Below are 53,776 nucleotides of genomic sequence, written 5' to 3'. Positions count from 1 at the left end.
CCGGCAGCGCGGGGCGCCCACGTTCTACCGCGCGCGTAGCGTCGCGGGCCCCCCCCGCCCCCCGCCCCCCCGGCCGGCGCCCCCCCCCCGCCCCGCCCCCCCCCCCGCGCCCGGGGGGGGGCCGCCGGCCGCGCCCCCCCACGGTTCGGGACCGCGGCCGGCGACCGGGCCGGTGCGCGGACGGGAGTCGGGGGAGGGCGAGCCGGTCAGGGGGCGATCGGGAGCTGCCGCTTGTGCTCGGTGGCCCGGTAGCGGTTGACGATGATGTCGAGCGCTGCCGGGTCGACCGGCTTGCCCTCCAGGACATCGTCGATGTCGTCGTAGGTGACGCCGAGCGCCTCCTCGTCGGCCAGACCCGGCTTCAGCGTCTCCAGGTCCGCGGTCGGGGTCTTCCAGATCAGCGCGGCCGGCGCGCCCAGTGCCTCCGCCGTGGCCCGGACCCGGCGCTTGGTCAGGCCCGTCAGCGGGACCACGTCGGCCGCACCGTCGCCGAACTTCGTGAAGAAGCCGGACACGGCCTCGGCGGCGTGGTCCGTGCCCACCACGAGACCCGCGTGCGCGCCCGCCACCGCGTACTGGGCGATCATCCGCTGGCGGGCCTTGACGTTGCCGTGCACGAAGTCCTGGTGGTGCGCGTCACGGAAGACCGTGCCGCCGGCCACCACCGCCTCCAGCGCGGCGTCGCTCGATGCCTTCACATCGACGGTGAGCACCTGGTCGGGCCGGATGAACTCCAGGGCCAGCTGCGCGTCCGACTCGTCCGCCTGGACGCCGTACGGCAGTCGCATCGCGAAGAACGTCGCCTCCTTCCCGGCGGCACGCACCCGCTCGACCGCGAGCTGGCACAGCCGGCCCGCGGTGGTGGAGTCCACACCGCCGCTGATGCCGAGGACCAGCGAGCGCAGGCCGGTGGAGAGCAGCCGTTCGGCGAGGAAGGCCACCCGGCGCTCGATCTCCTGCGCGGCGTCGAAGGACGCGCTCACCTGGAGGTCCCGGGCGATCTCCTGCTGCAGCGATATGGACGCCTGGTCGGTCACGATTGCTCCTCGGTCGGGCCCGCGGACAGGTCGGCTCGCGTCGCGGGGCGGGCCGCGGGCGCGAAGAGGGGGCCGGAAGCACTCTAGAGGAAAGGCCGCGAAGCCCTGGTCAGGGCCCGTGCCGACCGCGCTCGCGGGTGCCGGGGGACGGCGGCCCGCCGGACGCCGTCATCCCGCCGCGAGCAGACCGGGCAGATCCCGCATGTCGTGGAACACACGTGTCCCCGGACCTTCGAGCTGCTCGGGCGGGGTCATCCCGCCGGCGAAACCGAACGCCCGCATCCCGGCGGCACGGGCCGCCTCCACACCCGGACGGCTGTCCTCGACCACCGCGCAGGCCGCCGGATCGACGCCCATGCGCTGCGCCGCGTACAGGAACACGTCCGGGGCCGGCTTGCCGCGGGCGACCTCGGTGGCGCTGTGGATGCGGCCCGCGAAGCGGTCGTAGAGCCCGGTGCGGCCCAGGGTGTGGCGCATCTTCTCGTGCGAGCCGCTGGAGGCGACGCAGGTGGGGAGGGTGATCGCGTCGAGCGCCTCGGGCAGTCCCGCCACGGCGGTCAGGCCGGCGTCCACCGCCTCGCGGAGGAGCTGCTCGAAGCGCTCCGCCCAGACGTCGGCCGTCGCCCCGCCCAGCCGGGCGGCGATCAGCTCGCGCACGGAGGCGTCCGACCGCCCGACGAAAAGGTCGATCACGTCGCCCTCGGTCAGCGGCCACCCCAGCTCCGCCCCCAGGGCGACCTGCACGCGCGTCGCGATGCGTTCGGTGTCGACGAGCACGCCGTCGCAGTCGAATATGACGAGTTCAATCGGCTTGATCATCCCCGCAGCATAGGGTCCGGTCAGGACGGGCCGCGCCGGAGCCCGCGGACCGGGACATTCCGCCCGTGCATGAGGCGCCGGAGGCGGGGCAGGCGGAGTCCACGGGGAGAACGGAACACCCCGCCCACGACGATGCACCACGGATACCCCGTGGACGCGGCTCCACCGCGCGGGGCCGACGGGGACGGCGCCGGCTACCGTCCCGTGGGCCTGCCGGACATCAGACGGGTGATCTCGATCTCGGCCCAGACGGACTTCCCGTCCGCGTGGACGTCCGTGCCCCAGCGGTCGGAGAGGCGCTCCACTATGTGCAGGCCGTGCCCGCCCGGAACGCCGCGCCGCGGTGCCGGATCGCGGCGCGGGAGCGCGGTCGTGCCGTCGTACACCTCGATGCGCAACACCTCCCCGGCCGTGAGCACGAGCTCGTGACAGCCGTCCGCGTGCAGTGACGCGTTGGTCAGCAGCTCGGACACGAGGAGCAGAGTGTCCTCGGTGGTCTCCGTGGCGTCCCAGCCCCAGTCCCGCAGGGCCTGGCGCGTGAAGTCGCGGCCCTTGGCCACGGAGCCGCGGACGCCCGCCAGGGCGAGCCGGCGACGCTGCCCCGCGGCGGGAAGGCCGACACTCACAGGATCACCCGCTTCCGTTCCGACGGTCTCCACTGAGCTCTCTCACCCCCGCGTTGGCACCGGTCTCTGTCACAGGCGTATGCCCGGCGCGGGCACGATCGATGTACTGGACCGCCCACGCACCGCCGAGGGTCCGTGGCCGCCCTGGCAAGCGCGTGACAGTCTAGGCGACGGCCGCTCTCAGCGCGTGGCCACATGCAGCCGCAGCGTGAGGCCGTGCTCCGTGGCGCGGACCTCCACCAGGTCGCAGAGCTGGTGGATCATCCACAGCCCGCGGCCGCCGTGGGCGGACGTGAGGGAGGGGCGGCGCCGCCCCGCCAGCGGGTCGGCGAGGAGCCCGCCGTCGTGGATCTCGGCGACGACTCCCGCCCCCGCCCCCGCCGCGGTCCACAGGCGCAGCGTGCCCTTCCCGCCACCGTGGGCGAGGGAATTGGCCGCGGCCTCGCTGACCGCCATGATCAGGTCGCCCCGCCCCGCCGGGCCGGGGACAGGGCGGTGCTGCGGGCCCATTCCCCGGCGTACTCGCGCACCTCCGCCAGCCCTCCGTGGGAGTAGGGGAGTCGGGCCACCGGACCGGCGGGCTCGGGCAGCGGGCGGTCCAGGTCCGCCGAGAGGGCCGAGGCGTCGGCGTAAGCCGGGCTCGGCAGGGCCCGTCCCCGTTCGATGGAGGTGGGGTGGGTGCGCCGGGCGTCGCTCACCACGTCGGGCGCGAGGCCCGCCACGTCGTACGGGCACAGGACCGTGGCGGGCCGGCCGGTGAAGGCGGTGTTCACGAGGGCCTCGTGGCGGGTGGCCTCCAGCGCCTCGGCCGGGGAGCGGCCCGGCCAGATCGGCTCCCCGACGATCCGGGCCGCCCGGCCCACGTGCCGGTCGGCGAACTCCTGGAGGGCGGCCAGCACCCGGCCGGGATTGCGCCCCAGCTCCGTCATGTCCGTCCAGGTGATCCCGGCTCCACCGCCGGTGCCGAGGCTCTCGCGCAGGGCGTCCAGTCGCGGTCCCGGTACGGCGACGAGCACCGGCTCGCCGGCCGCGAGGGCGGCGCGCACGAAGCCGCCCACCCCCGACAGGTACTCGGCGAGGTCCCGGTAGAAGAGGGCAGGGTGGACGAAGGCTCCGGGCCCGGCGGGCGCAGGAACGGTGATCATGCTGCGACCTCCAGCGCGGCGCACTCGTCCGGGAACATCTCCACCACCTTGCGGAGCGAGTACGGCGCGTCGTGGAGCAGCAGGCGCCGCCCCTGCCCGCCGAGGTCCGCCGACGCCTGCACGAGGGCGGCGACCGCGGTCGGGTCGAGGAAGACGACGGCGGACAGGTCGAGGTGCACGACGGGGCCGGGTATCCCGGCCACGACGCCGAGGGCGGTGGACAGGGCCTGCCGGGTGTCGAGGTCGCAGCTGCCGCTCAGGCAGGCGCCGGCGCGGCCCGGCAGCGGCATGACGGTCAGCGGCGCCGGCGCGCCCGTACTCGGCGTCATGGTGCGCTGCCTACACCGTCAGCATGCCGGTGCGCAGCCGTGCCAGGGTCCGGGACAGCAGGCGGGACACCTGCATCTGGGAGATGCCCAGCTCGGCCCCGATCTCGGCCTGCGTCCGGTCCTCGCCGAAGCGCATCCGAAGGATGCGCCGGTCGCGTTCGTCGAGCTGCTCCAGCAGGGGCGCAAGGGCGTGGAAGTCCTCGAAGAGTTCCATGGCGGGGTCCACGTCACCCAGGCGTTCCGCCAGCGGCCGGGAGGTCCGGTGCGAGGTGGACGGCGCGTCGTCGTCGGTGCTCGCCGCGTCGAGGGAGCCGCTGGTGTAGCCGTTCGCGGCCACCAGCCCGTCGATGACCTCGTCCTCGCCCAGTTCCAGGTGCCGGGCGACCTCCTTGACCGTCGGCGCCCGGCCGAGGACGTCGGTCAGCGCCTCCTGCGCCTTGGCGAGTTCCGTACGGAGCTCCTGCAGCCGGCGGGGGACGTGCACGGCCCAGGTGGTGTCCCGGAAGTACCGCTTGATCTCGCCGATGATGTAGGGCAGGGCGAGCGTGGAGAACTCGACCTCGCGGTGGAGGTCGTAGCGGTCGATGGCCTTGATGAGGCCGATGGTCCCCACCTGGATGATGTCGTCCATGTCGAGGCCGCCGCCGAGCACGCGGGCCCGGAAGCGCCGTGCGGCGAACTGCACGAGGGAGAGGTTCATCTCGATCAGGGTGTTGCGCGTGTACTGGTACTCGCGCGTGCCCTCCTCCAGGGCCCGCAGCCGCCGGAAGAAGTGCCGGGACAGCTCCCGCGCGTCGCCGGGTGCCATCTCACGGGCGTTCTCCACCCGTGAGAGGTCCTCGTCCCGCGCCGGTACTCCCGCATCCTCCCGGTCACGGACCGGGACCTGCGCGTCGGTGGTACGAACGGGGCCTACAACGGTGGCCGAGCGAGACATGGTTGGCCGCTCCCTCCCGATTGACTGCGGCTGCCGACGCGCTTCTGCCCCGACTCTCCGATTCCACACACCCGCCGGTCTCGCCGCCCGCGGTACGCATCCGTCTTCCGCGACTCGTTCCGCGTGGGGGTGCCCGGCCGATCCGGCGGCGCACCACCACCGCGGTGAGCAGGCATACTCCCTTGACGAGGACGAACAGACGGCGATCCGTGGAGGCGGACATGGGCGGATTCGGGGACGCGTACCAGCCGGGTGTGGTGGGGGAGGGCTACCCGGCGGGCGACGGCTGGGTGGTGCCGGCGCACGGGGAGTTGGACCAGGACACGCTCAACCCGCTGGAGGCGGCTCTCACCGCGGCCGCCGGCCGGCACGCGCTGGTGGTTCTGGACGCCGGCTCCATCACCTTCGGGGACTCCTCGTTCCTGAACCTGCTGCTGCGGCTGCACCACCTCACGGGGCTGCGCATCGCTGCTCCGGGCGAGCAGTTGCGCCGGCTCTTCGCCGTCACCGGCGCCGACACCGTTCTCTCCCTGCATGCGAGCGTCGAGGACGCCCTCGCGGCGTGAACCGGCGCGCGAGCGGCGTGAACCGGCGCGCGCGGGGACGGCGTTCCCCGCCTGTGAACGGCTCAGCCGCGCCACGGGTCGCCTCCGTGCGGGTCGGCTTCGTGCGGTTGCGCACCCTGCGGGTCGGCCTTGCGCGGTTGCGCACCGTGCGGGTCCGGTCCGCCCGCGGGCCGGAAGCAGGCGGTGATCACCTTGCCGCCGTGGCAGGCGTGGACGTCCAGGGAGTCGGCCGGCGCGGTGACGATGCCCAGCCCGCGGCCGGAGGTGGCGCTCGCGTCGGCGGCTGGACCGCCTCCTCGCCGGAAGCCGGTGGGATACGGATGACGACACCTGCGTGATCGGCATCCAGGTGGGCGGAATGCCATTGCCCGAGGGGTTGACCACCAGGTCGTACCTGCCGGTAACTTGAGTGCGGTTCTGGAGCGCCGACGGAAGGAACGGGCACGTGCCGCACCACTCCCCGACCGGCTTCACCGAGGGTTCGTTCACCCATGACGGCGCGACGCGTCGTGTGCTGCGGACGGGCGCCGGCCCCGCCGTGATCGTCATGGCGGAGATCCCGGGCATCACTCCCAAGGTCCTGGAGTTCGCCGAACGGGTCGCCGCGGCCGGCTGCACCGCCGTGCTCCCGGTGCTCTTCGGCGAGCCCGGCCGCGACCCGGACCCCCGCGCCGTCGGCTGGGCGAGCAGCGGCCGCTACATGGCGTCGACCATGTGGCGGGTCTGCGTCAGCCGGGAGTTCACGCTGCTGGCCACGGGCCGCAGTTCCCGCGTCGTGGGGTGGCTGCGGGCCCTGGCCGCCGCCGAGCACGAGCGGTGCGGCGGTCCCGGCGTGGGCGCCGTCGGCATGTGCCTGACCGGCGGGTTCGCGCTGGCCATGGCAACGGACGAGCGCCTGGTCGCACCGGTCCTCTCCCAACCCTCGCTGCCGCTGGCCTGCACGCCCGGTCGCGCCGCCACCATCGACATCAGCCCGGAGGACCTCGCGGTGGTCCGCGGGCGCTGCGAGCGCGAGGGTCTCCAGGTCCTCGGGTTGCGCTTCCGGGGCGACCGGCTGGTCCCCGCCGACCGCTTCGCGCACCTGCGGCGCGAACTCGGCGAGGCCTTCGTCGCCGTCGAACTCGACGACGGCGACGCGAACCCCGACAGCGCCCTGCCGCCGCATTCGGTCCTGACGGAGCACCTGATCGACGAACCGGGCCGGCCCACCCGCGAGGCGCTGGACGCGGTCCTCGACCTCTTCCGCACCCGCCTCCTGCTGGAGGAGCGCCCCGCCGCGGCGAACTGACGCCACCAGCACCCACCGGCGCGCCGAGGCGTACGGGCGTCGCCGCGTGGGCGGCGGCCCCCCGCCGTCACGAGCCCCGGGCGGCGCCCGGTCGGCGTTCCCGGGTCGTGGGGCGCGTTGCGCGGGGCAGGGGGCGATGAAATGGCAATCTGGGGCAGATCACCACAAAGTAGCGATCCCCCCTATGTCCCGCGCCCCCGTTATCCGTACCCGCCCGCATCCGGCTCGCACGTCGTGCGCCCGGAGCGCGGTTTCCTCCGTTCACCACGCTCCGGTGGTTTGTATATGTCGGTGATCTACGTATGGTGGGTGCTGAAGATCCTTCCGGACGGCGGCGGATCCCGCCCGCCGCGCCGGGATTTCGCCTCGCGACCGAGACGGAGTGCTCATGGCCACCAGGAAGAACCTCACCGCCAACCGGGAATCCCTCGTCCACAAGGTCCGCCACGCGGCCAGCCGCCCGAACCGCATCGCCCCGTACCTCAAGCGCGCCGCGCGCGACCGGTGGCTGGCGTTCAAGCACCCCGACCACGTGAGCTACTACCGGGCGGTGATGGCCTCGGACGCGCGCCGCAACCCCGAGGCGGCCGTCGGCAGCCAGACCCACGAACGCTGGCTCGCCCTCGGGAAGATGCAGTTCGACTACCTGCTGGGCCACGGACTGCGTCCCGGGGCCCGCATGCTGGACATCGGCTGCGGCAACCTGCGCGCCGGCTGGCGCTTCATCGACTACCTCGACGCGGGTCACTACTACGGCATCGACATCTCGCCCGACATCCTCATCGCCGCGAAGCAGACGCTCACCGAGCGCGGACTCCAGGCCAAGGTCCCGCACCTGACCATCACGAGGAACCTGACGCTGGACTTCCTGCCGGACGCGTACTTCGACGTGGTCCACGCCCACAGCGTGTTCTCGCACTCGCCGATCGAGGTGATCGACGAATGCTTCGCCCATGTGGGTCGCGTGCTGGCCCCCGGCGGTCACTTCGACTTCACCTTCGACCGCACCACCGGCACCGAACACCAGGTCCTGCGCGAGGACTTCTACTACCGGACGCAGACCCTCCTCGACCTCGCCGCCCGGCACGGACTGGCCGCGCGTTTCATGGAGGACTGGGAGGAACTCGGCCACGGCCAGTCCAAGATCCGCGTCAGCGCCGTAGGCGCCGACGCCTGAGGGCGGCCCGGGTGGCCCGGGTGGCCCGGGGGGTCCGGGTGGCCCGGGGGGTCCGGGCGGCCCCGGTGGTCGGCGCGCAGGCGCAGCCGCGGGGCGTGCGCCAGGATGTCGCAGCCCTCCCACGGCCGGGTGAGCCGCCCGGCCCCTCGGTCGCCTCCCGGTGGGCCTCGGCGATCTCGTCGCCGAAGGCCCGGCGGAACTCCGCCGGTTACGGGCGCGGCAGCCCGGCGTTCACGCCGTGGCCGTCCCACCGGTGACGCCCAGCCGGCGGGAGGCCTCGCGGGCGGTCGCGGCCATCCGCGCCGCCTCGGTGGCCAGGCTCTCCCGGCCCGCGGCGGTGAGGCTGTAGGTGCGCCGCAGCCGGCTGTCGACGATCTGCTCCTCGTGCACCTCGATCAGCCCCTGCCCCAGCAGCCGCTCCAGTGCCCCGTACAGGGTGCCCGTGCGCATCCTGACGCGCCCGCCCGAGATCAGCTCCACCTCCCGGGCGATCGCGTACCCGTGGCGCGGCTCGTCCGCGAGCGCGGTCAGGAGGAGAAGGGTCGGTTCCTGCATCGCGCGGTCACTCATGCCCGCATGGTAAGTCACCCACCGGCATATGTCGCTCGGGTGAAGGTGCCGGTGGGGTACCTGCTCGGCGGATCCGGGTGGGGCAACCTGTCAGGAAATGGCGTACCACTGGCTGGCCCAGCCGGTGTTGATGGTGGCCTGCGACTGCTCGCCGAGGTTCACGGTGGCGGGCAGCGAGGACTGGCCGGTCAGGATGCTGCTGTACCGCAGGTTCGGCGGCGTCAGCCCGGCATTGACGGAGATGCCGGCGCCCGTGGCCTTCAGGGTGAGGGCGTTGGTGGCCCAGTTCCCGTTGAGCAGCAGGGCGATGAAGTACGTGCCGGGGGCGGCGGTGAAGGGCTTGGCGAGCGGCAGCGGCTTGGCGATGGCGTCGGTCATCAGCTGGGGCGAGATGTCGGCGGTGGACCCGACCAGCGTGCCCTTGGCGTCGTACACGCCGAGGTAGCAGTTGGCCAGTTGGGCGTTCGGGTCCAGCCCGGCCAGCCCCAGCCAGATGTTCGACCAGGTGATCTGCTCGCGCAGGACGATCCGCACCAGCGTGATCCGGCCGCCGACCCCCGCCGAGGACTGCGCGGTGACGTGGCCCGCGTCATTGGGGTCGCCGGTCCACGCCAGCAGGTTCTGGTCCTGCGGGCGCGGGCCCTCGAACCCGGAGCCGCCGCCCTGCGGGGCGGCCGGGGCGGACGCCGTGGGCCCCGCCGTCGCGGGCCGGTTCTGGTCCGGGGCGGTGCTGCAGCCCGACAGGGCGAACACCGCCGCGAGGGCGGTGACGAGGCCGGTCGTGGCGGTGGCGGTGGTGCGGGTGCGGGTGCGCATGGTCCCCCCATGAGTTGCTGGCTGTGCAGACGGACATGATCACACGGCCACCGGCCCGCCCCTCGGCGCCCGCCCCGAACATGCGACGCGCCCCCAGGCCAGCGCTCAGTTCACCGAGGGCTCCGTCCTCGCGCTCTACACCGACGGGCTCGTCGAGCGCCGTCGCGAGGACATCGACACCGGGCTCGGCCGGCTCGCCGACGCCCTCGCCCGGCACCGCGCCGCCGATCCCTCCGTACTCGCCGACGCCCTCCTGGCCGAGCTCGTACCGTCCGTCGGCGTCACCGACGACACGGTCCTGGTCGTGCTGCGCCTGGAAGGAAAGGCCGACACGCCCACCGGATTGCATGAACATGCGTGAGGCTGCATACTCTTCCTATGTCTAAGGTCCTCACCTCCCTTCCCGCCGGCGAGCGCGTCGGCATCGCCTTCTCCGGCGGCCTCGACACCTCCGTCGCGGTCGCGTGGATGCGCGACAAGGGCGCCGTCCCGTGCACCTACACCGCCGACATCGGTCAGTACGACGAGCCCGACATCGCGTCGGTGCCCGCCCGTGCCTCGGCGTACGGCGCCGAGATCGCCCGTCTGGTCGACTGCCGCGCCGCGCTGGTGGAGGAGGGGCTGGCCGCGCTCACCTGCGGTGCCTTCCACATCCGCTCCGGCGGCCGTGCGTACTTCAACACGACGCCGCTCGGCCGCGCGGTCACCGGCACCCTGCTGGTCCGGGCGATGCTCGAGGACGACGTGCAGATCTGGGGCGACGGCTCGACCTTCAAGGGCAACGACATCGAGCGGTTCTACCGCTACGGCCTGCTGGCCAACCCGCACCTGCGGATCTACAAGCCCTGGCTCGACGCGGACTTCGTCACCGAGCTCGGCGGCCGCAAGGAGATGTCGGAGTGGCTGCTCGCCCACGGCCTCCCCTACCGCGACAGCACCGAGAAGGCGTACTCCACCGACGCCAACATCTGGGGCGCCACGCACGAGGCCAAGACCCTGGAGCACCTCGACACCGGTGTCGAGACCGTCGAGCCGATCATGGGCGTACGGTTCTGGGACCCCTCGGTGGAGATCGCGGCCGAGGACGTGACCATCGGCTTCGACCAGGGCCGCCCGGTGACGATCAACGGCAAGGAGTTCGCTTCCGCCGTCGACCTGGTGATGGAGGCCAACGCCATCGGCGGCCGGCACGGCCTCGGCATGTCCGACCAGATCGAGAACCGGATCATCGAGGCCAAGAGCCGCGGCATCTACGAGGCCCCCGGCATGGCGCTGCTGCACGCGGCGTACGAGCGCCTCGTCAACGCGATCCACAACGAGGACACCCTCGCGCAGTACCACAACGAGGGCCGGCGGCTCGGCCGCCTCATGTACGAGGGCCGCTGGCTGGACCCGCAGGCACTGATGATCCGCGAGTCCCTGCAGCGCTGGGTCGGCGCGGCGGTCACCGGCGAGGTCACCCTGCGGCTGCGGCGCGGCGAGGACTACTCGATCGTGGACACCACGGGCCCCGCGTTCAGCTACCACCCGGACAAGCTGTCCATGGAGCGCACCGAGGACTCGGCCTTCGGCCCGGTGGACCGGATCGGCCAGCTCACCATGCGCAACCTCGACATCGCCGACTCGCGCGCCAAGCTGGAGCAGTACGCGGCCCTCGGCATCGTCGGCAACACCCACGAGACGCTCATCGGGGCCGCCCAGGCCGCCTCGACGGGCCTGATCGGCGCGATGCCGGAGGGCGGCGCCGAGGTCATCGCCTCCCGCGGCCAGGCCGAGGGCGACGACGAGCAGATGCTCGACCGCGCGGCGATGGAGTTCGGCACCGACTGACCTCCCCGCCTCCGTCCCTCCGCCCCGGGCGGCGGGGGCGCACCCCCGGCCCCCGGGACGCGCCTCCGCCGCCCTTCGGCATGTTTGACGGCCCGGGAGGGGAGCGCGCCGACGGCACGTGACCCCACAGCCGACAGCGACGACCCCCGGAGCCGCCGAGGCCTGCGCGAGCACGGACATGCGCCTCACCCGCAGCCACGCGAACGACGGTCCGGATCGAGGGCGGTGCCCAACGCACCCTGCTCGGCCGCAACGAACTCGATGGCTACCACGCACCGCCGGTCACCGCGCAGGACGCCCCCGGCACCGTCATCACCGACAACAGGCTGGTGAACGACTGCTGCGCGTCCGCCAGGATCACCGGCACCTCCACCGGGTCCGCCCTGTTGAGCGTGGCCGCGGCCGTCCTCAACGTGACCGTCGCCGGTGCCACCCAGGACACCCGCGTCATCGCCCACCCGGGCCCCGCCAAGCGCACCACGACGTCGAAGCTCAGCCCCGAGCCCGGCGTCGACAAGTCCAACCGGGCCATCGTCCCCGTCGGCCCGGACGGGACCGTCACCCTCTACGACCACTCCGGCGCCACCGACCTGATCCTCGACGCCGTCGGCTCCTACGCCCAGCAGGGCAAGGGCCTCTTCACCCCGGTCGCGCCGACGGCGCCGCCCGCCCGGAGGCCAGCAGCGTCAACACCCGGCCCGGTGTCGTCGTCCCCAACCGCGTCCCCCCGTCCGTCGCCGGAGGCCGTACCGCGATCTGGAACAGCTGGGGCGGCAGCAACCACGTCATCACCGACCTCCTCGGCTACTTCACCCAGGACTGACGGTCCGACCTGAACACAGCAGGAGCCCCGGCCACCGTGCGCGAAGCGAGTGTGGCCGGGGCTCCTGTGCGACCTGGTGGCGCCGCAGAGTCAGCCGTTGAGCAGGTTGTGGACGAGACCCGCGACGAGGAGGTAGCCCAGGTAGGAGGCGAACACCACACCGAGCATCGCCAGGACCTTGACCGGCGTCCCGAACGGCTTGCGGGCGATCGAGAGGTTCGCGAAGAGGCCCGCCGCCCCGATGGCCCCGCCTATCACCCCGCCGACCGGCAGCAGGAGGATCGGCACGATGGAGAGGACCAACTGCCACCAGGCGAGCCCTCGGAACCTGGCCCACGGATCCGGCTTGCCGAGGGAGTTCTTGCCGAGGTCGGGGGTGTGCTGCATGTGGGGAAACCTTCGTTCTGTTCATCGTGATCGTGCTGAACCGTCAGGATGCGGGTGACGGACCAGGTGGGCAATGCCGTGCCGACAACGGTTTGCGCACAAAACCCGGGGCTCTGCACCCGAGAAGCCCCGCCGAGATGCTGCGCCTGCCGACCGGATACACGCACCGTCTCCGGGCCCGCGCACCCGGCCACTCGGCGGTGCCCGAGGGCCGTGCGTCCGGATCTTCCCGAGGACGATGTGGACGACGACGTCGCCTGCTGCGGTTACGCCGGGTTCCCGGACGAGGGGAGCTTCTTTCTCGGCATCCGTGCGCTGGAGAAGCTCTACGCGAACCATCCCCTGTCCGGCGGGAGTGAAGGGCGCGAGGAGTGGATCCCGTTCGTGTCGGATCAGGACAGCTGGGCGGGACAGTTCATCGACGCGAGGGACGGACGTATCGGCAGATGGTTCGTGGGTGATCTCACGGTCACCGGCGAGTACGCGTCACTGGCTCACTACTTCGACTCCGTGGCGGAGATGCTGACGAGGATCGGCACGGGGGACTATCCGGTCCGTTCCGTTGCCGAAGGGCGACTTGTCCGGCCGCTCGGAAAGAGCGCACTGACCCGACTCCAGGTCGCGATGTACGGCGGGGCGCGACCAGGGACCGGTGAACGGCCTTCCCCGCGACCGTCTTGACCAAGGACGCGAAGCCGGACCTCGCGCCCCGGCGAAGGGGCCGGGCGGGTCCCACGGCGGGTCCGCGCCCCGCCGCCCCGACGTGTACGTCGCCCCCTCAGCCGCGACTTCGTTCCCCCGGGGCGCGGGGAGAGGGGTTTGTCAGCCGTTTTGTGGAAGGCGACGGCGCATGACAGGGCGGTCCGGGTGGTGAGCCGACCGAGGATCGCAGGGGAGATTGGCGAGGATTCTGCGCTCCTGCCGAAGGGCAGTGAGCGCGCCGAACGGGAATCCCGCAGGCGTCGGCCGGAGCCGCCGCCCCCGTTTCTCCGTCGGCCCACGACATTTCTCCGCCCCGGCTGATCGCCGCCACAGGCCTGCCGCTGCAGGCAACGGGCGCTCGGCAGGTCCGGTCCGCATGACCGAATACTGTCCCATGGGGCAGCTGGCCGATTCTGTGGCCGCAGTGTTGTCGGGGAATCAGAGCCAGGACATGATCACTTCTCGCGCAACCTGACGGTCCGTTCGGGAGTCGAGAAATGAGCAGCAATCCCGTGACGTGAGTCGGAGAACGACGCTCCGTCCGTCCGGCCGGAACGCGGCACAAACAATGTGGCGCGATTCGATCGACCCGGGCCGCGGGGGCCGAGGAGGACCCTGCGGACCTCCGAAGCAGGAGTCCCTTCACACCGTCGCGCAGGCCTTCCGCGTGCCGGCATGCCAATTTTCACCGTATAAGGAATCTCAGGCTTTCATGTACAAACGATCGGGTTTTCTCGCCCTCACCACAGCGGGCATCGTGCTGTGCACCGCTGGTCTCACACCGTCCGTCAGCGCGGCAGCCGCCGGCACCGGGGACGAGAGGCGTTCCTATGCCGAGAGCAACGGCCTGACAGCGGAGGACATCAGGCTCATCAACACACTGAACGAGAAGGCCCTCGAACTCGGCCGACCGGGCAAGCCCGCAGGTGATGGCCTGCCGAGCGCCACCGAGTCCTTCAGGGCCCCCGCCGCGGCCGGTGGCAGGGTGACTCCGCCCGCCGAGCCGCTGGACCGCATGCCCGACGCATACCGGGCCTATGGAGGCAGAGCCACTACCGGCATCAGCAACTACATACGCAAGTGGCAGCAGGCCTACAGCCACCGCGACGGACAAGTGCGGCAGATGACCGAACAGCAGCGAGAACAGCTGTCCTACGGATGCGTCGGCGTCACCTGGGTCAACTCAGGTCCCTACCCGACGAACAAGCTGGCCTTCGCGTCCTTCGACGAGAACAAGCACCGGGACGCCCTGGCGAACTCCAGTCCGCGGCCGGGTGAGACGCGTGCCGAGTTCGAGGGGCGCATCGCCAAGCAGAGCTTTGACGAGGCCAAGGGGTTCAACCGGGCTCGTGAAGTGGCGTCCGTCATGAACAAGGCCCTGGAGAACGCGCACGACGAAAGGGCCTATCTGAGCGCTCTCAAGGCAGAACTCACCAAGAACAACGACGCCCTCGCAGGCGAGGACGGTCGCTCGAACTTCTACTCGGCTCTGAGGAACACGCCGTCCTTCAAGGACAGGAACGGGGGCAACCACGACCCGTCCAGGATGAAGGCGGTCATCTACTCGAAGCACTTCTGGAGCGGGCAGGACCCCTGGAGCGCCTCCGACAAGAGGAAGTACGGCGACCCCGACGCCTTCCGCCCCGACCAGAGTACGGGCCTCGTCGACATGTCGGCGGACAGGAACACCTCACGCAGCCCCGCCAAGCCCGGCGAAAGCTATGTCAACTTCGACTACGGCTGGTTCGGGGACCAGAAGGAAACGAACCCTGAAAACACCGTATGGACCCACGCCAACCACTACCACTCGCCGGAAGGCGGAATGGGTCCCATGCAGGTGTACGAGAGCAAGTTCCGCAACTGGTCGTCCGGATACTCGGACTTCGACCGCGGAACCTACATCATCACCTTCATACCCAAGAGCTGGAACACCGCACCCGCCAAAGTGAAGCAAGGCTGGCCGTAACCATTGACGGATCAGACGGGCTCGTCCTGGCCCTCCGCAGCGAGCGGGACGTCCAGTGGTTCACCCACGGGACGGACCAGAAGCAGGGCCAGTTCCCCGGCCACCCGGGTCAGAAACACCGTCGCCGCGCCCGCGTCCGCGCCCGAGGGGGCGAAGTCCTGGGCGAGTTCAGCGGCCAAGGCGGCACAACCGTGTTGCCGTCCGGCGCGGCCCGCTGCATGACGTCGATGAACACCGCCTCGCCCCAGGGCCGGTAGGCCCTGAGCTCCTGCTGCTGGATCGCCGCCGTCACCGGCTCCGCCGAGTGGTCCCGGCGCAGCGGGGTGAGCGTGGCGGGCCACGCGGGCGGGGCGCGGTCATGTACCGCGGCCAGTACCGCCTGGCCTTCGTCGGTCAGCAGCGCCCGGAACGTACCGAGATCCATGCGCGCATCCCTGCACCCGCACCCGCACGCGCGCCCCCGCACCCGCCCCCATGAACGGCGGAGCGGGCGACACGGGGGCCGGACAGGGGCACCGGGCACCGGGCACCCCCCTGATGGTCGGGTAAACCCGACCATCAGGTCTCGACCTGGGCGTCATGACCGCGGGGGGTGCATCTCGGTGGAATGACGGGGTGCTGATTCATCGGATCGTCGTTCATCTCTCCACGTACCGGAGGCCGTCGTGGACGGCCGGCTGGGTCGTCGCCGCGGTCTGGGCGGCGGGATTTCCGGTCGTGTCCACCCTGGAGACCCACCGGGTCTGGGGGTTCTGGGCCGTGTTCGGTTACCTGGTGGCGGCCGCGGTCGTCGGGCTGGGGCCGGACCGGGAGCGGACCCGGGCTTTCGCCGTGGCCGCGGCACTGGCCGGGGCCGTCGTCGTGCCGCTGGCGTACCTACTGGCGAGCGGGCACGCACAGAGCGAGGTCGAGGTCATCGAGCGCGCCGGCGGGCTGCTGGTGGAGCGGGCCACGCCCTATCTCGACGAGCCCCGGTCGGTCGTCGAGGTGACGCCGTACCTCCCCGGCATGGCGCTCCTCGGGATACCCCGGGCCCTGCTCGGGGCGGACGACCCGGTCGTACGGGTGCTCGGCGACGCCCGGCTGTGGTGTGCCGCGTTGCTGCTGGGCTGCCTGTGGGCCGGCCGCCGTGCCCTCGGGGCGGCGCCCGACGCCGCCGGCCGGCCGAGCCACCGAACCGCCGTGGGCGCGCTGGTCGCCTCCCCGATAGTCGCTCTGCCGCTCGCGGTGAGCGGGGTGGACCTGCCGCTCGCAGGTCTGCTGTGCCTCGCCCTGGTCCTCGCCGCCCGGCACCGTCCCGTGGCCGCCGGGCTCGCCCTGGCCGCCGCGTGCTCCCTCAAGTGGACAGCCTGGCCCGCCGTACCGGTCGTCATGGCCCTGCTCGCCCACCGGGACGGGCCCCGGGAGGCCGGCCGTTCAGGCCTCGTCGCGCTCTCCGGTACGGCCCTGGCCGTGCTGCCCGGCGTACTCCTGTCCCCGCGGGCCATGGCCGAGCAGGTGCTCGCCTTCCCGACCGGGCGCGGTGAGTTCACCACTCCGGCGAGCAGCCCGATGCCCGGCCGACTGCTCGCCGAGCTGGGCGCCGCGGGCTGGTACGCGTCGGTGGGGCTGCTCCTCGGCGGCGGGCTCGCGGTGGCGGTCTCCCTCGTCGTCCGGCCGCCCCGCGACCTGGTCGCGGCCGCCGACCGGCTGGCCCTCGGCCTCTCCCTCGCCTTCCTGCTCGCCCCCGCCGGCCGCTTCGGCTACCTCGCCCTGCCCGTCCTGCTGGTGGTGTGGTCGCGGCTGGTACGGGCCGACGCGCCGGGCCGCCCCACCCGGGAGCGGCCGTACGGGCCGCCGCCCACGGTTGCGGCGCTGCCCGTCCCGGCCGGCGGTGTCCGGTGACGGCCCGTACCGGCGGCGGCCGCCGCGGCGGGTCCGGCCCGTCGTCGCCGTCGTCGCCGTCGCCGTCGTCCACGTCGCGGCGCATCACCGCCCGGTTCGGACCCTCGCCCCCACGCGGAGTTCACCACCCGCACCGCGCCCCCTCCACGCCGCACCACCGGCCCGCGACCGAGGACCCACGTATGACCACCCTGATCGTCACCAACGACTTCCCGCCCCGCCAGGGCGGCATCGAGACGTTCGTGCACGCCATGGCCACCCGGATGCCCGGCGACGACGTCGTCGTGTACACCTCCGACGAGCCCGGCGCCGCGGAGTACGACGCCACCCTCCCCTTCCCCGTCGTACGCGATCCGTCGCGGATGCTGCTGCCCACCCGACGCGTCACCCGACGGGTCCTGGAAACAGCACGGGCACACGGCGCCGACCGGGTGTGGTTCGGGGCTGCGGCCCCCCTTGCCGCCATGGCCCCCGAACTGCGGCGCGGCGGCGTCCGCCGCATGGTGGCCACCACCCACGGCCACGAGATCTGGTGGGCCCGCACGCCGGGGGCCGCCCGGCTGCTGCGCCGGATCGGTGACCACGTCGACGTGGTCACGTACCTGGGCGAGTACACGCGGAGCCGGATCGCGCCCGCCCTCGGCCCGCGCGCCCGGCTGGAGCGGCTGGTGCCCGGCGTCGACGCGACGGCCTTCCGGCCTGCCGGGAGCGGACCGGAGGCGGCCCGCCGGGTACGCGAGCGGCACCGGCTGACCGGGCGCCGGGTGATCCTCTGCGTGTCGCGGCTGGTGCCCCGCAAGGGGCAGGACGTGCTGATCAAGGCCATGCCGGCGGTCCTGCGCAGCGCGCCGGACGCGGTCCTGGTGATCGTCGGGCAGGGGCCGGACGCGGCTCGGCTGCGCCGTCTCGCCGCCCGGTACGCCCCTGGCCGGGTGCTGTTCACCGGCGGGCTCGACCACGGCGCGACCGCCCCGTACTACGCGGCTGCCGACGTGTTCGCGATGCCGTGCCGGACCCGCAGGGCCGGGCTGGAGGCAGAGGGACTGGGGATCGTGTTCCTGGAGGCCGCGGCCAGCGGGCTTCCGGTGGTCGCCGGCGACTCGGGCGGAGCCCCCGACAGCGTCCTGGACGGAGTCACCGGCACCGTGGTCGACGGGCGTTCCACCGCTGCGGTGGCCGAGGCCCTGACCGCGGCCCTGGACGCGCCGGAGGAGCGGACCCTGCGCGGTGAGGCCGGGCGCCGCTGGGTGGAGCGCCACTGGTCCTGGGAAGGCTCGGCCGAGCGGCTCGGTGCCCTCCTGGACCCGGACCTGCCCCGGTCCGATGACGGCCGGCATCCGGCGGCCCGGACCTCCGGCCCCGGCGGCCCTGCCTCCGATTCCGGCGGACCTGTCTCCCATCCCGGCCAGGGATCCAGCCCGGGCCGGGGCCGGGGCCGGGGATGACGGTAGGCCGGGGCGGGGGCGGTCAGCCCGTCCGCCCGTGACCGCTACACCTGTTCCCCCCGCAGGTGGGCCAGGACCGCCAGCACCCGCCGGTTGCCCTCGGCCGGGTCGAGGTCCAGCTTCATGAAGATGTTCCCGGCGTGCTTGACGACGGACGCCTCGGTGACCGTCAGCCGCCGTGCGATGGAATGGTTGTTGAGGCCCTCCGCCATCAGCGCGAGCACCTCGCGCTCGCGCGGGGTGAGCCGGAGCAGCGGCCTGTCCGCGGCCCGGAGCAGCACCCGGATCACCTCCGGGTCGATGACGGTCTGCCCGTCGGCCACCCGGTCCAGCGCGTCCAGGAACTCGGAGACCTCCCCGACCCGGTCCTTGAGCAGGTAGCCCAGGCCGCCGTCGTCCGCGGTGGCGCCGGCGAACAGCTGGTCGGCGTAGGCGGTGGCGACGTACTGCGAAAGGACGAGGACCGGCAACCCGCGATGCCGGGCCCGCAGTTCCAGGGCGGCGCGCAGACCCTCGTCCCGGAAGCCGGGCGGCATCCGCACGTCGGTGATGACGATGTCGGGGCGGTCCGCGTCCACGGCGCGGGCCAGCTCCCCGGCGTCGCCGACGGCCGCCACCACCTCATGGCCCACCCGGGAGAGGACTTCCACCAGTCCGGCGCGCAGCAGTACGGCGTCCTCGGCGAGCACTACGCGGAGCACGGCACCTCCACCCGCAGCCGGGTCGGTCCGCCGACGGGACTGATCACGATGAGCCTGCCTTTCAGAATTGCCACGCGGTCGGCCAATCCTTGCAAACCGGACCCGGCGGTCGGATCGGCCCCGCCCTTGCCGTCGTCGCTCACGACCAGGACGAGCTGCTCGCCGTCGAGTCGGCCGTGCACCACGATCTCGTCGGCGCCGCTGTACTTGGCCGCGTTGGCCAGGGCTTCGGTGACGGTGAAGTACGCCATGTTCTCCACCGGGGCGGGCAGCCGGCGCCGGAGTTCGATGTCGACGGTGACCGGGATCGGGTTGCGCAGGGCGAGTTCGCTGACCGCGGCCGCCAGACCGTGGTCGGTGAGCACCTGCGGATGGATACCGCGGACCAGGCTGCGCAGCTGCTCCAGTGCCTGTCCGGCCTCGCCCCGGGCGCGGGCGATCAGCGGCAGGGCGGGGGAGTCCTGTCCGCGCAGCTCCAGTTCCGCCAGCCCCAGCGTCATGGTCATTGCCACCAGCTGCTGTTGGGCGCCGTCGTGCAGGTCCCGTTCGATGCGCCGCCGCTCCGCTTCGAAGGCGTCGACCAGCCGGGCCCGGGACCTGGTGAGTTCGATGACCCGGCTGCCGAGGTCCTCCTCGCGGGCGGAGAGCAGGAACTGGGCGAGCCGGACCTGGGCCCCGGCCAGCAACGCGCCCGCGTACGCGGCGAACACCAGCCCCACCAGGCCCGCAGCGGTGCCCGGCAGCCCGGCGACCGGGTCGGAGATCGCCTGCCCGGGGACGAGCATCACCGTGTCGGGGGCGATGGCCCACACGATGACCGGTGTCACCAGCAGGATCGAGGACATGGCGAGCAGGGCGGCGAAGCCGACCCCGACCGCCGTGAACACCACGGCGAACAGCAGGATGTACGCCAGCTCCCGCCAGGTGGCGCGCTCCGCGAGCCGGGTCCGCAGCCACGGTACGGCGCCGGTCCCCGGCAGCGATCCGTGCGGGTCGACCAGGGGGACGGGTTCCACCAGCCGGAGCCGACGCCGCTCCAGGGCCGCGACGGGTATGGCGCTCACCACTACGCCGGCCAGCACCACCAGCCCGATCCCGAGCACCGACAGGCCGATGCCCGCGAACAGCAGCACGGACAGGACGGCGAGCAGCAGCGCGCCGAACACCGTGCCGCTGAGCAGGAAGGCCCAGGCACGAAGCGGCCAGGGGGAGAGCAGGAAACGGACGGGGCGACGCCGTACGGCCGCCCAGACGGCGACGTTCATCGCGGGGTTCCTCCAGGGTTCGGCGGTGCGGCAACGCCCGGCCGCCGCCCGGACCCCGGATCGTCGGACGGGCTCCGTCCGACGACCCTAACGCCGACGGTGTGCAAAACCCTCCCCGCCAACTCCCCGGCAACTCCGTGCCAACTCCGTGCCGACCCACGACGCTCACGCCCCTGACCGGCTCGAACGGCACATCTCGCCGCTCGGGCTCCGCCACCCGGCAACAACGGGACGGGACTTCGGCGCGACGCGGCCGTCGCGATCTCCACGAAGGACCGGATCAACGGGTCGGTGTCGCCTTCGTTCCACACCGCCACCACCCGGCTCGGCGCCATGCCGGTCAGCGGTACCACGGCCGACTCGGCCGGGAGGGGGTGTCCGAGCGGGCCGGACCGACCGTGCCGGTCCACAGCACGGCCTGCGGGCGAGGGACGCCGGCATCGACACCGGATCCCTTCCCTCCCGCCCCGGCCGACCGGCTTCAGCGTTCAGCCCCTGCGCGCCGGTCCGTCCCGGCGGTCGCCGGTTCCTCCGGTGCGGAGGGCGGCTCGGGGGTGAAGATGCGGTCCAGGTGATGGTGGAGTACCGCGAGGGCCGACTCCGGCTGACGCTGGCCCACGAGGATGCTGGTGCCCATCGTCGCCGTCATCGCCAGGAGGCTGATCGACTCCGTGCGCGCGTCGGCGCCCGGATCGGCCAGGCCCGCCTCCTGCGCCTGCCGGATCAGGTCCGTCAGGGCGTCCTCGGCGGCATCGGGCTTGTCGATGAACGGCTGCGCGGCGAGGGCATCGTCCGTCACGGACAGGATCGAGTAGGAGCTGTAGAGGAGATGGAAGGTGCGGCTCTCCTCGTCGGTGGGCAGGGAGGCCAGCAGGATCGCCTCGATGGTCGCGCGCGGGCCGGGATTCGGGCCGACGGCGCTCAGGCGGGCCCCCACGCGGGCGGAGAACCGGTCGGTGAGGTGCTCCAGCCCGTAGAAGAGCAGCTTCTCCTTGGTCTGGAAGTAGTACTGCACGAGCCGCAGTGACACGCCGGCCTCGGCCGCCACGTCCCGCATGCCGACGGCGTGCAGTCCGCGCCGTCCGGCGACCCGGACGAGCGCCTCGGCGATCTGAGTCCGCCGCTCCTCGTGGTCCACGCGCTTCGGCATGTGTCCTGTCTCCGCCCGTCGGTGTGCTGCATCGGAGGTCCGGCCGCCCCGGCCCTTTTCATGATACCGCCGTACCATTTATATGGTACGTTCGTATCACGAAGAACGGATCTTCCAGGAGGTGCCCGTGCCCCAGACCACGACCCGAACCCGTGCGAGCCGCGACATCGGCCACTACGTGAACGACACGCTGAGGGACCGGTACTTCGCCGCCTGCGACGCCCTCTACGCGCTCGGGGCGCCCGCCCGCTCCGAAGCCGATGTGGAGACGAGCTTCGGCACCACGCACGTCTACCGCTACGGCCCCACGGACCCGGCCGCCGAGTCCCGTACGCCCGTGGTCCTGATACACGGGTCGGGGGGCTGTTCCGCCCAGTGGTACCCCAACACCCGCGCCCTCAGCGCCGAACGTCCCGTCTACGCCCTCGACACCCCCGGCGACCCGGGCCGCAGTGTCCACCGCGAGCCCATGTGGCAGCCCGAGCGCGCCGCCCAGTGGCTGGACGAGGCCCTCGACGCGCTCGGCCTGGACAAGGTCCACCTGGTCGGCTCCTCGTACGGCGGCTGGCTGGTCATCAACCAGGTCCACCGCCGGCCCGGACGACTGGCCTCCGTCACCGCCCTCGACCCGGGCGGCCTGGAGAAGGTGGGACTGCGCTTCTTCGTCTGGATCTTCGCCAGCCTCTTCGCCACCTACGCCCCCAAGGCGTGGCGCCCCCGCCTCGCCAAGTGGCTGGAGCAGCCGGTGATCGTCGTCCCCGAGCTCCGCGCGATGATCCAGGCCGGCGTACGGGCCTTCCGGATCCGTCGCCCCGCCCCACTGCCGCTGTCGGACGCGGAACTGGGCTCCATCCGGACGCCGTTCTACCTGATCATGGGCAAGCGCAGCCTCCTCGTGCACCCGCAGCGGCAGTTGGAGCGCGTACCACGCGTCATCCCCGGGGCCCGCGCCGAGATCGTCGCCGCCACCGGCCACGGACCGCAGATCGACCACCCGGACCTGGTCAACGCCCGGATCCTGGCCTTCATGGAGGACATCGACTCCCGCGACGCGTGAGGCCCGCCGGCACGCGGCGGCCGCCGACCCCTCACGTGGTCCGTCTCCGTCCGGTCGGGAAGCCGACGGCCGCGCCCGGGGCCCACGTGACCACGACTCCGGCGTCTGCTCCTCCCACTCGGGGATCTCCATGGGCGGGCCGACTCGGATCAGTGGGGACCGGCCGTTGAACCCACGATCTCAAGCCGGGGCCGAAGACGCTCTCCCGGGCCGGACGGCGGACGGGGCCGGCGGCTGCAGCCGCCGGCCCCGTCACTGAGCGGTGCGGATCAGCAGGTGCCGGCCGGGCGTTCCCGGACCACCAGGTCGGTGGAGCCGGTCGTCGCGTCCAGCCAGGCGACCTGGCGGCCCGTACCGGCCGCCGGGTGGTTCTGCTCACCACGGTTGCAGGACACCCGCTCGCGGCGGGAGCCGTCGGTGGTCAGCTGCCACAGCTTCGGCAGCGACTCGTTGCGGTACCGCGTGTCGGGCGTCCGGGCGACCAGGGTCAGCGCGTCCTGAGAGACCGTCAGGTCGGAAGCCATGAACGCGCCCGGCTTGTGCTCGCTGCTGACGATGAAGGCGTCGCGCCCGTCCAGCTCGGAACTGACGACCGACACGAGACCGCCGTCGCTCTCGTCGCTGTCCGCCAGCCAGAACACGTTCTTGCCGTTGATCCCGGTCTGGCCCAGGCTCACCGGCTCGTCCAGCTGCTCGGTCAGGACCGCCCTGCCGGTGGCCAGGTCCACCACCTCCACGCCCAGCCGGTACGTGCCGCCCTGCGGGTACAGCTTCGCGTAGGCGATCTTGTTGTCGCTGATGGAGGGCAGCGCGGTCAGGGTGTTCCACTTCCTGCCGTCGGTGAACACCGGAGCCTTGTCGGTGGGCCGCATGTAGCCGACGTGGCGGCCGCCGAGGATGTCGTACTCCTCGAACACGATCGTGTTCTTCTCCACCCGCAGGCCCGCGACGCCCGTCGTCGAGCGGTAGAGCGTCCTGACCGGGCCGCCCGCCACCGGACGGGAGAGCACGTCGACCGAGGTCGGACCGTACGCCGTCCACACCACCGTCTTGCCGTCCGTCGCCGGGGCGGTGTGGTAGCGGCCGTCGTTGGGGCTGATCACCTTCGGTGCGCCCTTGCCGTCGAGGCGGCCGGCGTAGACCGAGTAGGGCTCGGAGCCGTCGTCGTTGGACTTCGACGCGGTCCACCAGCCGCCGCCCGCGCCCACCCCGGAGTCCGTGGTGTTCAGCGTTCCGAAGAGGGTGTCGCTGTCGATGCCGAGGGCCTGCTCCCAGCCCGGGACGATGCCGTGGGCGTTGAAGGACCGCTTGACGGTGTTCTGCTGGGCGGAGGTCGCGCCCAGCGCCTTGGCCGCGGCGAGCACCGCGCCCCGGGCCTCGGTGAACCCGTCGATCGGCGTCATGTACTCGGTGACGGCCTTGTAGACGATCTTGTCGGCGAGTTCCCCGCCGAGGTCCTCGCGCATGTCCCACAGCGCGCCGGAGAAGATCGTGGAGTTCAGGTGCACGCCGCCGTTGTCGGTGGCGAACGACACGCCCAGGAAGCTCTTCGACGTGGTGGCCCCGTCGTTGAGGTCGCGCAGCGCGCAGTCGGCGGCGGCCTTCGTGCGGCACAGGTCCTCGCCGATCAGGCCGGCGGCCGGATCGCTCATCGGGGTGCCGCTCGCGGTGACGTCGATGGCGTTGCCGAAGTAGTCGGCCAGGGCCTCGTTCAGGGCGCCGGACTGGCCCGCGTAGACCAGGTTCGCCGTGTGCTCGATGACCCCGTGGGTCATCTCGTGGCCCACGACGTCGGTGTCGGCGGACATCGGCTTGAACTCGTCGTCGCCGTTGCCGTAGACCATCTTGGTGCCGTCCCAGAACGCGTTGGCGTAGGGCAGGCCGTAATAGGTCACGCCGACCAGGGAGTTGACGGCCCCGCCGGCCCCGTCGAGGCTGTCGCGCCCGAAGTTCTTCTTGTAGAAGTCGTAGACCTGGCCCGCGTTCCAGTGGGCGTCCACGGCCCCCGAATCCGTCGCCGTCCCGCCGAAGGTGGTGTTCGGGGAGGAGAACATCCTGATGCCCGAGGGCCACTTGCCCGCCGTCTCCGACACCGACTTGCCCCGGGCGTCCCACGTGGACAGCAGGCTCTTCGACGTGGCGCGCATCCGGCCCGCGTCCGCAAGGAGGTAGTGCCCGGCCGCGGGGTCGTAGGCGATGTCCAGCGAGGCCGCGGCGCCACCGAGTCGGGCACCGGACCCGGTCTCCGGGACCAGGTTCGGGGGAGCGGCGGGCGGCCCGTCCGCCGTCGCCCCCTCCGCGGGCCGACCGGCCGTCCCGGTGGCGGCCTTCGGGGCCGCCAGCGTCTTCAGCGCGCTGTACTGCAGCGCCGGGTAGCCCGAGCGGGCGTCCACGTACACCTCGTCCATGACCGGCGCGCCGGTGCCGGGAGCGGTGCCGCGTACGGTGACGCGGTAGGCGAGTACGCCGCCTCCCTTGGGCAGGACGACGAGGCCCTTGGCCTCACCGGTCATGCCGGTGGCCGCCGGGTCACCCGACTCCGACCTGGGCGCCCGGCTCTTGTCGAGGGTGCCCCCCAGCCTGCGCGTGGTGGCGGCGACCGCGCGGCTGACCGCGACGTCCTCGGCGACCTGGGGGGTGACGTCGGTCTTCAGGGCAGTGAAGTAGTGCCCCGAGGTGCCGGTGACCACGCGCTTGCCGTCCCGCTTCTGCATGCGCACGACGTACTGGCCGCCGAGGACGTCGACTCCGCGGTGCTTCTGCTGCAGCCGGACGGTCTCGTCCTGGCCTCCGGTGGCGGTCGCCGACAGGGTGGCGAGGTCGCTGCCCGCCCGTGGGATCCTGTAGCGACTCTTGTTCGCCGCGAGGTGCTTGCGGGCCGCGTCGGCCGGGGCGGCCTTGGCGTCCACGGCCTCCCGTATGCCCTCGACGAGCACCGGGGCCGCGGTGTCCTGGCCGGGCAGGACGTTCGAGGGGCCGGGGTCCGCGGCCCACGCGGGCGACGCCTGCAAGGTCATCGCGGCGGCCAGCAGTACCGCGATTCCTCCGGCGGACCGGAGCTCTTTCCGCCATATCCGTCGTGCGGTCGGGGTCGGAGCCGACGAACCTGCGCTGAACTTGGGCAAGGGGTCTCCTCAACCATGAGTGCCTGATGCGTTGCTGCGAGTCGCCGCCATGCAAGCGCCGCGGGCGGCTCGCGACCAGAGCCGGGACACCCTCAGAAGTGGCCATGCACAGTTGTGGGGGCCCTGTGAAGGCGGTCAAAATCCCCGTCATGATCGAAACCGACCCGCAGGACCGGACTCCGGCCCGCACGCAGGAAGCCAGCAGGGCGACGATCCGCACGACCGCCGGCCCGGCCGCCACGCCACTCACCGGCCCGGCCGCCACCCCGGTCACCGGCCCGGCCGCCACCCCGGTCACCGGCCCGGACTCAGGCTGGGCCATCGACCCGGATTCCGGTTCGGTGGTCGACCCGGCCGCCGTACTGCGCGTACTCATCCAGCGCCGACAGGCCCTCCTGCACCGGGAATCTGCGGAGCTGAGGTCCCTGCGCACCTACGCCGACCGGCTGGCCCACGAGCTACCGCCGCCGCCCCCCTTACCCCCCGGACCCCCGGCCGGCGTAGAGGTCCTCACCGGCGCCGACGCCGTCGAAGCCCGCCTGGACACCATGCTCGACTCCGCCGAGACGGAAGTCCTCGTCCTGGACCGCAGCGCGCTGACGACGTCCCGCCCCGGGGGAGTGGGGGAGGCGGGCGGGTCGGGCGAGGCGGTGGAAGCGGGCGCCGGCCGCATACGCCGTCTGCTGGCCCGCGGCGTCACCGTACGGACCGTCACCGATCGGCGCGGCACCGACTTCCCCGAACGGGCCCGGGAACTGATCGCCCTCACCCGACTCGGCCTCCAGGCCCGGATCGGGCAGCGCCTGCCCACCGGCCTGGTTCTCGTGGACCGGCGCACCTGCCTGCTGCCCCCACCGCCCTCGGGCGACGGAGGAGCCGAAGGTGCGGCTCTGGTCTTCGGCGACTCCCTGCTGCACCGCGCCGCACTACCGCTGTTCGAGTCCCTGTGGACACGCGCCACCCCCGTCGGCAGCCCCGTCAGCCCCCTCGGTGCGGAGCAGCGGGAACTCCTCGGGCTGCTCGCTTCCGGCCTGAAGGACGAGACCATCGCCCGCCGGCTCGGCGTACACGTGCACACCGCCCGCCGCCGGATCACCCGCATGCTGGAGGAACTCGACGCCGACACCCGCTTCCAGGCCGGAGTCCAGGCCGCCATCCGTGGCTGGCTGCAACCCCACCCCGCCGAACCCCAGGGCGCACCCCGGCCGGCAGGGGCGAACTGATGGATGACCAGGACGGCCGGCAGAGGCCTGTCGGCGGGCGGCCGACGGCAGGCCCGGCGCGTCATGTGCCTGCTCCGAGGCCGAAGTCCGAGCCGCGATCGGGCCCGGACAGATCCTTCCTGACACGCCCGAGCCACTGAACACGCTCCACGTGACACGTGTACCGCCCCGCCCTGCCCCGCCGCGCTCGGCCATGCGCTGACGCTGCCACGAGAGCGAGACGGCGAACAGCCGCCCGGCCCGGCAGCGTTCGGTGGACCGTTGCTGTGATGGCGGTCCGCCGAACGAGTACGCCCGGTGCGGCCCGGCCCGGCCAGTCCGGTGGCGGTGGCGGTGGCGGGGTCGGTGAAGGCGCGGTTCGTCAAGGTGGCCGGCTCCGGTGGAAGCGGGTCAGAGGGTGCGGGCGAAGTGGATGGCGTCCGCTGCCGCGGCTCCGGCTCCGGCGGCGTTCATGGCGCCCTGCTCCCACTGAGTGGTGAGGTCTCCGGCGGCGTACAGACCGGGGACATTGGTCTGCCGGTCGGCGCCGACGGTGAGGAAGCCGTCTTCGTTGAGGGCCAGGCCGAGGGTGGTGGTGAGGCGGGTGACGAGCGGGACCTGCTGCTGGGGAGGTGACCAGAGCAGGGTCTGGCGCGCCAGGAGGGTGCCGTCGGCCAGCTCCACGGTGTGCAGGTCTCCCGCCCGGTGGTGCAGACGGACGATCTCGCCTTCGACGAGGTCGCTGCCGGCCGCCCGGAGGGCCTGACGGGTCTCCGCGGCGCGCTCCATGCCGGGCGGCGCGATGGCGATCACGTCGGCGGACCAGGCACTGAACGCTCCGGCGGCGGTGGCGGCGTAGGCGGGGTTGTCGGCGACCACCCCCCAGGTTCGGCCGGCGTTCTCCCAGCCGACGCAGAAGGGGCAGTGGATGACGGTGCGGCCCCAGCATGCGGCGAACCCATCGACGTCCACGGGGTGGATGTCGACGACTCCGGTGGCCAGGAGCACGGTGCGGCCCCAGGCGGCGCTGCCGTCGTCGAAGGTGAGGTGGAAGCCGCCGTCCGCGGCGAGGGTCACGTCCTCGGCAGCAGCGGCGCGGTGCTCGGCCAGTCCGTAGGCGTCCAGTTCCGCCCAGGCCCGGGCGCGGACCTCGGCCGGGGTGGCGCCTTCGAGTCCGATCATGCCGTGGACGCCGCGGGACGCGTGGTTGCGGGGCGGGGCCGGGGATTCGACGACCAGGGTGCGGTGGCGGTAGCGGGTCAGGGCCAGGGCGGCGGTGAGGCCGGCCGGGCCGCCTCCGACGATCACGGTGTCGTAGTGCGCGAAGGGGTTCACGAGGTTCTCCCAGGGGTTGACCAAAGCAAATGACCAGGGGTCATACTACTGACCAACGGTCATTCGATTGTTCTCATTCCCACCGGAGGAACCGGGATGCACGACACCCAGCACACCCACCGCACCCACCACAGCGACCACACCAAGCACGCGTCGCGACCCGGCTTCGACTGGGACGCCGTCTACCGCGGCGACGCAAGCGACACCACCGCTCCCGACCCGCTCCTACTCGCCCCGGCCGACTCCCTCACCCCCGGGAAGGCCCTGGACCTCGGCTGCGGCGCAGGAGGCAACGCCCTCGCTCTCGCCGAGCGCGGCTGGCGCGTCACCGGCGTCGACATCTCCCCCCGCGCCATCGCCGGCACCCGAGCCGGCGCCTGTGCCCGCGGCCTGGAGCTGGAGCTCCTGGTGGCCGACACCGCGCTCTGGCAGCCGGAGACCACATACGGCTTCGTCCTCAGCGCGTACGCCCTGCCGCCCCGCGGCCCTGCGCGCACCGCGACCCTCGCCGTCGCGGCGGCGGCGCTCGCCCCCGGCGGCATCCTGGCCCTCGGGGAATGGGATGAGGAGGGCTGCGACTGGGGCGGGAGCGGCGACCTGGTCACCCTCGACGAACTGCGCGCCGACCTGTCCGGCCTCGGCCTGGACATCCTGCGCGCCGAGCGGCTCCGCGTGCCGGTGCACCAGCACCCCGGCCACGAACAGGAGCCGGCCGACGACGCGGCAGTGATCGTGACGGCCCGCAAGCCGCAAGCCGCATGACACCCTGGAGGCCAACGACTGACCGGCCGCCGGTCGATCACCGTCCTCGTGAGGAGCCACCCCGTGCCCGCCCAGCCCACAGGCCGCTTCCAGCCACCGGACGTTCGCCGCCGGCAGATCCTGGACGCAGTGGCCGCCCTGCTGCTGCAGGACGGCTACGACGCCTTGACCATCAGCAAGGTCGCCGCGCGGGCCGGGGTGGCCAAGGGGACGGTCTACCTCTACTTCGCCTCCAAGCAGGAACTCCTCGCCGCCCTCCAGGGGGAGATGTGGGCGCGGATGCTGGAGATCCCCGCCGCGCTGCTGACACAGCCCGGGCTGTCCTGGGCCGAACGGCTCGACGGGCTCGTCGCAGCGTGGGTCTCCGCCGAGCAGGACCACCAAGAGCTCTACCACCGGCTCTTCCACGAGCTCGGGACCGCGGGCGAGGAACCCATGGACCGGGCCCGCACCCTGCTCGTCACGATCCTGACCGAAGGGAACAAGGCAGGTGAGTTCGACGTCGCCGACCCCGAACTCACCGCCGACTTCCTCACCCACGCCTACACCGGCCCCTGCCACCACACCTCCGGTACCGACGTCACCAGCGCCGTCCAGGCCCTCTTCCGCCGCGTCGTGGCCGCCCGCCCCTGAGAGCCGCCGCCCGAGGCGAGGGCCGTGCGGGCCACGGCCAGGGGCGGCCGTAGGTCCAGCCGGGTTCCGACACGTGCTCGAAGCCCATCCCGTACACGCCGGCGGCCATCGTGGGGATCTGCCGGTCGGGTGCGGTGCGCACGCTGCGGGCTGCGTCGCCGTACGCGTCGACGGCGACATCCGGTGAGGCGTGCGGCACGGCCCGGGACCCGGGCGAACGTACCGTCACCGAGGTCCAGCACTCTCCTGAGCGTCGAGCGACAGGGGTCGTCCAGCCACTGGCACTCCACACCGCCGGTGGCCGCAGCCGCCGATTCGACGGGCGACTCGACCGACCGGCGGGTGCTGGTTCAGCGTTCGCTCAGGTCGGAGGGGGCCTCCTGGACCACCCAGCCGTTGCCGTCCGGGTCGTTGAAGGACATGAAGGAGTTCCAGGTGCCGCCCTTGCCCACCTCCCAGCCCGCCTCACCGAGGTGGCGGACGGGGGAGACGGCCACGCCGCGCTCGGTCAGCGTCGCGTGGGCGGCGTCGATATCGGTGACGCACATCTGCAGTCCGTGCAGGGTGCCCGGTGCCATGACCTTCGCGCCGGGCGGTGTGGGCATGCCCTGGAGCAGGGCGATGGAGCACCGGGATCCGGTCGGAGTCAGTTGGATGACGCGCACCCCGGGGGCGACCTCGTCGTCGAGGTCGACGGCGAATCCGATCTTCTCGGCGTAGAACTCCTTCGCACGGTCCATGTCGGTGACGGGGACGGGCACGACTTCGATGGTCCAGTTCACGGGTGTCTCCTCGGAGACGTCGACGGGTCCGGTGGGTGCCTGAGGCGGGTCCACGGTTGCCGATTACGGTCCGGTCGCGCACGCCGAAACGCCCGTAGGGGCCTGACGGGATTGTCCGGTGAACCCCTGTTCGAGGGGTCGGGCAGGGCGGTCTCGCTCACGCCGTGGCGAGCACCCCCGTGGTTCGCCACGGCGTGTGCGAGGCCGCCCTGGTGCGTGCGGTGCAGTGCGTGGTGCGCGGTGCGGTCAGCCGGTGGGGGAGTCGTACGAGTGCGGTGTACCCATGGGGCGGAAGCGATCCATCCGGTCCGCAGGGACGATGCTGGGGAGGAGGAAACTCCACAGGTCCGCGACGCGGGAGTGGAGGTCCTGGCGGCGCGTACGGACGTGGGAGGTGACCTGGATCCCCGTGAACGCTCCGACGAGGAGCGCCGAGAGGGCGTTGACGTCCAGCGCGGGGTGGATGTCACCGGCCTTCTGGGCCGGGGTCAGACACGTACGGCAGGTGTCGATCCAGGCGTCGTAGGGGGTCGGGTCGGGGTGGGTGAAGGAGCCGAACTCGATGACCAGGCGGATACCGGCGCGGATGCGGACGTTGGTGCGCAGACCGTGTGCCATCTGGTGGGTCAGGTCGATGGCGGTCTGCAGTCCCGGGTTCTCGATCGCCGCAAGGTGGTCCGAGACCTGGAACTGCTCGTCCATCAGCGTACGGGCAAGCGCCTGCTTGGACGGGAAGTGGAAGTAGAGGGCTCCCTTGGTGACTCCGGCGTGCTTGACGACGTCGCTGAGGCTGGTGCCCTCGAACCCGCAGTCGTCGAACGCGATGGCAGCGCCGTCGAGGATGGACTGACGGGTGATCTCGGCCCGTTCCTGTCTGGCCCTCGCCACGTGGTCGTCCTTCCCGGTCCCTGCCTGTGCGGTGCGGTGCGTGTCCTCTGCGGTGTGTCGTCAATGTAATCGGGTGACATGAAAGAAAACCAGTCGACAGGTACTTTTGTATGAGAACAGGGTGGTGTTCGTGCTCTTGTGGTGCTCTTTGGGCTGTTGTCCCGCGCCGGGCTGCTGCGCTGTGAGATTCGAACGACGAGCGCAGCCGCGCGAGTTGAGTGGGTAATAGGTCGGGCCCCCGTACCGGCCCACCCGCACTTCCCCACGCACGACGCTCCCACGAGCACCGCCTACACGGCTTCCCCCGCCGTCGGCCCTGCGGTTCCCGTGCCCGTGCCCGTCGCCGCGGGCCGGAGCCACAAACGGCACATCGTCGGCGCCGGGGTGCCGGCGGTGGCGCTGATCGCGGGCGGCACGTGGTACCTGATACGCGACGACGGCAACAGCAGCCGGACGAGCCACCCCCCTCGACCCCTCGCGGTGGCGACACCTCCGGCCCGGTCAAACGATCACGATGTATGAGGACCGGAGTGTCGGTGGCACGGCCGTCGTCCTGGAAGTCCAGGGGCCTACGACCACGCTCGCCCCATGAAGCCCGCTGCCCCTGGCCCCTGCCGTTGGCGCGCAGAACGTCGAGGTGGAGCGCGCCGTTGAAGCCGAAGTCGGCCGGGCGGCAGCAGGCTCCCTCGCCGGTCTGCTCGGCGAGCTTCTCCAGCAGTCGGTCACCCGCCCGGCACCGCAGCCGGTGGACCGCCACCGCATGGAACCCCGGGTGCGTCAGACGTCGGAACGCAATCGGGTGGCGTCAGAGCATCCGTACAGACAGGACCCGCCGGTGCCCGTGGTCACCACGGGCGGTTCTGCGCGCCCGGACCGGGACGCGGCCCGGCCGCGCTACCGGCCCGCACGGGGAATGGGACGGCGGCGGGCGCGGAGCCGGTGGACACCCTTGACGGCGTAGCCGGCGGTGATGAGCGCGAAGCCGGCGGCAGCGAGCCAGAACCAGGATTCCGCGACCGTGAGACTCAGCAGCAGCCCGCCCATGAGCAGCAGGGTGCCGGCGGTATCCAGCACTTCCAGGCGCGCCCGGGAGCGCAGCGCCGGGTCGGGACCGCGCAGCCGCCGGACGATGGGAACGAGACCAAGGGCTTGCGCGACGGCCAGACCGAGAGCGATCCAGACGTACCAGTCGGGTATGTCCACGGCGCGCACTGTACCGCCCGGCGGGCCACGAGGATCCGCAAGGCGGACCGGGCGGCGTTCGACGGACTCAGCCGGTTCGGTCGGGGGACGGGGTCCCGGTGGCCGGGCGGCGCCGGATCCCCTCCTCGGTGAGCTGTACGAGCTCGTTGCGCACGGGATCGTGGTGGGTGGGGTGGAAGCCGGGGACCGAACCGATGCGGGCGCCCGAGGTGGGTTCCCAGATCTCCAGGCCCGGGCCGCCGGCCGAGAACAGCAGCCCGTCGGCCGCGAAGAACCGCCCCTCCGGTCCGCCGAACGTCGCCGTCTCGTCCGGCCCCGAGTACAGTCTGCCGAGGTCCACGCTGCGGGTGACGTCGAAGACGCGGGCGCCGGGGACCATGGCTTCGTCGTCCTCTCCGAGACCGCCGAGGACGAACCGATCCTCGTCGAGCCAGACCATGGGCCGGTTCCAGTGGTACGCGACGGGCGGCAGCCGGACGAAGTCGACGGCGGGCGTCTCGCCGGTCCAGGCGGCCTCACCCTCGGCGAACCACCGGGCGAGGTCCCAGGTGACGGGCTGGCCCACCGGGTGCCACATCCAGCCGTCCGACGCGATACGGGTACCGGCCGGGCTCAGGTGCAGCGCGCCGTAGAAGCAGTGCGTCCAAGCCGCCTCCGTCTCTTCCTCTTCCCGCGGCATCAGCGCCACGGGTTCGCCGGTGGCGGGGTCCGTGGCCGCGATCCGGTTCCACCGGGTGCGGTGCACAACGACGTCGCGTCCGCCGTGCACGGTGAAGAGCAGGGAGTAGGGCACGGTGTCGGAGTGGTAGTTGTCGTGCCGCAGCTCCATGGTGACCGTGCCGGCTTCCAGCTCCAGCACCTCACCGGTGCCGCCGAAGTCGACGGCCACGGCGGCGAACCGGCCGTTGCGGGAGGCGTGCAGCCGCAGGGTCTCCTTGTGGCCGCACCACGGCTTGGCATCGGCCCGGACGGTGACGGTGCTGCGGGCCTTCTCCGCGCAGGAGCCCGTCTCGGGGTCCCACAGCAGGATCCGCCCGTCGGCCGCGAGCAGCAGCAGTCCCTGCTCGGTGGGCGCGAGGTCCACCACCGTGCCCGCCTCCGCGGGGAAGGGGACCAGGGGACCAGCGCCGGGGACCGGACGGGAGGCGTCGATGACTTCCGGACGTCCGACGGAGCCGACGACGCTCCCGTACGAGGTGTCCGAGCAGTCCTCGCAGATCCGGCCGGAGGCGACCGGCCACCCCTGCTCCGCGTCCTGGCGGCACAGGGCGCATATCCGCCGGTGCTCAAGGCCCCGCCCGGTGTAGTGGATGGAGAAGTCCACTTCTTCGGCCGCGGTCCGGATGTGCTCGCAGACGGGGAGGTCGTAGGGGGGTGCGTCGTGGCCGCAGGCGAGTTCCATGAAGGGGTGTCTCCTTGACGTGGTGTGCGTACCGGCGGCCGTGTGGCTGCCGGTGGCACCATTCAAACCGTCGGAATCCTGCCCGGCCCCAAACGACCCGCTGCGGCCTGATCGGACAAACCATCACGTCCCTTCAGGCAGAGCCAGGCCGATGCCAGGCGGTGTGGACCAGCGTGGGAGACACCACGGTGACGGCCCGTGGCGGTCCGCGCCCACGCCGGCGGCCGCTTCACGGAGGCGGAGGGCCTGTACGAGCAGGTACGAGAGCGCCTGGTCAGCGGGGCAGGACGCTGTCCATCCGTACAGCCACCCGTGTTCCGGCCGTTCGAAACATGGCAGCATGAACCCGGCCGCGCGGATTCCGCATGCTTGGACGGTCCGGAGCAGTCGGCGCACTCGGATCGCTCGGCGGACTCGGATCGCCAGGACTCCCCGGATCCGTCGCGTGCCGCACCACCGTCACAAGGCTCACAACACAAGGGGGATGGGCTGTGCCTGCTCCACGGATGCGTACGACGCCACTGCCCGGCATAGGCGTCCAGTACGACCTCACCACCCGCGAACACCGCAACCTGTCGGTCATCGCACACCGGGACGGCACCCGCACCGTCAGCCTCTACCGGGCCGACGACCCGGACGCCTGCGCCGAGTCGCTGCACCTGACGGGAGCCGAGACGGCTTCGCTGATCGACGCGCTGACGCCGGCGCACCACAGCCCGAACCTCCTGCACACCACCGACCTGGGCCTGGTCGCCGAGCGCGTCGAGCTCTCCGCGCATTCGCACTGGAACGGCCGCGTTCTGGGCGAGACCAGGATGCGCACCGAGACCGGCGTCTCGGTCGTGGCCGTGCTGCGGCGGGCAGAGGCCCGCCCCTCCCCGGCACCGGACTTCCGCCTCGCCGGCGGCGACACCCTCATCCTGATCGGCACCCGCGAGGGCGTCGACGCCGCCGCGGCCATCCTCGGCAGGGAGTGATCGCGTGCACTCTGCCGTCTTCCTCATCGAGTTCGGTGCGATCATCCTCGGCCTGGGCCTGCTGGGCCGGGTCGCGGGCCGTCTGAAGTTCTCGCCCATACCCCTGTACCTGCTCGCGGGGCTGGCCTTCGGTACGGGCGGGCTCCTCCCGCTGGGCGCGAGCGAGGAGTTCGTCGCGATCGGCGCCGAGATCGGCGTCATCCTGCTTCTGCTGATGCTGGGTCTGGAGTACACCGCCAGCGACCTCGTCTCCAACCTCAAGACCCAGTACCCCGCCGGAATCGTCGACTTCACCCTCAACGCGCTGCCCGGCGCGGCCGCGGCCCTGCTCCTGGGGTGGGGTCCGGTCGCCGCCGTGGTCCTGGCGGGTGTCACCTGGATCTCGTCCTCCGGCGTCATCGCCAAGGTGATGGGAGACCTGGGCCGGCTCGGCAACCGCGAAACGCCGGTCGTCCTGTCGATCCTGGTCCTCGAGGACCTGGCCATGGCGGTCTACCTGCCGATCATCACCGCCCTGCTCGCCGGGGTCAGCCTCGCCGCCGGCAGTGCGACTCTGGCCATCGCCCTCGGCGTCGCCGGGGCGGTGCTGTTCGTCGCGCTCCGCTACGGGCGCCACATATCCCGCTTCGTCTCCAGCGACGACCCGGAGAAGCTGCTGCTCGTGGTCCTCGGCCTGACGCTGCTGGTGGCGGGCATCGCCCAGCAGCTGCAGGTCTCCGCCGCGGTCGGCGCGTTCCTGGTCGGCATCGCCTTGTCGGGAGAGGTCGCCGAGGGCACGCACACCCTGCTGAGCCCGCTGCGGGACCTGTTCGCCGCGGTGTTCTTCGTGTTCTTCGGCCTGCACACCGACCCGGCCAGCATCCCGCCGGTGCTGCTGCCCGCCCTCGCGCTCGCCGTGGTCACCGCCGGTACGAAGATCGCCACCGGCTACTGGGCGGCCAGACGGGCCGGTATCGGCGTCAAGGGCCGCTGGCGGGCCGGCGGCACGCTGGTGGCCCGCGGCGAGTTCTCCATCGTCATCGCGGGCCTCGCCGTCACCGCCGGCATCGAACCTGCGCTGGGCCCGCTCGCCACCGCCTACGTGCTCATCCTCGTGGTGATCGGGCCGCTCACCGCCCGCTATACCGAGCCCGTCGCGGCCTGGGTCACCGAGCGCCGGCAGACGGGCGGCGCCTGCGTCGACCCGGTCGCGGAAGCCCCCGCGGCCCTGCCGGAACCGGCCTCCCGGGAGCGCTGAGGCGTGTCCGCGAAGTCCGGCCCGGCCCGCGGCGTTCGGCACCGCACCGCGCCGCGCTGACGGGGCGCCCGCGTACGTCCGGTACTCGGGCGCCCCCTCCGCCTTGCGATGCTTCCCCTCGGCCCTGCGGGCCCGGGGGAGGCGCCATGGCACCGGACGCCGCGGGGCCCGCCCGCCGGGCGGCCGGCGCTACTTCGCGGACCCGCCCCAGGCGTTCCCTTTTCCGCCGGAGGGCATCCCGTACGGACAACACCGCGACCTGCGTGACCCGTTGGGGCCGCGGCCGGGGCGGGAACACACCGGCTTCGGCGCCACCTCCCTCCCGCAACGGGAGTCCTCCTCGCCCCTCCACCATCACCCGGGGCGTCGGCACCCCGCATCGGGTTCGGCACCCATCCTGGCGGGCCGGGTCACGACCGGCCGGCCGGAACCGGTCCCGGCGGCTCGGCGCATCGCAGGTCGGCTCCGGTCACCGGGGCGCCGTCGGCGATGTTGCGGTCGTAGGTGACGGTCTTGACCCGTACCGGTTCGGCGCCGACGGCGACGTCGAAGACGGCGTCGTGACCGGGAACTGCTTCCAGCCGGGAGCCCGGCAGGGCCGCGGCGAGGGTCGCCGCGTGCTCCTCCTGGCCCGGGGCGTAGCGGATGACCGGCGGACCCGCCGGGCGTACGGGCGGTGCGGACGGGGAGGTGTCGGTGACGACGAAGCCGTTGCCACGCAGCGCCGCGGCCACGGTGGCGTCGTCCACCCGGACCCCGATGGCCGCCGGGTTGGTCGGCGCCGGGGTCTCCGCGACGGGCTGGATCCGGGTGTCACCGGTGATCGGGCGGTCGGCGCCCAGGGCCTCCCACAGCGCGGCGGACCGGGCCTCGTCCCAGACGAGCGTGGACCCCACCCCCGGCACCCGGTGGTCGAAGAGGCGGATGGGGACGGTGGCGAACTCGGTACGGTCCGCTCGCAGACGGCCGAGCGCCCAGCCGATCCGGATCAGGTCGCCCGGGCCCGTCCCCGCGTCGGTGCGCACGGTCTTCAGGAGGGTGTGGACCGTCCGTGCCGTGCGCACGGGACTGGCCAGGGCGCCCTCGACGGTGAGGCGGGCCAGCAGATCGTTGACCATGCGCTGCTGGCGGCGGACACGGCCCAGGTCGCCGGGCCGCAGATTGACGTGCCGGGCCCGGACGTAGCGCAGGGTCCCGTTGCCGTCGGTGTGGTGGCGGCCGGCCGCGATGTCGAGGCCGGAGTTCTCGTCCTTGAGCGGTCTGTCCGTGCACACCGTTCCGCCGCCGAGGTTGTCGATGGTCCGCTCGAAGCCGACAAAGTCGGTCTCCAGGTAGTGGTCGACGTGGAGTCCGGTGGCCTTCTCGACGGTGGCGACCGTGAGCGGGCCGCCGCCGAGGGCGAACGCACCGTTGATCTTGCCGCTGCGCGGCGGGACGGCGGGGCCGGCATAGGCGACGTAGGAGTCGCGGGGGATGGAGACGACGCTCGCGCGGCGCTCGTCCTCGGACAGGTGCACGAGCATCATCACGTCGGTGCAGTTGCACCCTTTCCCGCCCACGTGGAGCCGGTTCTTCTCGGCGGTGGAGAGTCCTGCGCGGCTGTCGATGCCCACGATCAGGATGTTCGTGCCCCGCCCGCCCCCTGCCGCCGCCGGGGCGGTGTGGGCCGATACGGTCTCCGGGCCCACGAGGGATCCGCAGGAAAGGGCGGTCACGCAGGCGAGAGCAACGGCGAGTCGACGCAACGCGGATCCTCCGAACGGGACGAAACGGACCTGAGCCGCGACTGTAGGGGGAGCGGGTGGTGGAGCCGGAGGAGGAGCGGTCGTGTACACGCCGGTGTCACCCGCGCGGCGGGCCGCCATGACCTGCCGGGCCGCCGGGACCGGCCGGGCCGTCCCGGGAGCCGGTGGCGCTCATTCGCCGTTGGCGGAGAAGTGCTGGTAGTCCGGGTTGGTCCAGCGGCCGCCCCACTGCCAGCCCACCTCGCGGAAGGCTGCGGCCACGGCGCCGTCGGGGTGGATCTGACCGGGGCGGGCCGCGGACCGCCGCAGGTGGGCGTGCGCGTTCGGCGGGTGGACGACCCCGTTGAGGTCGACGTAAGGATTCTCGACGGGGTTGATGTCGACGGCGTCGCCCCAGGCGTGCCGGGACAGTCGCCGGGGATCACCGGTGACCGGACGGCAGTTGAAGGCGGACGTGTTGTCGTCGGCCATGGCCTCCGCGTCGTCGCGGTACTCGGCCGTCACGCGCATCCGGCGGATCGGGAACCGCGCTTCGAAGGCCCGCTCGAAGACGTGCAGGAGGGGGCGGACGGCGTTCTCGTGGACGACCATCTCACCCGCGTGGGTGCGGCCGTCGAAACCCCAGTGGTTCATGCGGACGAGCCGGAGCCGGTCCGGCGGGACCGGGCAGCCCGCCCGGTGGGAGGCGCCCAGTTTCTCCTGCGGCACTGTCGTGACACGCGAGGTGAACCGTACCGGCGGGTCCGGCGGTCCGGCCGGCACCCGCGACGGGGCGGCCTGCGTGGAGCAGGCCAGTGCGGCCGCGCACAGGGCGGCCGTCACGGCTGCGGCCGCGGTGGTGTGGCGCACGCCACCACGCTAAGGCGAGCACCGCAGGCGGGCATGCCGGGGCGGACCCGGCGGGGCCCGGTGCGCACCGTTGCACGGGACCTGGTGCGCCCGCCGGGCGGGCGGGTCGGGAGCCGGCCGGACGCGACCCGGGCGGGCCTGGTGGGACGGCCGGGCGGAATCCGTGGGTACGCCCGGCAGGGCGGGGTCAGGGTGTGATCCGGTAGGGCGCATCCGGCGTGCGAGTCGTCGGTGCGCCCCGGGCAGGAGCAGGTCGTGCGCACCCCGGGCGAGGCCCGCGATGCAACCCGGGCCGGAGCCCGGCGGGTATCCCGGGCGGGAGTCGACCGGTTCGGGCCGTCCGCGGCGGCCGGAGCCGGCCCGGAGCCGGCCCGAGGCCGACCGGTCGGGGCCGTTAGTGTCGGCCGGGAGCCGGGAGCCGGGAGCCGGGAGCCGGGAGCCGGGAGTCGGGAGCCGGGAGCCGGGAGCAGGTGGCCGGGAGCCGGTGACCGGGGGCCGGTGGCCAGGCGGCGGGGGCGTCCGCTCAGCAGCCGAGCGGTCCCCTGTCCGGCGTTCCGCACTCCGCGTCGCCGCCCCGGGCGACCGCCGTGCAGAGGGACCCCTCCACCTTGCCCAGCAGGCGGCCCAGCTCGGCGCGTTCGGCGTCGTCCAGCGCCTCCAGGGTCTGGCGCTCCAGCTCGCCCCACGCCCCGCGGACCGCCATGAGGAGCCCGCAGCTCGCCTCCGTCGCCTCCACCAGCGAGGCGCGCCGGTCCGCCGGGTCCGGGCGGCGCCGCACGTGGCCGGACTGTTCGAGTCGCTGGAGCATCTTGGTCACCGTGGACGGGTCGAGCCCGACCGCCTTGATCAGCTCGGACTGTCGCACGGCCCCGCTGTCCCACAGGTGCATCATCAGGAACTCCTGGCCCGGGTGCAGGCCCAGCTCCCGCAGGAGGCGGCCGGCGACGATCCGGTGGAGCCGGGCCACCCGGCTGATCGCGTGGCTCACCGGCCCGTCCAGTACGGCGCCGGGCACGGTCGGGCACTGCGTGGGCGTGCCCGGTTCCTGGGCGGCTTCCGCGGTCATGGGGGCGCTCCTCCTGGGTGGGGTGGGGCGGGGTCCGGTGGGCGGGTCCCCGCCCGGACCGTCGTCCGCTCCGCCGATTTTACCCGCCGAGCAGATTTTACCTTGGCCGACCAAGTAATGAGGTACGCTGCTTCCCGCGGCCATTAATTGGCCGACCAAATATCTGTGGAGGCAAAGATGACCAGCGCTTTCGATCCCGTCCGCCTGGCCGGGAGCACCCTCTCCAACCGGATCGCCCTGGCGCCGATGACCCGCAGCCGCGCAGGGGAGGGCGGTATCGCCACCCCCCTCGTCGCCGAGTACTACACCCAGCGCGCCTCGGCCGGTCTGATCATCAGTGAGGGTGTCCAGCCGTCCGTGGTCGGGCAGGGTTACCCCTTCACCCCCGGCCTGCACAGCGCCGAGCAGGTCGCGGCCTGGCACGAGGTCACCGATTCCGTCCACACGGCCGGCGGGCGGATCTTCGCCCAGCTGATGCACTCCGGCCGCATCGGCCACCCGTCGCTGCTGCCCGACGGGCTCGTCCCCGTGGCCCCGTCGGCGGTCAGGCCTGCCGGCCAGTTGTTCACGGGCGAGGGCATGAAGGACTTCACGACCCCCCACGAGCTGACCGGCGACGAGGTGCGGGCGACCATCGCCGACTTTGCCGAGGCCGCCCGCAACGCCATCGAGGCGGGCTTCGACGGCGTGGAGCTGCACGGGGCCAACGGCTACCTGATCCACCAGTTCCTGGCCCCGGGCTCGAACCTGCGCACCGACGAGTGGGGCGGCCCGGCCGGGAACCGCATCCGCTTCGCGGTCGAGGTGGTCAAGGCGGTCGCGGCCGCGATCGGTGCCGAGCGCACGGCCCTGCGCATCTCGCCCGGGAACCCGTACAACGACATCTCCGAGCCCGACGCGCAGCCCGTCTACGAGGCGCTGGTCAAGGAGATCGACGGGCTGGGGCTGGCCTACCTGCACGTGCTGGAGTACGGCCCCGAGGTGCGGGAGACCACCCTCGCCCTGCGCAAGCAGTTCTCCGGACTCCTCGTGCTGAACCCGGCCACGGAAGGCCCCACCGACCACCGCGCCCTCGCGCTCGTCGAGGACGGCACCGCCGACCTCGTCGCCTTCGGCGCGCTGTTCCTCGCCAACCCCGACCTGCCGGACCGCCTGCGCACCGAAGGCCCGTACAACACCCCGGACCCGTCCACCTTCTTCGGGGGCGACGCCCGCGGCTACACGGACTACCCGACGCGCTGAAGGACGTCATCGTGGCGCGCCGCAGTCACCGCGGCGACCGCCGGGCGGGATCAGCCGCGGTGGTGGTGTCCGCGGCGGCCCCGGGCAGCGGTGTCGACGACGTCGCCGATGACGAGGCCGGAGCGCTCGCGGCGGTGGTCGCGGCGGTGCTCGCGGTGGTCGGCCGGCGGAGCCGCCCCCCGTGGGGAGACGGTCACGTGGTCCACCCGCACCGGATGCCCCGGCCGCGCGCCCGGCCCGGACCGATCCGGGGAGTCCCGGGCCACACGGGAGTGGACGGTCCCGGAACTCCGGGCCGTCCGGCGGCGGAAGGCCTCACGGAGCGCTGTCGTCCCGTTCGCGTTCCTGCCGGAGCTGCTCCGGCAGGTCCCCGAGCCGGGCGAGGCCCCGGACGGGGGCGGTGCGTGCGTCCTCGTTGCCCCTTCCCGGATTCCTGGCCTTTCGGACGCACCCCGCCGATTCCTGGTCGGCGCCGCATCCGTTCGTCGTGCTCCGGTCGAAGAGGGAGCGCAGGGGTGTCCCCGAGAGCGGCGGACGCCTTCCGACCGAGGGGCGGAGGCTCGATGGGAGGACCCGGACGGTGGCAGGTCGCGCCCGACGCGGGGCGACCGTACGGGCGCGCCTGCGCGCACCTCGACCTCCTGGAGAACGGGAGGGCGGCTCCGGCGGCACCGTCCGCCGGATGCTCGGGGTGCCTGCCGCGCAGGCTGTCCTGGATCAGACTGCGGCAGTGCGTGACGTGTGGATACGTCGGTTGCTGCGACAGCTCCAGGGGTCGCCACTCCGCTGCGCACCACGCCGCGAGCGGGCACCCTGTAGCCGTGTCGCTCGCACCGGACGAGGAGTGGGCCTGGTGCTTCCACGACGAGGTCTTCCTGGTCCGGGCCGGGCGGAACGCCGAGGACCCGTCGGCCGGCGGGACACGGTACTGACGGGAGGTCCCCATGGAAACGAACGGCACGGACAGGGCGGCGACGGAATCGGTGTGGGAGTACCCGCGCCCACCGCGGATCGAGCCCGACCCGCGGCACGTGGTGGTGCGGCACGCCGGAGTGGCGCTGGCCGATTCCCGGCGCTGCCTCCGCGTCCTGGAGACCAGCCATCCGCCGGTGTTCTACATACCGCGGGCCGACGTACGCATCGAACTCCTCCGGGTCTCGGAGCACCGGAGCGTGTGCGAGTGGAAGGGCACCGCCACCTACTGGCGGCCCGGTCCGGAACTCGGCGCCCCGCCCGCGCCCGACATCGCCTGGAGCTACGAGGCCCCACGGCCCGGCTACGCGCCGATCACCGGCCATCTGGCGTTCCACGCCGACCGGGTCGAGGCGTGCACGGTGGACGGAGAACGGGTCCGGGCCCAGCCGGGCGGCTTCTACGGCGGGTGGATCACCGACGAGCTCACGGGCCCCTTCAAGGGCGTGCCCGGGAGCCTGGGCTGGTGAGCGACCCGGAGGTGGCGCCATGACCGAGAAGACTCCCCCCGCTTCCCGCAATCCCCGCAATCCCCGTACTCCCCGCATGACGACCGGAGCCGTGGCCAGGCGCCTGGGGGTCTCGCCCACCACCCTCAGGTCCTGGGACCGGCGCTACGGCATGGGACCGGCGGTACGGGACGGCGGCCGGCACCGGCGCTGGACCTTCGAGGACATCGCCGTCCTGGAGGACATGTGCCGCCTCACCACCTCGGGAGTACCCCCGTCCGAGGCAGCAGGTGTGGCGCTGTCCCGGGCGGACCGGTCTCGCGCGGCGGAGCCCGAACCTGCCCCCGCCGCCGGAGCGCGTCGGGCGGTCCGCGGTGCCGGACCGCGTGGCGGACCGGGTGGCGGACTGCCGCTGGGGGACGTCCGGCAGGAGTTCCGGGGCCTGGCCCGGGCGGCGGTACGGCTGGACGGCCCGGCCATGGACGAGGTGCTGGCCGCTCTGGTGCACGGCCACGGCCTGGTGGCGGCCTGGGAAGAGGTCGCGGCGATGAGCAGCAGCCCGACCACGACGGAGACCGTGCTGAGCAGTCCGTTGGTGGACAGGCCCGCGACCTGGCGGCCCGCGGTGTCGAAGGCCGACAGGCTGCCCGCGAAACCGAGGCAGCCGAACACGAGGAGAAGGAGCCCGCACAGGGCCGCCCCGAACCGGTAGAACCGGTTCAGCGGGTGGTCGACGGGCAGTTCGTCACGCAGGCGCACGGGGCCCTCCTGGAGCATCACGGTGCACGGATCCCGAGACCCCCACGGTCACCCGCCCCCGCGAGCCGGTGCAACTCGCAGTGTTTCTGCATCGAAAGGCCCGCTGCCCGCCACCTGAACGGCGGGCAGCGGGCAGCGTGGTACGGGACCTAGCGGCGGGCGTCGACCACCGCGAGGAGCTTGCCACTGGTCGGGCTGCGGTCCAGCGAGGCGCCGTCGACGGTTTCCACGACCAGGTCCAGCAGCCGCTCCGCCACCGCCTCCCGGAGCTCCGGGTAACCGGCCAGGAAGACCTCCCGCAGCCGCTCCGGATCCGTCGCCCCGGCGCGTTCCACCCGTACGGTCAGCCGCTCGCGCGCGTCCGTGACGTCGAGCCGGATCTGCAACTCACCCCGGTGGCCGCCGCGTTCTGCGGCCAGGTCCAGGAAGCGGCGCTGGTTGAGGAAGTACGTCGCCACCCGCATCACGTCGCCCGTGCGGCCCCGGAGCTCGAAACGGGGAGCGAGGCGGCCGCATGGACAGCGGCCCGGGACCTCCCGGCCCAGGTCGCCGATCACATAGCGGCCCAGGTTCTGGCCGCGCCGGGCGTGCGTGGTGAAGACCAGCCTGCCGGTCTCGCCCGGCGTCACCGGCCGGTCCTCGGCCAGGTCCAGGATCTCCATGGTGTGCAGGTCGGCGTGCAGGTGGTGGACACCGCCGGAGCTCTCGGTGCACTGGTAGCCCAGCGGCCCGAGGTCGGTGCTGCCGTAGGTGATCGAGCGGATCACCTCGATGCCGAAGGTGTCCTTCAGGGTGCGCTGCTGCTCCTGGGTGAAGTGCTCGCCGCCGTAGAAGACCTTGCGCAGGCCGCCGTACGCGCGCAGGGCGTCCGCCTCCGCGTGCAGCAGCTGCCACAGGTAGGAGGGCATCCCGAAGAGGGTGTCCGCCCCGTGGTCGATGAGCGCCTGCGCCGTCGCGCGGTGGTCGGGGCCGGCCGACAGCGGCAGCTGCACCCCGCCGAGGCGTTCCAGCACGGAGAAGAAGCTGATGAAGCTGCCGTACATGGCACCGCAGTAGAAGAGGTTCGCGGTACGGTCCCCGACCGGGTCGTAGCCGGCCGCGAGCAGGCCGCGCGCGGCGGCGTGCATCTGCGTGTCGTAGTCGTCGTAGCTGAAGATCGACAGTGCGGGCGCCCCGGTGCTGCCGCCACTGCGGAAGTACAGCTCGGCATCCGCGCGCGCCACCCGCCGGCCCGGCTCCTGCACGTCCTCCTTGCCCAGCAGCGCGCCCGCCGGCGGCGGCAGGACGACGGGCCGGGCCAGGTCGTCCAGGCAGGCGGTGGTGGCGAAGACGGCCGGGTCGGCCTGCACCGCGACACGGCGGCTGTAGCGCTGGAGGGCGTACACACCGTCGTGCGGCTCGCCCGCGTAGCTCTCCAGCATGGCCCCGACCGGTGTCACCCGGGTGACACCCGCGGCCAGGGCGATGCGCGACAGCTCGGCGATGTCGGTCCGGCTGCCCGCGATACCCGCGGTCTGCAGGTAGCGGCGCATCGGGCGCAGAGTGGTGATCATCCGCTTCCGCGGCAGCGGCTTGACCCACACGCTGCGGTGCAGCGGCGAGGCGGTGAGCGGGGACCGGGTGTCGGCCATGACCCGCCACGAACCGTCGGGCGCGGCGAACACCCGGGTCAGGCCGAGGTGTTCCTCCAGTCGGGCCACCAGTTCGGTGGTGGTCAGCTCGGCCGCCTCCGCCGGGTCCGGAGCGGGCGCCGACACGGGGCCCACCGCCGGCGGCCGTGCCGCGAGCACGGAGGCGAAACGCTCGGCGAAGGCGAACACCTCGCCCTCGTCCTCGGTGTCGAGGTAGACCACCTGGGGGCTGGAGCAGGCCTGCTGCTCGTGCAGGCACACGTCGTCCGCGAGGGCGCCGAGCGTCACGGCGTCCGACCAGGCGTCACTCGTCAGGTAGGCGAAGGAGATCCGGTGCCCCCACTCCACCAGCCGGCAACCGGCGGGCACATGGGCCGCCACGCCTTCCACGGCACCCTCCCCGCCCCATACGGCGACGGCGTCCGCGGGCGCGCACATCAGGCGCAGCCACTCCTGCCGGGACGACGGGAACCGCAGGACGACGATCCGCGCGGCCAGCGCACCACTGGGGTCCATGGCCGCCAGCTCGGCCATCAGGTGCTGCGTGAACAGGGTGTCGGCGCTGCTGGTCTTCAGCACGTTGACGTTCCCGGCGAGCAGGCCCTCGATGATGCTCAGCGGCGCCACGGTCGCCGCGTTGCCCGGGGCTATGTGCGCGACCAGGCCGACGGGCGCCCAGGCCTCGTAGACCGTCTCGCGCGGATCCGCCCGGTTCAGCCGGCCCGGAGCCGTGCCGCCCAGTTCACGGCGCAGCTTCCGGGTCAGTTCACGTCGCCCCAGGAGGGCGCCGAGCTCGGCCAGGACCGCCGGGTCCTCGCCCTCCGGCAGGTGCGCGGCGAGCCGGCCGTGCACGGGGTGGGCCGGGTCGCGCAGCGCGGCGGCCAGGGAGTCGCAGGCGGCCAGGACGGTTTCGGTCGCCAGCTCCGTCGACAGCGCGGCCTCGACGGCCGCCGGCAGCTCGACGAGGCGGCGCCCGGCCTCCTCGTCGCCGACGAAGGAGCCCTGCCAGTAGTGGTGGTGCACGCTCATGGTCACGCCATTCCCTTCATCAGTTCCGCCGCGGCCACGGCGCAGCTCCGGTTGCGGCTCACCCCGGCACGGCCGTGCACGGTGAACCAGGGGGTTTCCAGCTCGCACCCGCAGTCCTCGCCGGGCCGCAGGGAGGCGAGGTCGCCCATGACCACGCTCTGTGCCGGTACCGAGGTGATGTACGGCGACACCAGGTGCAGGTAGCCGCGTTCTCCGTACGGCAGGGGCTCCAGGTTCCGGGTGGAGCGGATCGTCACCCGGGACCAGACGGGGGCGTGCAGCCGGTGGTGGTCGCACTCGATGTACGGGATGCAGTGCTCCACCGACCCGAAGGTGTCCCGGATCCGCTCACCCGGGATGCCGAGCTGCTCGGTGACGCGGGCGTACAGCTCCTCCTTCTCGATGCGCCGGTCGGCGTGGCCCTTCCAGCCGCCGCCGAGGACGACGAGCGAACCCTCGGGCAGGCGCAGCGGCGCCATGCCCATGGCCCGCATCCGCTCCAGCGTGAAGAAGAGGAAGGCGGGGAAGCCGAGGATGCGGACCGGGGCGTCCTCCCGCTCGAAGCGGCGCAGCGCGGCGATGCAGCCGAAGGGGTCGAACTCGTGGTCGCCGCCGGTGTTGCGCAGTGCGTACTCGACGCTGCGCGCGGGGGCGAAGTCGCACAGGTAGTTGTCGGTGAACGCGGTGCCCAGGTTCAGCGACGGGGCCGGCTCGTAGCTGTAGAGGAGGTAGTTGACCTCCTGGTCCGGGGTGATCCAGCCGTTGCGCTCGAAGATCCGGGCGACCATGCGCTGGGCGGATCGGATGGTCCAGTGGTCGAAGAACATCTGCGACTTCTGGCCGGTGGTGCCCGACGAGGTCAGGTGCAGTTCGACGTCCTCACGCGGGATGGAGAGCACCTCGTGGCGCTTGAAGAAGTTCGCGTGGACGAGCGGCGTGCGGTACGGCTCCGCCGGGGGAGTGGCCTCGTACAGGGAGCGGAAGAACGGGGAGCGTTCGGTGTGCCAGGCGTTGGTCTCCGCCATGGCGGCGGCGAACAGCTCGTCCACCGCGGGGCCGTGGGCGTAGGGGTCGGTCAGGTCGCACAGCCGTTGCACGTGCGGCAGGAGGGCCGGGTCGGGTACGGCGACCGGCGCGAGATGGGGGTTCATGCGGTTCATGGGGCAACCTCGGATGGTGTGGGCAGGTGCGCCGACGCCCAGGCCGACGCGTAGCAGTCCAGGTAGGGCTGGAGGGGCGGTTCGACGGCGACGCCGCGGAAGTCGATCCGCTCGCTGGAGCGGGACAGGACGGCGTAGTCGTGGAAGCCGTCGCCGTCCGCGCGCATCGCCGGGTAGAGGGCTCCGGCGACGAACCCCTGGGCGAGGAAGGCCGAGAGCGCCTCCTCGTGGGCGAGCGGCACCAGCGCCTCCACGTAACCGGCGCCCGCCCGGGCCAGGGCCCGGGTGACGGGTTCGAGGTGCGCGGCCGCGGCCGCCGGGTCGGGGTGGGCGGTCAGCAGGGAGCAGTACCCACCGGCGCGGTTGAGGTACGCGTACACCTCGAACCGGCCGTCCTCGGGCGTGAGCAGCACGTTCGGGGTGTGCAGCGGGTAGAACCAGCCCTCCGCGCCCGGGAACCGCTCCCGGAAACGGCGGCGTACGAACGCGGGCGCCTCGATCATCTCCAGCCGCTCGACGCCCCCTTGGCCTCCGGGTGCCGGGCGGGGCCGGCCGGCGGCGGCGCGCACTCCCGGGTAGCCGATGCCGAGAGCGTCCCCGGCGGTCCGCAGCAACGGCAGCAGAGCGGCGGGAACTTCGGTGACGGGCACCCGGCGGTCGAGCACACCGGGGGAGTGACGCGCGTAGAGGGCGAGGCTCTCGCGGCTGCTGAGATCCACCGCGTTGGGCAGGATGCCCAGCGGGCGGAACCCGTTGCGGGCGACGACCCGCTGCGGGCCGGAACCGACGGTACGGACAGTCGCGTACACCGAGTCCAGCCGGCCCGTGTCCAGCATTTCCGCGCAGAGCGCCTCGGTCAGGGCTGCGGCCAGACCGGCGGAGCGGTGCTCGGGGTGCACGGCGATGCCCTCCAGCCGGGCGATGCGGCTGCCGGCCTCGCCGTGGATGGCGGCGGACGCGCTCAGGGCCCCGGTGGCCGCGCAGCGGGCGACGAGCCACAGGGAGTGCGGGTCCGCCATGAGCAGGGCCATCTCGGCCGGGTCCGTACCGAGCGCCACCGGGTAGTGGGGGCCGTAGACGGCGTAGTAGAGCTGACGCAGTTCGGCGATGTCCGCCCGGGTGGCCGGGGCGATGACCGCGGTGCCGAGGGTGCTCACCGGGCGCCTCCCGAGGTGTGCGGTTCCGCCGGGGGCGCCGGTTCGGGCGTACGGGTCCCCGGCAGGGCCAGCGCGCAGGCGGCGGGCAGCAGGCCGACGCCCTGGACCAGACACAGCGTCTGCGGGGAGAGGACGTCGCCCGCGGAGCCGAACACCAGGGACGCCACCGGCAGGGAGGCACCCAGGACGGCCTGCATCACGGCGAAGAAGCCGGGCTTGTCGGCGGTCGGCACCAGCCGCTGGAAGAGGGCCACGAAGCGGACGCTGACGGCCCCGGCGCACCAGCCGGCCACCACCAGGCAGCCCGCGACGACCGGGCGGTGCGCGAACAGGCCGGGCAGCGCCAGGGCGAGGGCCATCAGGCCCAGGCAGCACGCACCGGCGACCGTGGGCCGGCCCGGCACGCGGGTGCCGGTGAAGGCACCGATGAGCGCTCCCGTACCCAGCGAGGCCTCCAGCAGGGCGACCGTGCCGCCACCGCCCCCGAGGACAGAGCGGGTGTAGAGCGGGATCACGACGAACACGGCCGCGGTGAAGAGGTTCGCCGCGGTGAAACAGACCAGGATCCGGCGTACGTGGGGCAGTTCACCGAGGATGCGGCGGAGCGGGCGCCGCGCGGGAGGTTCGTCCGAGCAGGCCGCGGCAGGCGCCGGGCGGCGGAAGCGCGCGCTCGCGACGAGGACGGCGGCGCCCGCGTAGGCGGCCGCGCAGCCGGCGGCCAGCCAGGCCATTCCGGCCCGGTCGACGGTGAGGGCACCGAGCAGCGCTCCGCCGAGGCCCGCGAGCGACTGGGTGGACAGCTCGAAGCCGGTCGCCGTCTCGATGTCTGCGTCGTCGACGAGTTCGGGCACCGACGTGGTCAGGCACGGGTCGAAGAACGCCTGGCAGGTGGCCAGGGCGAGGCCGGCGGCGTACACACCGGCCAGCGGCGGTCCACCGCCCTGCGCCCACACCGCGAGGGCACCGGCCGTGGCCGCGGCCAGGCCTGCGGCGGTCCGCAGTACCGAACGGTGGGCGAACCCCGCCACGGTGCGGGCCACCACGGGCGCCAGGACCACGGCGGGCAGGGTGCAGGCGGCCATGAAGAGCCCGGAGGCCAGGCCGCGGGCGTCGCGCACGGCGTAGGCCACGATCCACCAGGAAACGCCGACCTGGAACATGCGCACGGCGGCCTGGGTGAGGACCTGGCCCAGCCACACGGCGGCGAAGGCGCGGTTGCGCAGGATCAGCGGGGCCCGCCGGGCGGAGCCGGCCGGGCCGGCGGCCGCGGTCTCGGTTGCGGCGGCGGGCGTGGGTGCGGAGGAGGGTGCCGGGGCGGTCATGCCGTCGGCCTCTCGTCGAGGACCCGGACGAGCTTGCCCGAGCGCGGGTTGACGGCGAGGTCGCGGTGGCGCGCCCATTCCACCGACACCGGGTGCACGAACCCGGCGCGCACGCTGTCGGGGTACAGCGGCCGTACGGTCTCCAGCTCGGCGACGACGGCCCGGGCCAGTGCCTCCCGCCGTTCGGCGTCGCGTTCGCCGCCCGGGGCGGTGGCCAGCCGCAGGACTAGCCCGTCGCGGCCGTCCCAGCGGCGGACGACGAGCTGCATGCCCACCACGTGACCGGCGGTGTCGGCGGTGGCCACGGCGTCCTGGGCGTCCTGCGTGTAGAGGGACACGGGGCCGACCCGTACGCCTTCCTCGGCTCGTCCGAGGATCCGGAAGTGTCCCGGTCCGGTGCCCGTCCATTCGGCCCGGTCGCCGGCGGGGTAGCGGATGATCGGCATCAGACGGCGGAACAGGCTCGTGACGACGACCCGGCCGGGGCGCCCCGGCTCGGTGACGGGCTCGTCCGTGGTGTCGTCGAGGATCTCGACGGCGGAGTACGGGGTGAAGGCCCGGTGCACCCGTGCGTCGGCGCCCGCAACCGGGCGGCCGAGCAGGCCGGCGTCGACGCTGGCGTAGCCGACGGAGCGGGCCTCGGCGCGGGGGAACGCGGTGGCCAGCAGGCGCCGCTGGTCGTCGAAGAGCGCCTCACCGCCGAAGAGCAGCAGCTCGACGGAGTCGAGGCGGACACCGGAGGCGACGACCTGTTCGGCGAGCCGGCACAGGGTGGTGGGAGTGCCCGCGAGCACCTGCGCCGCGAGATCGCGCAGCGTCGGGATCGTCGACTCCAGCGGTGCGCCGCCGCCGATGGGCAGACGGACGTTGTCCACGGGCGCGTGGGCGAGCGAGTCGAGGACGAACAGGAAGCTGGCGTACAGCTCCCCGGCGTAGAAGAGGTCGGCGACGCGGTGCCCGGGGCGCAGCCCGGTGTCCACGAGGCCCTGCCCGAAGGAGGTGACGAAGGTGCGCCACTCGTCCCGGGTGTAGACGGAGAACTTCGGGGACCCGGTGGTGCCGCCGGTCTTGTAGACCGTGGCCTCGCTGAGCGGGCCGGTCAGTACGCGGCTGTCGTGCAGGGTGTTGGCCGCCCAGAACGCCTCCTGGTCGACCACGGGAAGGTCGGTGAGCCGGTCGGCGTGCGCCGGCAAGGACGCGTAGAGGTCCCGGTAGAAGGGCGAGTTGTGACGGGCGAAACGTATGAGGTCCGAGAGCTGCTGGGCGGACATGGGCCTTTGCCTAGGTGACGGAAGTGGGACGGGAGCCACGGCGGGGCACGGCGAGAGCAAGGCTCGCCTGCCGCATCTGCCGGTGCGAACGGGGGACCCCCCGGCGCCCCCGCCTCCTCGACGCACGTCGAAGCTGACGTGCAGTCACGATGATGAAACATCAGTGCGCAAGTCACCAAATTGAGCGAATATTCCCGGCCATTGTGGCAACATTCAACAATTTTTGCGGCACGGGCCGTTCCGCGTCAGTTGTCCAGCAGCCGCCACGCGGTGAGGGCGAGCCCGGCCCGCAGGAGGCCTGCGGGGTGGGTGAGTTCGATGCCCAGGATCTTCGTGATCTGTTCGATCCTGCGGGCGACGCTGCTGTGGTGCAGGTGGAGGCGGTCGGCGGCCCGGCGCAGGGAGCCCGTTGCGCAGAAGGCGTCCAGGGTCTCCAGGTCCTCCGGATGGCGCGCCAGGCGGGCGATCGCGGCCACGTCGTGGTTGGCGCGTGCGACGTCCTCGGGTATCTCGGCCAGCAGTGCCAGCGCGCCCAGGTCGGCGTGGCGGACGACCGGTCGGCGCTCGGCCGTGAAGCGGAGGGCCGTCCGGGCCTCCCGCCAGGACATGACGGGATTTCCGGCGGTGCCCACGCCCGCGCGGACGCCTGCGGGTAGCAGGTCCGGGGCGATGGCGTCGGGGGCGGCGGTAGCGGTGCCGGTGGCGGCGCCGCAGGTGTCCCTGGAGGCGCCGCCGGCGTCGGTGTGGGCGGCGACCAGGATGATGCCGGCGTCGGTGAGCGGGGCCGCCTTCGCCGGGCGGCCCGGGCAGAGCAGTGCGGCGACCCGGTCCAGCGGAACGTCCGACCGCACGGCGACGGCGCGTACGGGCAGGTCCGGGGCGAAGCCGAGCAGCCGCAGCGCCCGGGCCCGGCCCGCCTCGTCGCAGTCGGAGCTGACGGCCAGTTCCACGAGGGCGGGGTCGGCCATGGTGGTGCGGGCCGGGCCGTACCGTTCGAGGACCGCGGCGGCGGCGATGGCCAGCCGGTCGAGCAGGACGTCGTCGAGCGGGTGGGGAGGGCCGCCGCGCTCCAGCCAGACCGCGCCGACCTCCTCCTCGTCCAGGGTGATGGGCACGGTGGTGGACGCGGATCCGGGCGGGGCGGCGGCGTCCGTTCCGTCGGGCGAGGCACGCACCATGCGCCCCGTACCGTGGAGCCGGACCCCGGCCACGCATTCGGCCAGCCCCGCCGAGGAGCGGGCCAGCGCGGGCAGATCCACCCGCCGGCGCATCAGCGTGTCGTAGAACGCGACGACGCGGATCGCCCCTTCCGCGTGCGCGTCCAGTTGCGACAGTCGTGCGGCGAGTGCCTCCATGCCTGGAGGATAGGCCGCCCGAGCCGTGCGGGGGCGGGCCCGGCGGGCGGCTGTTGCGCAGGGTCAGCGAGGGGCGAGGAGGCAGAACTCGTTGCCCTCCGGGTCGGCCAGGACCCTCCAGGAGATCGCGGACCGGTCGAAGCCGGGGTCGGTGGCGCCCAGGGCGCGCAGCCGGGCTTCCTCTGCCGCCGGGTCGTCGCCGTGGTAGGGGCGGATGTCGAGGTGCACGCGGTTCCACCCGCTCTTGGTGTCGGGGGTGCGGATGAACTCCAGGTAGGGGCCGATGTCTTGGGCGGAACGCATGGTCACCCGGTCGTCGGTGACCTCGTGGAGCTTCCAGTCCATCGCCGCGTCCCAGAACCGGGCCATCGCCCGCGGGTCGGCGCAGTCGACCACGACCGCGGCGATCGGCCCGGTGTCCTCGTAGACCGGACGGGGTTCGAGAACACAGAACTCGTTGCCCTCGGGGTCGGCCATGACGGTCCAGGGGACGTCGCCCTGCCCCACGTCGGCGAGCGTCGCACCCAGCTCGCGCAGGCGCGCGACCAGCTCCACCTGGTGGGCCGGGGAGGTCGTGGCCAGATCGAGGTGCACCCGGTTCTTCACCGTCTTGGGTTCGGGGCGGGCGACGAGGTCGATGCAGACGGCGCTGGGGTCGGGGTAGGCGAAGCCCACGGGTTCGAGGTTCGTCACGCCGGGCCCCTCGCTGTCGATGCCCCACCCGAGCGCCTCCGCCCAGAACCGGCCGAGCGCCGAGTCGTCCTGGGCCTTCATGTTGATCTGCACGAGTCGCGTAGCCATGTCGAAGATCCTAAAGGCTTTCGCAGGTCAGGGCCACGGCTTAACGGGCCGTGCGGGGCCCGTCAGGAGAAGGCCGGGCGGGAGAGAGGCCGGGCGGGAGAAGGCCGGCGGGAGAGGGGCCGGCGGGAGAAGGTCCGGCGCCCCACGGGCTGTCGCCACCGCACGCGACCGCGCCCGTGGCAGACTCGGCCCTCCGGCCCGGCCGCCGCGCAGCGGGCGGGACGCCCCACCCCGATGAGCAGCCCGTGGATCAGCCGCGCCCGCCGCCGGCCGCGCCCGATTCCGGGCCCGGTCCCGCCGGAGGCCCCGTGCTCCGCCGCCTCGCCCACCCCTGCCACCACCGCCCCCACGGCACACGGGCCGTCGCCCTCGCAGTGGCCGGCCTGGCGCTCCTCCTCACCGCGGCCACCTCCGGCGCGGCGGCCCCCGCCGTACCCGGCCCTGGGGCGGCACCCCGTACACCGTCGGCCGCGGCGCCCACGACCGTCGTGCCCGACACACCCGGCAGCGCGACCCCCCTCTCGGGCTACGCCGTCCAGTCCACGGCCAAGGTCACCGACACCGCCGAAGCGGTGTCCAGCCCCGGCTATCCCGCCACCGGCTGGTATCCCGCGGGCCCCCGGTCCACCGTTCTCGCCGCACTGCTCGCCGCCGGCCTGTACCCGGACCCCTTCCACTCCACCGGGCAGAAGCTGATCCCCACCGCGGACTTCACCGTGCCCTGGTGGTACCGCTCCGACTTGACCCTCACCGACACGACGGCCCGCACCCACCTCGACCTCAGCGGCGTCATCTCCGCCGCCGACATCTACCTCTGATCTTGCGCAGCGCTCCGTCCTTTAGGGCGGAGGTGAAGCGCATCCTTGGCCCGGAGGCGCGAAGCGCCGGAGTTCGCTGCGCCT

General features: G+C 72.9%; 50 protein-coding genes and 4 pseudogenes. 21 read left to right on the top strand and 33 right to left on the bottom strand.

All coding sequences use genetic code 11. The annotated features are described in order from the left end of the window. Positions 1-206 precede the first annotated feature (206 nt). The 7 genes from nadE to ACIPXC_RS30225 form a co-directional block, all read right to left on the bottom strand. The gene (nadE, locus tag ACIPXC_RS30255; RefSeq protein WP_401624428.1) at positions 207-1,037 is read right to left on the bottom strand and encodes an ammonia-dependent NAD(+) synthetase; all 831 of its coding nucleotides are present in this window, start codon (positions 1,035-1,037) and stop codon (positions 207-209) included. Positions 1,038-1,205: 168 nt separating this feature from the next. Continuing rightward, positions 1,206-1,856: an HAD family hydrolase gene (locus ACIPXC_RS30250; protein ID WP_401624426.1), complete on the bottom strand. Its 651-nt coding sequence runs from the start codon at positions 1,854-1,856 to the stop codon at positions 1,206-1,208. 194 nt (positions 1,857-2,050) lie between these two features. Next, positions 2,051-2,482 (bottom strand): ATP-binding protein, encoded by a 432-nt coding sequence (locus ACIPXC_RS30245; protein ID WP_401624424.1) that lies wholly within the window; start codon positions 2,480-2,482, stop codon positions 2,051-2,053. Positions 2,483-2,662: 180 nt separating this feature from the next. Then, complete coding sequence (locus tag ACIPXC_RS30240; protein ID WP_401624422.1) at positions 2,663-2,938, bottom strand: ATP-binding protein; 276 nt, start codon at positions 2,936-2,938, stop codon at positions 2,663-2,665. Between the two features lie 2 nt (positions 2,939-2,940). Further along, a complete protein-coding gene (locus tag ACIPXC_RS30235) occupies positions 2,941-3,627 on the bottom strand; it encodes an anti-sigma factor RsbA family regulatory protein (RefSeq protein ID WP_401624420.1) in 687 nt (228 codons plus the stop codon). Next, the gene (locus ACIPXC_RS30230; protein WP_401624418.1) at positions 3,624-3,956 is read right to left on the bottom strand and encodes an STAS domain-containing protein; all 333 of its coding nucleotides are present in this window, start codon (positions 3,954-3,956) and stop codon (positions 3,624-3,626) included. Before ACIPXC_RS30230 ends, ACIPXC_RS30235 begins: the two co-directional genes overlap by 4 nt. A 10-nt stretch (positions 3,957-3,966) precedes the next feature. Continuing rightward, positions 3,967-4,893 (bottom strand): SigB/SigF/SigG family RNA polymerase sigma factor, encoded by a 927-nt coding sequence (locus ACIPXC_RS30225; protein WP_401624416.1) that lies wholly within the window; start codon positions 4,891-4,893, stop codon positions 3,967-3,969. A 221-nt stretch (positions 4,894-5,114) separates the two neighbouring features. On the opposite strand from ACIPXC_RS30225, the gene ACIPXC_RS30220 reads away from it, so the two are divergent. The 3 genes from ACIPXC_RS30220 (at position 5,115) to ACIPXC_RS30210 (ending at position 7,924) form a co-directional block, all read left to right on the top strand. Further along, positions 5,115-5,459, top strand: coding sequence for an STAS domain-containing protein (locus tag ACIPXC_RS30220; protein ID WP_401624414.1), 345 nt, complete (start codon positions 5,115-5,117; stop codon positions 5,457-5,459). A 445-nt stretch (positions 5,460-5,904) separates the two neighbouring features. Continuing rightward, the gene (locus tag ACIPXC_RS30215) at positions 5,905-6,747 is read left to right on the top strand and encodes a dienelactone hydrolase family protein (protein ID WP_401624412.1); all 843 of its coding nucleotides are present in this window, start codon (positions 5,905-5,907) and stop codon (positions 6,745-6,747) included. Between the two features lie 388 nt (positions 6,748-7,135). Further along, positions 7,136-7,924: a class I SAM-dependent methyltransferase gene (locus ACIPXC_RS30210; RefSeq protein ID WP_401624410.1), complete on the top strand. Its 789-nt coding sequence runs from the start codon at positions 7,136-7,138 to the stop codon at positions 7,922-7,924. 231 nt (positions 7,925-8,155) lie between these two features. On the opposite strand, the gene ACIPXC_RS30205 is transcribed toward ACIPXC_RS30210, so the two are convergent. Together ACIPXC_RS30205 and ACIPXC_RS30200 are read right to left on the bottom strand one after the other, a co-directional pair. Beyond that, positions 8,156-8,494 (bottom strand): PadR family transcriptional regulator, encoded by a 339-nt coding sequence (locus tag ACIPXC_RS30205; protein ID WP_401624408.1) that lies wholly within the window; start codon positions 8,492-8,494, stop codon positions 8,156-8,158. A 90-nt stretch (positions 8,495-8,584) separates the two neighbouring features. Then, positions 8,585-9,310, bottom strand: coding sequence for a hypothetical protein (locus ACIPXC_RS30200; protein ID WP_401624406.1), 726 nt, complete (start codon positions 9,308-9,310; stop codon positions 8,585-8,587). Between the two features lie 46 nt (positions 9,311-9,356). Between ACIPXC_RS30200 and ACIPXC_RS30195 the strand changes: the two are divergent. The 3 genes and pseudogenes from ACIPXC_RS30195 to ACIPXC_RS30185 form a co-directional block, all read left to right on the top strand. Continuing rightward, positions 9,357-9,671 (top strand): annotated as a pseudogene (locus tag ACIPXC_RS30195) (SpoIIE family protein phosphatase); the annotation flags it as partial. Positions 9,672-9,688: 17 nt separating this feature from the next. Beyond that, entirely contained in the window at positions 9,689-11,140 is a 1,452-nt protein-coding gene (argG, locus tag ACIPXC_RS30190) for an argininosuccinate synthase (protein WP_401624404.1), read from the top strand. A gap of 329 nt (positions 11,141-11,469) precedes the next feature. Continuing rightward, complete coding sequence (locus ACIPXC_RS30185; RefSeq protein WP_401624403.1) at positions 11,470-11,976, top strand: hypothetical protein; 507 nt, start codon at positions 11,470-11,472, stop codon at positions 11,974-11,976. Between the two features lie 77 nt (positions 11,977-12,053). On the opposite strand, the gene ACIPXC_RS30180 is transcribed toward ACIPXC_RS30185, so the two are convergent. Continuing rightward, a complete protein-coding gene (locus ACIPXC_RS30180) occupies positions 12,054-12,350 on the bottom strand; it encodes a hypothetical protein (RefSeq protein WP_401624401.1) in 297 nt (98 codons plus the stop codon). Between the two features lie 240 nt (positions 12,351-12,590). Between ACIPXC_RS30180 and ACIPXC_RS30175 the strand changes: the two genes are divergently transcribed. Together ACIPXC_RS30175 and ACIPXC_RS30170 are read left to right on the top strand one after the other, a co-directional pair. Then, positions 12,591-13,031 carry an SMI1/KNR4 family protein gene (locus ACIPXC_RS30175; RefSeq protein WP_401624399.1) on the top strand — a complete coding sequence of 147 codons (441 nt, stop codon included), beginning with the start codon at positions 12,591-12,593 and terminating at the stop codon, positions 13,029-13,031. 733 nt (positions 13,032-13,764) lie between these two features. Continuing rightward, entirely contained in the window at positions 13,765-15,018 is a 1,254-nt protein-coding gene (locus ACIPXC_RS30170) for a protein-glutamine gamma-glutamyltransferase (protein ID WP_401624397.1), read from the top strand. A gap of 109 nt (positions 15,019-15,127) precedes the next feature. Here the strand turns inward: ACIPXC_RS30170 and ACIPXC_RS30165 are convergent, their stop codons facing one another. Further along, positions 15,128-15,442 carry a hypothetical protein gene (locus tag ACIPXC_RS30165; protein ID WP_401624395.1) on the bottom strand — a complete coding sequence of 105 codons (315 nt, stop codon included), beginning with the start codon at positions 15,440-15,442 and terminating at the stop codon, positions 15,128-15,130. Positions 15,443-15,633: 191 nt separating this feature from the next. On the opposite strand from ACIPXC_RS30165, the gene ACIPXC_RS30160 reads away from it, so the two are divergent. Then, positions 15,634-16,902: a glycosyltransferase 87 family protein gene (locus ACIPXC_RS30160; RefSeq protein WP_401624393.1), complete on the top strand. Its 1,269-nt coding sequence runs from the start codon at positions 15,634-15,636 to the stop codon at positions 16,900-16,902. A 182-nt stretch (positions 16,903-17,084) separates the two neighbouring features. Then, positions 17,085-18,347 carry a glycosyltransferase family 4 protein gene (locus ACIPXC_RS30155; protein WP_401624392.1) on the top strand — a complete coding sequence of 421 codons (1,263 nt, stop codon included), beginning with the start codon at positions 17,085-17,087 and terminating at the stop codon, positions 18,345-18,347. Positions 18,348-18,391: 44 nt separating this feature from the next. Here ACIPXC_RS30155 and ACIPXC_RS30150 read toward each other — a convergent pair whose 3' ends face one another. The 4 genes and pseudogenes from ACIPXC_RS30150 to ACIPXC_RS30135 form a co-directional block, all read right to left on the bottom strand. Continuing rightward, on the bottom strand, positions 18,392-19,048 hold the full coding sequence (locus ACIPXC_RS30150) for a response regulator (RefSeq protein ID WP_401624391.1): 657 nt from the start codon (positions 19,046-19,048) through the stop codon (positions 18,392-18,394). Continuing rightward, positions 19,036-20,313, bottom strand: coding sequence for a sensor histidine kinase (locus ACIPXC_RS30145; protein WP_401624390.1), 1,278 nt, complete (start codon positions 20,311-20,313; stop codon positions 19,036-19,038). Before ACIPXC_RS30145 ends, ACIPXC_RS30150 begins: the two co-directional genes overlap by 13 nt. Positions 20,314-20,552: 239 nt before the next feature. Further along, positions 20,553-20,737, bottom strand: a pseudogene (locus tag ACIPXC_RS30140) (LysR family transcriptional regulator); the annotation flags it as partial. 57 nt (positions 20,738-20,794) lie between these two features. Continuing rightward, on the bottom strand, positions 20,795-21,463 hold the full coding sequence (locus ACIPXC_RS30135) for a TetR/AcrR family transcriptional regulator (RefSeq protein WP_401624389.1): 669 nt from the start codon (positions 21,461-21,463) through the stop codon (positions 20,795-20,797). A 127-nt stretch (positions 21,464-21,590) separates the two neighbouring features. Between ACIPXC_RS30135 and ACIPXC_RS30130 the strand changes: the two genes are divergently transcribed. Then, a complete protein-coding gene (locus ACIPXC_RS30130; protein ID WP_401624388.1) occupies positions 21,591-22,520 on the top strand; it encodes an alpha/beta fold hydrolase in 930 nt (309 codons plus the stop codon). 269 nt (positions 22,521-22,789) lie between these two features. Here the strand turns inward: ACIPXC_RS30130 and ACIPXC_RS30125 are convergent, their stop codons facing one another. Continuing rightward, positions 22,790-25,537, bottom strand: coding sequence for a M4 family metallopeptidase (locus tag ACIPXC_RS30125; protein WP_401624436.1), 2,748 nt, complete (start codon positions 25,535-25,537; stop codon positions 22,790-22,792). A gap of 257 nt (positions 25,538-25,794) precedes the next feature. On the opposite strand from ACIPXC_RS30125, the gene ACIPXC_RS30120 reads away from it, so the two are divergent. After that, entirely contained in the window at positions 25,795-26,868 is a 1,074-nt protein-coding gene (locus ACIPXC_RS30120) for a hypothetical protein (protein ID WP_401624386.1), read from the top strand. Between the two features lie 390 nt (positions 26,869-27,258). On the opposite strand, the gene ACIPXC_RS30115 is transcribed toward ACIPXC_RS30120, so the two are convergent. Further along, positions 27,259-28,182: an NAD(P)/FAD-dependent oxidoreductase gene (locus tag ACIPXC_RS30115; protein ID WP_401624384.1), complete on the bottom strand. Its 924-nt coding sequence runs from the start codon at positions 28,180-28,182 to the stop codon at positions 27,259-27,261. 96 nt (positions 28,183-28,278) lie between these two features. Between ACIPXC_RS30115 and ACIPXC_RS30110 the strand changes: the two genes are divergently transcribed. Together ACIPXC_RS30110 and ACIPXC_RS30105 are read left to right on the top strand one after the other, a co-directional pair. Continuing rightward, positions 28,279-28,944, top strand: a complete 666-nt coding sequence (locus ACIPXC_RS30110; protein WP_401624382.1) for a class I SAM-dependent methyltransferase — start codon at positions 28,279-28,281, stop codon at positions 28,942-28,944. Positions 28,945-29,007: 63 nt separating this feature from the next. After that, positions 29,008-29,577, top strand: a complete 570-nt coding sequence (locus ACIPXC_RS30105) for a TetR/AcrR family transcriptional regulator (RefSeq protein WP_401624380.1) — start codon at positions 29,008-29,010, stop codon at positions 29,575-29,577. Between the two features lie 350 nt (positions 29,578-29,927). On the opposite strand, the gene ACIPXC_RS30100 is transcribed toward ACIPXC_RS30105, so the two are convergent. From ACIPXC_RS30100 to ACIPXC_RS30085, 4 genes are all read right to left on the bottom strand, one after another. Further along, positions 29,928-30,359 carry a VOC family protein gene (locus ACIPXC_RS30100; protein WP_401624378.1) on the bottom strand — a complete coding sequence of 144 codons (432 nt, stop codon included), beginning with the start codon at positions 30,357-30,359 and terminating at the stop codon, positions 29,928-29,930. Positions 30,360-30,605: 246 nt separating this feature from the next. Next, positions 30,606-31,247, bottom strand: coding sequence for a ScbR family autoregulator-binding transcription factor (locus ACIPXC_RS30095; RefSeq protein WP_401624376.1), 642 nt, complete (start codon positions 31,245-31,247; stop codon positions 30,606-30,608). Positions 31,248-32,141: 894 nt separating this feature from the next. Further along, positions 32,142-32,450 (bottom strand): hypothetical protein, encoded by a 309-nt coding sequence (locus tag ACIPXC_RS30090; protein WP_401624374.1) that lies wholly within the window; start codon positions 32,448-32,450, stop codon positions 32,142-32,144. A gap of 67 nt (positions 32,451-32,517) precedes the next feature. Next, on the bottom strand, positions 32,518-33,852 hold the full coding sequence (locus ACIPXC_RS30085; RefSeq protein ID WP_401624372.1) for a hypothetical protein: 1,335 nt from the start codon (positions 33,850-33,852) through the stop codon (positions 32,518-32,520). A 491-nt stretch (positions 33,853-34,343) separates the two neighbouring features. Here ACIPXC_RS30085 and ACIPXC_RS30080 point away from each other — a divergent pair, with 491 nt between their 5' ends. After that, complete coding sequence (locus ACIPXC_RS30080) at positions 34,344-34,829, top strand: cation:proton antiporter regulatory subunit (RefSeq protein ID WP_401624370.1); 486 nt, start codon at positions 34,344-34,346, stop codon at positions 34,827-34,829. A gap of 4 nt (positions 34,830-34,833) precedes the next feature. Next, positions 34,834-36,066, top strand: a complete 1,233-nt coding sequence (locus tag ACIPXC_RS30075) for a cation:proton antiporter (RefSeq protein ID WP_401624368.1) — start codon at positions 34,834-34,836, stop codon at positions 36,064-36,066. A gap of 410 nt (positions 36,067-36,476) precedes the next feature. On the opposite strand, the gene ACIPXC_RS30070 is transcribed toward ACIPXC_RS30075, so the two are convergent. The 3 genes from ACIPXC_RS30070 to ACIPXC_RS30060 all read right to left on the bottom strand — a co-directional run bounded on the left by ACIPXC_RS30070 (position 36,477) and on the right by ACIPXC_RS30060 (position 39,726). Next, positions 36,477-37,781, bottom strand: coding sequence for an LCP family protein (locus ACIPXC_RS30070; RefSeq protein WP_401624366.1), 1,305 nt, complete (start codon positions 37,779-37,781; stop codon positions 36,477-36,479). A gap of 201 nt (positions 37,782-37,982) precedes the next feature. After that, the gene (locus ACIPXC_RS30065; protein WP_401624364.1) at positions 37,983-38,660 is read right to left on the bottom strand and encodes a M15 family metallopeptidase; all 678 of its coding nucleotides are present in this window, start codon (positions 38,658-38,660) and stop codon (positions 37,983-37,985) included. Positions 38,661-39,183: 523 nt separating this feature from the next. Then, positions 39,184-39,726, bottom strand: a complete 543-nt coding sequence (locus tag ACIPXC_RS30060) for a MarR family winged helix-turn-helix transcriptional regulator (RefSeq protein ID WP_401624362.1) — start codon at positions 39,724-39,726, stop codon at positions 39,184-39,186. Positions 39,727-39,903: 177 nt separating this feature from the next. Between ACIPXC_RS30060 and ACIPXC_RS30055 the strand changes: the two genes are divergently transcribed. Continuing rightward, complete coding sequence (locus tag ACIPXC_RS30055) at positions 39,904-40,968, top strand: alkene reductase (protein ID WP_401624360.1); 1,065 nt, start codon at positions 39,904-39,906, stop codon at positions 40,966-40,968. A 50-nt stretch (positions 40,969-41,018) separates the two neighbouring features. On the opposite strand, the gene ACIPXC_RS30050 is transcribed toward ACIPXC_RS30055, so the two are convergent. Beyond that, positions 41,019-41,165, bottom strand: a complete 147-nt coding sequence (locus ACIPXC_RS30050) for a hypothetical protein (protein ID WP_401624438.1) — start codon at positions 41,163-41,165, stop codon at positions 41,019-41,021. Positions 41,166-41,183: 18 nt separating this feature from the next. Between ACIPXC_RS30050 and ACIPXC_RS30045 the strand changes: the two genes are divergently transcribed. From ACIPXC_RS30045 to ACIPXC_RS30035, 3 genes and pseudogenes are all read left to right on the top strand, one after another. After that, on the top strand, positions 41,184-41,900 hold the full coding sequence (locus ACIPXC_RS30045; RefSeq protein WP_401624434.1) for a UBP-type zinc finger domain-containing protein: 717 nt from the start codon (positions 41,184-41,186) through the stop codon (positions 41,898-41,900). A gap of 12 nt (positions 41,901-41,912) precedes the next feature. Continuing rightward, on the top strand, positions 41,913-42,410 hold the full coding sequence (locus ACIPXC_RS30040; protein ID WP_401624358.1) for a DUF427 domain-containing protein: 498 nt from the start codon (positions 41,913-41,915) through the stop codon (positions 42,408-42,410). Between the two features lie 19 nt (positions 42,411-42,429). Then, a pseudogene (locus ACIPXC_RS30035) lies at positions 42,430-42,930 on the top strand (MerR family transcriptional regulator); the annotation flags it as partial. 35 nt (positions 42,931-42,965) lie between these two features. Here ACIPXC_RS30035 and ACIPXC_RS30030 read toward each other — a convergent pair. From ACIPXC_RS30030 to ACIPXC_RS29995, 8 genes and pseudogenes are all read right to left on the bottom strand, one after another. Beyond that, positions 42,966-43,166, bottom strand: a pseudogene (locus tag ACIPXC_RS30030) (DUF4383 domain-containing protein); the annotation flags it as partial. A gap of 131 nt (positions 43,167-43,297) precedes the next feature. Then, on the bottom strand, positions 43,298-45,808 hold the full coding sequence (locus tag ACIPXC_RS30025) for an acyl-CoA reductase (RefSeq protein WP_401624432.1): 2,511 nt from the start codon (positions 45,806-45,808) through the stop codon (positions 43,298-43,300). 2 nt (positions 45,809-45,810) lie between these two features. Beyond that, positions 45,811-46,959 (bottom strand): acyl-protein synthase, encoded by a 1,149-nt coding sequence (locus tag ACIPXC_RS30020; RefSeq protein ID WP_401624430.1) that lies wholly within the window; start codon positions 46,957-46,959, stop codon positions 45,811-45,813. Positions 46,960-46,964: 5 nt separating this feature from the next. Further along, positions 46,965-48,125, bottom strand: coding sequence for a GNAT family N-acetyltransferase (locus ACIPXC_RS30015; protein ID WP_401624356.1), 1,161 nt, complete (start codon positions 48,123-48,125; stop codon positions 46,965-46,967). Further along, a complete protein-coding gene (locus ACIPXC_RS30010; protein WP_401624354.1) occupies positions 48,122-49,447 on the bottom strand; it encodes an MFS transporter in 1,326 nt (441 codons plus the stop codon). Before ACIPXC_RS30010 ends, ACIPXC_RS30015 begins: the two co-directional genes overlap by 4 nt. Then, positions 49,444-50,718: a phenylacetate--CoA ligase family protein gene (locus ACIPXC_RS30005; RefSeq protein ID WP_401624352.1), complete on the bottom strand. Its 1,275-nt coding sequence runs from the start codon at positions 50,716-50,718 to the stop codon at positions 49,444-49,446. The genes ACIPXC_RS30010 and ACIPXC_RS30005 overlap by 4 nt, the downstream gene beginning before the upstream one ends. Positions 50,719-50,963: 245 nt before the next feature. After that, positions 50,964-52,073 carry a helix-turn-helix domain-containing protein gene (locus tag ACIPXC_RS30000; RefSeq protein WP_401624351.1) on the bottom strand — a complete coding sequence of 370 codons (1,110 nt, stop codon included), beginning with the start codon at positions 52,071-52,073 and terminating at the stop codon, positions 50,964-50,966. 63 nt (positions 52,074-52,136) lie between these two features. Then, positions 52,137-52,874 (bottom strand): VOC family protein, encoded by a 738-nt coding sequence (locus tag ACIPXC_RS29995; protein ID WP_401624349.1) that lies wholly within the window; start codon positions 52,872-52,874, stop codon positions 52,137-52,139. A 308-nt stretch (positions 52,875-53,182) separates the two neighbouring features. Between ACIPXC_RS29995 and ACIPXC_RS29990 the strand changes: the two genes are divergently transcribed. Continuing rightward, the gene (locus ACIPXC_RS29990; RefSeq protein WP_401624347.1) at positions 53,183-53,692 is read left to right on the top strand and encodes a glycosyl hydrolase 2 galactose-binding domain-containing protein; all 510 of its coding nucleotides are present in this window, start codon (positions 53,183-53,185) and stop codon (positions 53,690-53,692) included. Positions 53,693-53,776: the final 84 nt, after the last annotated feature.

Origin of the sequence: Streptomyces sp. NPDC090021 (genome assembly GCF_044748225.1) — a bacterium.
In the GTDB taxonomy this organism is placed as follows: Bacteria; Actinomycetota; Actinomycetes; order Streptomycetales; family Streptomycetaceae; genus Streptomyces.
The sequence above is the reverse complement of the archived record's forward strand: the minus strand, read 5'-3'. Positions and strand labels throughout refer to the sequence as shown.

Coding starts and splice junctions, on each gene's coding strand:
- ACIPXC_RS30250 (WP_401624426.1), bottom strand. CDS start 1,856: ATGATCAAGCCGATTGAACTCGTCATATTCGACTGCGACGGCGTGCTC.
- ACIPXC_RS30240 (WP_401624422.1), bottom strand. CDS start 2,938: ATGGCGGTCAGCGAGGCCGCGGCCAATTCCCTCGCCCACGGTGGCGGG.
- ACIPXC_RS30235 (WP_401624420.1), bottom strand. CDS start 3,627: ATGATCACCGTTCCTGCGCCCGCCGGGCCCGGAGCCTTCGTCCACCCT.
- ACIPXC_RS30230 (WP_401624418.1), bottom strand. CDS start 3,956: ATGACGCCGAGTACGGGCGCGCCGGCGCCGCTGACCGTCATGCCGCTG.
- ACIPXC_RS30225 (WP_401624416.1), bottom strand. CDS start 4,893: ATGTCTCGCTCGGCCACCGTTGTAGGCCCCGTTCGTACCACCGACGCG.
- ACIPXC_RS30220 (WP_401624414.1), top strand. CDS start 5,115: ATGGGCGGATTCGGGGACGCGTACCAGCCGGGTGTGGTGGGGGAGGGC.
- ACIPXC_RS30210 (WP_401624410.1), top strand. CDS start 7,136: ATGGCCACCAGGAAGAACCTCACCGCCAACCGGGAATCCCTCGTCCAC.
- ACIPXC_RS30205 (WP_401624408.1), bottom strand. CDS start 8,494: ATGAGTGACCGCGCGATGCAGGAACCGACCCTTCTCCTCCTGACCGCG.
- ACIPXC_RS30200 (WP_401624406.1), bottom strand. CDS start 9,310: ATGCGCACCCGCACCCGCACCACCGCCACCGCCACGACCGGCCTCGTC.
- argG (WP_401624404.1), top strand. CDS start 9,689: ATGTCTAAGGTCCTCACCTCCCTTCCCGCCGGCGAGCGCGTCGGCATC.
- ACIPXC_RS30180 (WP_401624401.1), bottom strand. CDS start 12,350: ATGCAGCACACCCCCGACCTCGGCAAGAACTCCCTCGGCAAGCCGGAT.
- ACIPXC_RS30170 (WP_401624397.1), top strand. CDS start 13,765: ATGTACAAACGATCGGGTTTTCTCGCCCTCACCACAGCGGGCATCGTG.
- ACIPXC_RS30165 (WP_401624395.1), bottom strand. CDS start 15,442: ATGGATCTCGGTACGTTCCGGGCGCTGCTGACCGACGAAGGCCAGGCG.
- ACIPXC_RS30155 (WP_401624392.1), top strand. CDS start 17,085: ATGACCACCCTGATCGTCACCAACGACTTCCCGCCCCGCCAGGGCGGC.
- ACIPXC_RS30145 (WP_401624390.1), bottom strand. CDS start 20,313: ATGAACGTCGCCGTCTGGGCGGCCGTACGGCGTCGCCCCGTCCGTTTC.
- ACIPXC_RS30135 (WP_401624389.1), bottom strand. CDS start 21,463: ATGCCGAAGCGCGTGGACCACGAGGAGCGGCGGACTCAGATCGCCGAG.
- ACIPXC_RS30125 (WP_401624436.1), bottom strand. CDS start 25,537: ATGACCTTGCAGGCGTCGCCCGCGTGGGCCGCGGACCCCGGCCCCTCG.
- ACIPXC_RS30120 (WP_401624386.1), top strand. CDS start 25,795: ATGATCGAAACCGACCCGCAGGACCGGACTCCGGCCCGCACGCAGGAA.
- ACIPXC_RS30110 (WP_401624382.1), top strand. CDS start 28,279: ATGCACGACACCCAGCACACCCACCGCACCCACCACAGCGACCACACC.
- ACIPXC_RS30085 (WP_401624372.1), bottom strand. CDS start 33,852: ATGGAACTCGCCTGCGGCCACGACGCACCCCCCTACGACCTCCCCGTC.
- ACIPXC_RS30060 (WP_401624362.1), bottom strand. CDS start 39,726: ATGACCGCGGAAGCCGCCCAGGAACCGGGCACGCCCACGCAGTGCCCG.
- ACIPXC_RS30055 (WP_401624360.1), top strand. CDS start 39,904: ATGACCAGCGCTTTCGATCCCGTCCGCCTGGCCGGGAGCACCCTCTCC.
- ACIPXC_RS30045 (WP_401624434.1), top strand. CDS start 41,184: ATGCCCCGGCCGCGCGCCCGGCCCGGACCGATCCGGGGAGTCCCGGGC.
- ACIPXC_RS30040 (WP_401624358.1), top strand. CDS start 41,913: ATGGAAACGAACGGCACGGACAGGGCGGCGACGGAATCGGTGTGGGAG.
- ACIPXC_RS30025 (WP_401624432.1), bottom strand. CDS start 45,808: ATGAGCGTGCACCACCACTACTGGCAGGGCTCCTTCGTCGGCGACGAG.
- ACIPXC_RS30020 (WP_401624430.1), bottom strand. CDS start 46,959: ATGAACCCCCATCTCGCGCCGGTCGCCGTACCCGACCCGGCCCTCCTG.
- ACIPXC_RS30010 (WP_401624354.1), bottom strand. CDS start 49,447: ATGACCGCCCCGGCACCCTCCTCCGCACCCACGCCCGCCGCCGCAACC.
- ACIPXC_RS30005 (WP_401624352.1), bottom strand. CDS start 50,718: ATGTCCGCCCAGCAGCTCTCGGACCTCATACGTTTCGCCCGTCACAAC.
- ACIPXC_RS30000 (WP_401624351.1), bottom strand. CDS start 52,073: ATGGAGGCACTCGCCGCACGACTGTCGCAACTGGACGCGCACGCGGAA.
- ACIPXC_RS29995 (WP_401624349.1), bottom strand. CDS start 52,874: ATGGCTACGCGACTCGTGCAGATCAACATGAAGGCCCAGGACGACTCG.